The organism is Panacibacter ginsenosidivorans, assembly GCF_007971225.1.
Taxonomy (GTDB): Bacteria; Bacteroidota; Bacteroidia; order Chitinophagales; family Chitinophagaceae; genus Panacibacter; species Panacibacter ginsenosidivorans.
This window is the reverse complement of the sequence record NZ_CP042435.1, coordinates 865,071-922,741: the sequence shown is the minus strand read 5'-3', so window position 1 is coordinate 922,741 and position 57,671 is coordinate 865,071. Positions and strand designations below refer to the sequence as shown.

Below are 57,671 nucleotides of genomic sequence, written 5' to 3'. Positions count from 1 at the left end.
GTTATTGTTCACTGGGTATATCGGTGGATATTGCACGTAGTGCAGTTGATTCCACAAAATATATTATTGCGCAGGTAAATCCCAATGCGCCAAGAACACATGGCGATGGTATGATACACAGCAGCCGTTTTGCTGCAATGGTCTGGTGCGAAGATCCTTTGCACGAAGCCAACTTTGCAGCAAACGCAGGCCCGGAGACTTTAAAGGTTGGTGAATATGTAGCATCGCTCATTGATGATCGCTGCACATTGCAAATGGGCATTGGCGCTATACCAGATGCGGTGCTTGGTTGTTTGCACAATCACAAAGATCTTGGTGTGCATACAGAAATGTGTTCGGATGGTATTATTCATCTTGTAGAGAAAGACGTGATCAACAATCGCTACAAAAAAATTCATCCTAATAAAACGGTTTCATCCTTTGCACTGGGTTCAAGAAAATTATATGATTATGTGAATGATAATCCTTCCTTTGCTTTTCTTGATATTGATTATGTAAACGATCCGCATGTTATTAAACGTAATAATAAAATGATCGCTATTAACAGTGCGGTGGAGATTGATATTACCGGGCAGGCATGTGCAGATTCTATTGGCACTTACCAGTATTCCGGCGTTGGTGGGCAAATGGATTTTATGCGTGGTGCGGCATTGAGCGAAGGTGGCAAACCTATTATTGCACTGCCTTCCAGAACGGCAAAAGGTATTTCACGTATTGTACCCACACTCAAAAATGGGGCAGGAGTGGTAACCACAAGAGCACATATGCATTACGTGGTTACCGAATATGGTATCGCCTGTTTGTTTGGAAAAAATTTGCGACAGCGTGCAAAGGCATTGATAAATATTGCGCATCCCGAGGATAGGGAAATGTTAGAGAAGAGCTGCTTTGAAAGATTTAAAATATTCTAAAGCTGTATCAGATATTTATGAGCCAGCCGCATGGCTGCTATGATGCTTTAGTTGTGTCACTCACTTGTACGTTAGGAACATGTATAAGCAATTAGAGTAAAGAATCTTGCCGAATTATCCTCTGCAGCACAAGTGTGCGACGCAACAGGCGATGCTACAACTACCATTGCCAGGCTCCAAAAAGAAGTATATAATCAGTAAAACCAATATTTTGCAGCTTACAGGATAAAGTAAAGCCGGTTGTATATTATTTTCTTCATTTTTTCGTTTACTTAACCGAGAAAACCGAATTGCATAACATGCCGGAAAGATACCTGATGGTAGTTTGCTATTAAATCCAATATCGTTGTATGAAGTTTTTTGGGCTGCTTTTATTAATCCTCCTCAATATTTCCTTTGCTTATCCGCAGCAAAAGCAAATAAAATTTGATCATATTGGAAATAACCAAGGGCTTTCACAAAGTAATGTACTCTGCATTCTTCAGGATAGTCGCGGTTTTATGTGGTTTGGTACAAGAGACGGTCTTAACAGGTATGATGGTTATAAATTTACGGTTTTTAAAAATGATCCCTCCAACAAAAACAGTATCAGCAATAATTTTATAACAGATATACTTGAAGATAGTATGGGTGATCTTTGGATAGCTACAAGAGGTGGCGGTATTAACAGGTTTGAGAGATCTTCAAATAAGTTTTTTAATTACATGCATGATGTACATAACGCCAATAGTATTGCTGACAATGATATTAATGCACTTGCCAGAGATAAAGATGGCAATATTTGGATAGGCACTGAAACTGCAGGACTTGATCTGTTTGATATTAAGCTTCGTAAATTTTCTCATTTTACGCACGATGCAAAGAATGCCAAAAGTATCAGTGATAATTTTATAAGAGACGTTTATATAGATACTAAAACCCAGCTATGGATCGGCACTGCAAATGGCGGCCTTGATCTTTACCAGCCACAAACTAAAACATTTATCAGTTACAAGCACGATCCTGCAAATCTTTCTTCTTTAAGTTTTAATGATGTATATGTGATCTATGAAGATTACCTGCAAAGATTATGGATAGGAACCAATGGTGGCGGCCTTGTTTTCTTTGACCAGGCCAATAATATTTTTACGAGTTTTAAAAGCAATACATCATTTGATGGCGGTCTTAAAAAAGATGAGATATATGCCATAAATGAAGATAAAGAGCATAATCTCTGGATAGGTACAGAAAATGGCGGCCTTAGTTTAATGAATACCAAAATACAGGTATTTACCAATTACAGCCAGGATGATATTGATAACAATAGCCTGAGCAGTAATTCCATTTATTCAATTTGTAGGGATAAGAAAGGGAATATGTGGGTGGGCACATTTAATAGCGGTGTTGATTTTTATAGCCGCGATAACCAGTTTATACATTACAGGCATAATAGTTCGCCGGAAAGCCTCAGCGATAACAGGGTTCTTTGCATCTATGAAGACTCCGGCAACAAAATATGGATAGGTACAGATGGAGGCGGTCTTAATCTTTTTGATCGTGTTACTTCAAGATTCACACATTATCAGCATGACGAAAGCGGTAACTCCTTATCGGGTAATTATGTACTTTCTATTTGCGAAGACAGTATAAATAATCTTTGGTTAGGCACATGGGGTGATGGAATTTCCGTTTATGACCAGAATAGAAAAACATACAGATATTTCAAACATGATGGCAATGATACAAATAGCTTAAGCAGTAACAATGCATGGATCATTTACCAGGACCGTGATAAAACTATTTGGGTTGGTACAATTGGTGGCGGGCTTAATAAGTACGATGCAGCAAAAGGCTCTTTTAAACATTTTACCTATGATCCCCGAAATAAACAGGGTATCGGCAGTAATAATATTGAGTGCATACATGATGATGGACAAAATAATTTATGGTTAGGCACAGATGGAGGCGGGCTTAACATCATGAATAAGACATCGGGAAAGGTTATACGGTACACTCATACCGACAGCAGAACAAGTATTGCCGGTAATACCGTTTCTAATATTTACCAGGATACTGAAGGTTTTTTCTGGATTGCTACAAATGCAGGGTTATCTGTAATGGACAGACGTACCGGCAATTTTACCAACTATACAACGGAGCAGGGTTTACCCAGTAACCTTATTTTTGGAATTATCGAAGATAATAATCGTTGCCTTTGGATCAGTACAGGCAATGGTATTTGCAGGATGGATATTAACAGCAAAACTTTTAAAAGTTATTCTGTAAATGATGGCTTGCAGGGAAATGAATTTAAAGAGAAAGCATTTTGTAAAAGCAGTAATGGCTCATTTTATTTTGGAGGTAATAATGGGTTTAATGTGTTTTCCCCAAACAACATTGCAAAGCCTTCTTATGATCCGCCACTTATAATGACAAATTTTAAAATATTCAATAAGGAAATTCCTATTGCTATAAACGAGAATGATAATTCCCCATTGAAAAAAGATATTACTGAAACAAATTCAATTAGCATACCTTACAAAAGCTCTGTTATTCAATTTGAATTTGCAAGTCTCAATTATACCAGCAGTGAGAAAAAGCAGTATGCTTATATGCTGGAAGGATTTGATAAAAAATTCACACAGTTCTCAACTAAAAGAAATGCTACTTATACCAATCTGGACCCCGGTACTTATACATTCAGGGTTAAAGGCCTTAATAATGATGGTACAGTATCTCCACACGAATTGGTATTTAATCTTACCATAATTCCACCTTTCTGGTTAACATGGTGGTTCAGGGGCATTATGATATTAATGTGTGGTAGTGCTGTATATTTTATTTACCGATATCGCATTAATGCAGAAAAAGTGAGACAACGTGTATTAGAGCAATTGGTTAATGAGCGCACACAGCAGTTACAATTATCTACAGAAGAAGAACGCAAAGCACGGGAAGATGCAGAAAAAGCAAAAAAAGAAGCAGAGGAGGCTAATAAAGCCAAGAGTGTTTTCCTTGCTACCATGAGTCATGAGATAAGAACACCTATGAATGGCTTGATAGGGATGTCTACCTTGCTTTCACAAACAGATCTTACCAACAGGCAAAAAGAATATGCAGATGTGATCCAGATCTGCGGCGATACACTTTTAAATGTTATCAATGATATACTCGACTTCTCAAAGATTGAATCAGGCAATATGAACCTCGAAGAAAATGATTTTGATCTGCACGCATGCATAGAAGAAGTGCTGGACATTTTTGCGGAAAAAGCCGCAAAGAATGGTATAGATCTTATTTATCGCATTGACGCTAATGTTCCTGCCTATATCATTGGAGACAGGCTTCGGCTCAGACAGGTATTAATGAACCTGGTAAGCAATGCCATAAAATTTACACAGAAAGGCGAGGTGTTTGTGCATGTTGAACTGGAATCTGTCAAAGACCAGGATACTGTTTTATCTTTTAAAATAAAAGATACCGGCATTGGTATTCCTCAAGATAAATTAGACAGGTTGTTCAAAGCATTTTCACAGGTCGATTCTTCCACTACACGCAAATATGGTGGCACCGGACTAGGTCTCATTATTTGTGAAAAGCTGGTACATCTTATGAAAGGAAATATAAGTGTAACCAGTGAAGAAGGGAAAGGAAGCATCTTTACTTTTTCCATTTTTACAAAGCCTTCAGCCCAATTACTAACAAATTATTCGAACAATGAGTCACCTGCCGCAGAAGGCAAAAGGGTATTAATAGTAGATGATAATCATACCAACAGAACAATCCTGCACGAACAACTTGCACAGTGGAATATGGAACCGGTTACAGCTGCAAATGCTTATGAAGCCATTTCTCTGCTTATAAGTGAACCTGAATTAGATCTCATTCTCACAGATATGGATATGCCCGGTATGGATGGTGTGGCATTTGCACAGCATGTACAAAATAGATTTCCTGAACTGCCTGTTATACTGTTAACATCATTATGCAGCAGCACAATTACTACAACTGAAAATCTTTTTACATCTGTTATTACCAAGCCTATTAAATTGCAGATGCTGTATAACGAAATAAAAAAAGCATTACAAAAGCAAGTAAATGATACAAAGCAAATAGAAGAAACATTTGCGCAGGCGACACCGGATTTTGCCTCTGTTAAACTTGCACAAAAATATCCATTAAATATCCTGCTTGCAGAAGATGATATGTTTAACCAGATGATTGCCGTTCAGTTACTTGAGACGTTGGGTTATGAAATTACAGTTGCCGGTAATGGCCGCATTGCTGTCGAACAGTTACAGCAGCAGCAATACGATCTGATATTTATGGATGTGCAAATGCCGGAGATGGATGGCTATCATGCTACAAAATACATAAGAGAAAATTTCACTGACAGCCTTGTAATACTTGCCATGACAGCCAATGCTATGGATGGTGATAAAGACAAATGTTTAAGTGCAGGCATGGATGATTATATAAGCAAACCTATCAACTTTGAAGATCTTACCAACAAGCTCGAATATTGGGCCAGATACATAAACCTGCAAAAGAAAACTGCTTCAGTTTAGAAAGAAAATAAGAGTGTACAAGCTCCATAGCTACTGTTAGGCATCGTTGTGTCACTCACTTGTACGCCTTTATCACTATGCAGCTTTGCTGCATCAAGCTTTATGAGCAACAGTAATTTTATTTTTCGTCAATGGGTATATAATCATCATCATCGTTGCCAACATTTTCTGTTGCACCAAATGCGCCGCCCGAACCATCTGATGCAGCCTCATCAAAAGATGTAATCTGTGTATTCTTTTCTACATCAGCTATCAGTTTATCTACTTTTTTCTTTGGATTAATGATCTCTTCTTTTGCATGAGCATGGGGAAAGCCTTTAAAATCCTGGTCTATATGTTCATCATTACTTTGCTGTACTTCTTCTTTCTTCGTTATAGGATCGTTAGTTTTTGGATTATTATTTTCCATGGTTATACTTTTGCTACAATAATGAAAAATACATGCCAGAAAAGATATTCATATCTCATGTAAAACAACTTTTGTTTTCGAAACCGATAATTTGTGTTTTACACCAACTTTCAATGCATAGTTTTTAGTACTGTGACTTACCGGAAAACCAAAGCAAACAGGATAATTATATTCAGCAACCTTATCTTTTATCACTTCATAAACATTTTGTCCAAAAGGAATAGTGGTATCTTTCATTTCTGTAAAACCGCCTATGATAAGACCTGCAAGTTTGTCTAGCCTGCCTGCCCGTTTTAACTGCATAAACATCCTGTCAATATTATAAATGTATTCGCCCACGTCTTCAAGAAAGAGTATTTTATTTTTTGTGTCAACGCCAGAAGCCGAACCTGTAAGATGACAAATAAGTGAAAGATTACCGCCTACTAACTCTCCTTCTGCAGTTCCTTCCCTGTTCAATTCATGCACCGCATTATTATAATTTATTTTTTTTCCCGTAATGGCCTTCTTTATTGATTGTACAAATTCATTGTTAGCGCCACCATCATTAAACGCTGCAGCCATGGGAGAGTGAAGTGAAGCAATTTTTAGTTTGCTGTACAAATGCGCATGTAAAACTGTTACATCACTGTAACCGATGATCCATTTAGGATTACGTTTGAATTTTGTAAAATCAATCTTGTCTATAATTCTGCTTAACCCGTAACCACCACGTCCGCAAAGAATGGCCTGCACGGTTGTGTCATCGAGCATTTGTTGCAGATCTGTTAAGCGTTCTTCATCTGTGCCGGAAAAATAATGAAACTGGTTGCCCAATGTTTTGCCAATCTTTACCTTAAATCCCCATTGATGTAAGGTTTCTATACATGTTTGAGCTTTGGCAGCAGGCATAAAACCTGCGGGACAAGCAATGCCAATTGTGTCTCCTTTTTTGAGGTATGGCGGTATTTTAATCATAAAGCAATATTATAAATTATGGGGATGATTTGTACAAGTTTCAGCAAATGCCGCCATTTGGTTATTTTTGCCGCCCTCTTTGCTCATAAATGTTCTGAACGTACAAGTGAGTGACACAAGAGGCGATGAGTAAAGAGATAAAGCTTAGTACAAATGAATGATTACAAAAGAATATTAGTTACAGCAGCATTGCCTTATGCAAACGGGCCTGTGCACATTGGTCATTTGGCGGGTTGCTATTTGCCTGCAGATATTTATGTGCGTTACCAGCGTGCGCAGAAAAGAGATATAAAATTTGTTGGCGGCAGTGATGAGCATGGCGTGCCTATTACTATCCGTGCGATGAAGGAAGGCATAACACCGCAGCAGGTGGTTGATAAATATCATGCGTTGATAAAAGAGAGCCTGGAGCAGATGAATATCTCGTTTGATATTTATTCAAGAACATCCAATGAGGTTCATCATAAAACATCGCAGGACTTCTTTTTGAATTTATACAATAAAGGTTTGTTTGAAGAGAAAGAAACAGAACAGTATTATGATAAGAAAGCAAAAACATTTTTAGCTGATCGTTATATTATTGGTACTTGCCCTGTTTGTGGCAATCCCAATGCTTATGGTGATCAGTGTGAGCGTTGTGGTTCATCATTATCCCCCGAACAACTCATTAATCCCCGTAGTGCATTAAGTGATGCAGTTCCTGTAAAAAAGAAAACAAAGCATTGGTACTTTCCCTTACAGAATTACGAATCATGGTTGAAGGAATGGATTATTGAAGGTCATAAAGAATGGAAGAATAATGTGTATGGTCAATGCAAAAGCTGGCTGGATAACGGTTTGCAAAGACGTGCTATGACACGTGACAGCAGCTGGGGTATCAAAGTTCCGTTGCCGGATGCTGAAGGAAAAGTATTGTATGTATGGTTTGATGCGCCGATTGGTTATATCAGCGCAACTAAAGAACTAACTGCTCAATGGGCTGATTATTGGTGCAAAGAAGATACAAAGCTGGTACATTTTATTGGTAAGGATAATATCGTTTTTCATTGCATTATTTTTCCGGCCATGCTAAAAGCGCATGGAGATTTTGTATTACCTGATAATGTTCCTGCCAATGAATTTTTAAATATTGAGGGTGATAAAGTTTCTACAAGTCGCAACTGGGCCGTATGGGTTGATGAATACATCAAAGATTTTCCGGGTTGTGAAGATGTGCTGCGTTATGTGCTTTGTGCAAACGCACCGGAAACAAAGGACAATGATTTTACCTGGAAAGATTTCCAGGACAGGAATAACAGTGAGCTGGCAAGCATCTTTGGTAATTTTGTGAACAGGACTTTTGTATTGATGCATAAATTATGCGGTGGTAAAGTTCCCAAACTACATGATGAAATTATTGATGATAAAGACAAACAAATTATTGCCGATATAAAAGCGGCAAAAGAAAAAGTAGAAAGTTTAATTGAGCAATATAAATTCCGTGATGCATTGTTTGAAGTGATTGATCTTTCCCGCAAAGGCAATAAATATATGCAGGAGAAAGAGCCCTGGATCGTTGCAAAATCGCTGGCTGAAACTCCTGATGCTCAAAAAAGCATCGACAACTGCTTACACATCTGTTTGCAGTTAACAGCAAACCTTACAGTACTTATCAACCCATTTTTACCAACCACGGCAAAGAAAATGTTGTACATGATGAAAGTGGTAGATAAAATGCTTGATTGGGGGAATGCAGGCAGCATGAAGCTTTTAAGTGTTGGTTATACTTTGCGTGCTCCTGAAATATTGTTTAGAAAAATTGAAGATGCAGAGATTGCTGCACAAATTGAGAAGTTGAAAGGAGGGTTGGTAAAAGCAGAAGATACAAGTAATAAGCAACAAGTAGCAAGCGCTAAAGAAGAAGCTAAGAAACCCGAAATCCAAAATCCAAAACCCGAAATCGTTTATGATGATTTTGCAAAAATCGATTTGCGTGTTGGTAAAATCATAACTGCAGAGAAAGTAGAGAAAGCAGATAAGTTGTTGAAACTTTCCATTGATCTGGGTTTTGAAACAAGAACAATCGTTTCAGGAATTGCATTACATTTTAAGCCAGAAGATATAGTAGGCAAGCAAGTAGTTGTTGTTGCCAATCTGACGCCACGCAAAATGCGCGGTATTGAAAGCAATGGCATGATCTTAATGGCTGAAGATGCAGGTGGAAAACTGCATTTTGTAAATCCGGAAGATAGTGTAAATGCTGGTGCAGGGGTTAGCTAAAATATCCTTATTATTATTAATAAAACCGCTTTCATAAACCAAAGCGGTTTTTTATTTTTATAGCAACTTTACATTATAAAACTTTTCCCATGCAAATCGGATTCATCGGCCTTGGTAATCTCGGAACCCCTATTGCTGAAAATTTATTACAGCAACACAAACAGTTATTGGTATATAACCGCACCGCATCTAAAGCGCAGCCGCTGATTGATAAGGGCGCCACTATATGCAGTTCTGTAAAAGAGCTTGCAGAGAAATGCGATATTGTTTTCAGCATGGTATCAGATGATGCTGCGCTTAATCATATCACCAAGAGCGAAGATGGCCTTGCCGCCAATCTTAAAGCAGGTGCTGTGCATATTTCTATGAGCACTATTTTGCCGGCCACCGCAACTTATCTTGGTGCGTTGCATCATTTGCATCGCAATCATTATATAGCAGCGCCGGTTATGGGCCGGCCTGAAGCAGCGAGAGCAAAGAAGCTCAACTTCCTGATATCGGGTAACGCTGCTATCATTGAAATAATAAAGCCATTCCTTCGGGATGCAGGCGCAGCAGGCATTTGGGAGTTTGGCATGGAAACAGAAGCTGCCAATACTGCTAAACTTTGCAGTAACTTCCTGATTATCTCTGCCATCGAATCAATGGCTGAAGGTATTAACCTTGCTAAAAAAAGCGGCATCGATGCAACGCAATGGATAAATATGTTAACGCAAACATTATTTAATGCACCCGTTTATATCAACTACAGTAATTTTCTTTTGAAAGAAGCATTTCAACCCGCCGCATTTTCACTTAAGCTTGGCTTGAAAGATGTAAATCTTGTAAACGAACAGGCCGCTGAAACCAATACTGAAATGCCCATCGGCAAACTACTACAGCAGCGTTTGAATGAATGCGTAGCAAAAGGTTATGGAGAGTTTGACTGGACGGCTATTGCTCTTGCATTGAAATAATTTAGGTAACAGGCTGCATTGCTGCTATAAAGCTTCGGTTGTGTCACTCACTTCATGGTTCTGTTCTTTATTGTACATCAATACAGAACCATTTTAAAAAAGGCTTTTAGATTTATATTGCAAGAAAAAATTACATGAAGCAGATCACATGCCTTTTTTTAATGTTATTAGGCCTTTCGTGCAGTAATCAAAGCAATATAATTGCTGAAAATAATAGTAATAAAGATTCTGCTATTGTTTCTACAAATACTGAAATTCCAACCACAAGAAAAGCTGTTAATCCCAAACCTATTGCTTCCTTCTCTAAGGAAATTCCAAATGAATTGAACGACTGGAAGTTTGCAGTAAATGTTTATGAAACAAAAGAAACGTTTCATTACGTGATGAAAATGCAGTATATGGAACTTGCGGCAGAAGACACATTGAAAATACCCAACTTTGGTACAATGCCAAAAATTGAGATAAGACCGGGAGCTGATACTTATTCCTGCATCATTGGGTTTTTAGATAAACAAAACACCTTTAGAGAATATAAACTCGTAACTGCAAAAGAAGACAGGCTATCGGTAAAAATCTTACACAGGTATGCAGTGGAGACTTACCAGGCAAAATGATTACACTGTAAAAGTTGAATTTCTTGCTGCATATTGAATAAAAAGCATAAGAGTGTGACGCAACCGAAGCTTTATAACAGCAATGTAGATTGGCTCATCATAAATTCTTTTAAATAAAAAAGCAGGTCATCATTAACCTGCTTTTTAATGTTTAATAGCATTGTCCGTAAGACGATGGATATTTTTAAATTAAGCTTCTACTTTATTCTTTGCAGTAGCCCATTCAATAAGAATATCTGCAACTTCTGCTCTCGAAAACTCAGCAGGTGGACGTTCGCCTTTGCCAAGCATTTCACGCACCTTTGTGCCGCTTAAAGAAATTTGTGTAGCATTTTCAGGAGATGTTTTGCTGCTGGCCATACCATTTGTTTCTTTACAGAAGAAAGTGTTTTCAAATTTCAATATTTGCATACCCATTGCAGGGCCTACTTTATCCATTATTTTCTGGGCATCGTACGTGCCGTAGTAATTGCCAACACCAGCATGGTCGCGGCCAATAATCATGTGTGTGCAACCATAATTCTTACGAATTAAAGTGTGGTTAATTGCTTCACGTGGCCCGGCATAACGCATAGCTGTTGGTAATACGCTTAGTTTAGTATTTTTTGGATTGAAATACCCGGCGATCAATGCTTCGTAGCAACGCATGCGTGTATCGGCAGGAATATCATCACTTTTTGTTTCGCCAACTATAGGATGAATCAAAGCACCATCAACGATTTCCTGTGCGCATTTGATCAAATATTCGTGTGCACGGTGTATTGGGTTGCGTGTCTGGAAAGCTACGATTGTGTTCCAGCCACGTTTTTCAAATTCAGCACGTATTTCAGATGGGTCAAGAAAATATTTGCCATCAATTGCATCATGACGAACCGGGCGGTTTACCATTTCTAAAGGACCAGCGATGAATTTGTTACCGCCACGTTTAATAGCAGCAACGCCAGGATGTTTATCTTCTGTTGTACCAAAACATTTTGCAGCAAAATTGTCAAGGTCTAATTCAAATTTTTCATTAACAGTCATGATTGCAAGTACATGACCTTCTTTATTCAACAAAGCAATTTCCTGACCCACAGAAAGATTATCATATTGATCCCCTACAGGCAAAGGGATAGGGATACCCCATGCAAGACCATTTGTCAATGTCATATTTTCAATAGCAGATTCACAATCAGCCTTACCCATAAAACCGGTAATAGGGCTAAATGCACCTACAGCGATCATTTCAATATCAGCGCCATAACGGTCTTCCACAGTAAGGTTAAAGATCGCTTTTGCTTTTTCTTCCAGTTCGGCTTTGCGGGCACCTGTTGCAATTCTGTTTACAAGTACGCCACCATGAGGTTGGTTCATATTATTATAGTGTTTTTGTTAAGCAAATTATTTTTAACTAAGCTTTTGTTATGTAGCCTTTTTCTTCGAGATAGTTTAATACAACTTCAGCACTTTCATCAAGTGTCTGGCCGCCTGTATCTACAGTAAGTTCAGGGTTTACAGGTGCTTCATAAGGATCGCTGATGCCGGTAAAGTTTTTAATCTCACCTGTACGTGCTTTCTTGTACAAACCTTTTGTATCACGATTTTCGCAAACTTCCAGAGAGGCTGCTACATATATTTCAACAAATTCTCCTGCTGGTACCAGTGCACGAACCATATCACGGTCTGCTGTGTATGGAGAAACGAAAGCTGTAGAAACAATTATGCCTGCATCAACAAAAAGTTTAGCAACTTCACCAATTCTGCGAATGTTTTCTTTACGTCCTTCCGCATCAAAGCCAAGCCCTTTATTCAGGCCCATGCGAACATTATCACCGTCAAGAACATAGGTGTTATAACCACGTTCAAATAATTTTTCTTCTACTTTATTTGCCAGAGTTGATTTGCCTGCGCCTGAAAGCCCTGTGTACCACAGGATTGCGCTTTTATGGCCATTTTTGCGATGGCGGTCTTCTTTGGTTATAGTAGCATTATGCCACACAATGTTCTTAACAACTTCCATGCTTTGGATATTTTTTAGGTTTTGAAATTTTGCGGCGAATATAGCCCAAGTTTGCCAGAATGAGAACTTAGAGCAGGTAGTTTTTCCCTTAATTCTATATTAATTGTAGGAATTAAATTACAAATTGCCTTTTTAAATCGCATTTGGGAATTTTTATGGTACGGACTGAAAATTTTTCATGGCATCGCCGGTTGTGTCACTCACTTGTACGTTCTATGCTATGTTAAACGATCTTGTATATTTTGCCACTATATATTTAATAGTTTTACGAAAAAAGTATTATGCAATTCTTATCGCTCGAGCCTTTTGTCCCTTCAGGCAGCAATTTTGAAGGTTCTAAACAGCTGTTTATTGAATTAGGGTTTAAGGTCAACTGGGATGCAGGCGACTATATAGGTTTTGAAAAAGATGGATGCAAATTCATTTTGCAGAAATACGATAATAAACATTTTGCAGAGAACTTCATGATAAGTGTTAGGATAAATAGCGCTGAAGAATTCTGGAAAGAAGTAAATAAAAAGCAATTGTTACAAAAATTTGGCATTCGTATAAGTAAACCAACGAAACAGCCTTATGGTATTGAAGTAAACATAATAGATATTGCCGGTGTTTGCTGGCATTTTGTTGAATAATGCAATAAAGTACAAGAGTGCGACGCAACGATGTTGACCTACATACAAAAGTCCGGCTCAAAAAAATATCATTCCATGCATTTCTTTGTTAAGCTATCTTCATCAAAAGTTTTTAAGTATGCAAACACAGGCTTTTGCAATTGAAGGAAATATTGCAGATATATTCAATAAGAGAATTTTTCCCGGAATAATAAAAGTTGAAAATGGTAAGATTGTAAGCATTACTGAAACCGCAAACACAAACTACACAAATTATATTCTTCCTGGTTTTGTTGATAGTCATGTGCACATAGAAAGCAGCATGATCATACCAAGTGAGTTTGCAAGAATGGCCGTTGTGCATGGCACTGTTGCAACTGTAAGCGACCCACATGAAATAGCCAATGTGTGTGGCATGGAAGGAGTGGAGTTCATGATAAACAATGGGAAAAAAGTTCCATTCAAATTTAATTTTGGTGCACCAAGCTGTGTGCCGGCAACAACTTTTGAAACAGCAGGTGCAGCACTCGACAGCAATGATGTAAAAAAACTATTGGAAAAACATGAAATAAAATACCTGAGTGAAATGATGAATTTCCCGGGTGTATTATTTAAAGATGAAGAAGTGATGAAAAAGATTGCTGCAGCACATGCATTAGGTAAACCTGTTGATGGCCATGCACCTGGGTTAAGAGGGGAACAGGCAAAGCAATATATTAATGCGGGCATTAGTACAGACCATGAATGTTTTACAAAAGAAGAAGCGCTGGATAAATTGCAGTTCGGTATGAAGATATTGATTCGCGAAGGCAGTGCCGCAAAGAACTTTGAAGCGTTGATTGATCTCCTTCAGGACTATCCAAACAAAATAATGTTTTGCAGTGATGATAAACATCCTGACAGTTTGGTTGCAGGTCATATTAACCAGCTTTGTGCAAGAGCCGTTGCAAAAGGGATTGATGTCTTTAATGTTTTAAGAGCGGCATGTATTAATCCTGCGCAGCATTATAAACTTGATGTTGGTTTATTAAAAGAAGGAGATGCTGCTGATCTTATTGTGGTGAAAGATCTGCAATCATTTGAAGTAGTGCAAACATATATTGATGGAAAAGTTGTTGCAGAGAATGGTACGTCATTGATTGAATGTGTTGATGAAACTACTATCAATAAATTTGATTGCGATGCAATCATTGAAGGTGATCTTAAAATTCCTTACAACAATGAATCCGTAATAGCCGTAATTGAAGCATTAGAAGGACAACTTATTACCAATAAACTTTTTTTAAAGCCGTTGGTAAAAGATGGATTTATTATTAGCGATACGACAAATGATATATTGAAAATTGTTGTTGTTAATCGTTATTCCAAAGCACCTGTCGCAAAAGCATTTATCAGAAATTTTCAATTTAAAAAAGGCGCAATAGCATCGAGTGTTGCGCACGATAGTCACAACATCATCGCAGTAGGAGTTGATGATGCAAGTATTACAAGGGCAATTAATCTTGTTATTGCAGAAGAAGGTGGCGTAAGCTGTGTCAGCAATACCACTGAAATGGTAATAGGGTTACCTGTTGCCGGTTTGATGAGTAACAAAAATGGGTATGAAGTTGCAGAAGCATACACAGCTATTGATAAAATGGCGAAAGAGTTGGGCTCAACATTCTCCGCGCCATTCATGACGCTAAGCTTTATGGCATTGCTTGTTATACCTCATTTAAAATTGAGTGATAAAGGTTTGTTTGATGGTGACAGTTTTAGTTTTGTATAGTTTTTTGAACCGGGCGTTTGAATAGCTATTTAGCTTTACTTGCGTCGCACTCTTGTACTATTTTTTATGCGTCAGCTTTCAATAACTTGTTTCCTATTGCACAATTCAGGCAAAGTTTTTCATTGCAATAATTATTCTTTAGTTCGATCAATGCCTGTGAATCCAGCGCAGTTTTATTGATGACTTTTTTTGACTTCCACTCTTTGGTAATATTATTCGTCTCTGCAGAAAGATTCGATAAATAATAAACAGCTTTATCTTTTGCCTGTTGATTTTTGTGGTATATGCCATACGCAAAAAGAACCGGCACAATAGTGTTGATAATAATATTATCTGTCATTGTTTTACCGAGATTCTTTGGTTTATATTCTGTTGGTTCATCAAAAAGATAATGATAATGCCAGTAATCATTTGCAGTTACATTTAATAGTTCATATAGCTGTTCAATCGTTTCTATTTCAAGAATGCATGAAAAAAGGTGAGTTGATTTAAACACTAATGCGGCAAGTTGCACTAGACGAACTGTTGGAAAATTTGCCGGGCGCATACGTAGAAAATCCGGTTCTTTATTAATTGACTTTAATTGATATTTGGCTGATAAAAATTTATATTCTCTCTGCAACATTTTGGGATAATCTTCTTTAAAATCTCCATTCAATAATAACGACTGACCAAGAAATAATGCTTCTAATTGGTTTAACTGGTACTTATGCTTAGCCAATACATTTATTGGAATGCTTTTCGCCATTTGTTCAAATGCAGTAGCATTTACTTTCATGCCAAAGTTCTTTGCCAGCATCCACCAGAAAACTTTTTCCCAGTGATTATTGGCTTGCTGTAAAAATTTAAGTACGGTTCCAGTCTTTCTTTGCAAACGTTCAGCAACAAGCCTCTCCTTCCATGCAAGCCAGCCCATTTCTGAAAGTAACGGTAAATGATTTTCGCAAGGCACAAAACCTTTTGACTGCATTAACTGATCATAATGTTGCAGCATTATTTTCGAAACCAAAGGTCGCAATTCGAGTGTTGGAACAGGCTCACCATTTTTATCGGTAAGCTGCAAATCATTAATCCAAACTACATGCAGAATAATATTGGAATAGTTGGCATCGGCATTATGATTATGCATGTTCCAATCAGAAGACCTTACATGGATTTCAATATTTCCTGCCCATATTGTATTGCCAATTTTGATCTTTGCTTCAGAAAAATCAGGGCCCTGGTTGCTGTTTAATTTTCCCTGGTAAATGATAGTTAAAGGAGTTCCGTCAACAACAGTGAGTTGCGTTTTATTATAATATTGAAATTGCCATATAAATTGCAGCAGCCGTTCGTTCATAAAGGGTGAGTTGGATTTTTGTTTAAGATAATGAACAAAAACTTAGAATGCAAATTAGCTATTAAATTTATTCAGCTCCTGTACAACCCTGCTTACCGGTAAACCCATTACATTATAAAAATCACCCTCTACTTTTTTTATACCTACCACACCGATCCATTCCTGTATAGCATAAGCGCCGGCTTTATCATAAGGTTTGTATTTATCAACATAGAATTCTATCTGGGTTGGCGTTAGTGTATGAAAAAGCACAGTAGTAGTATCAGCAAAAGAAATAATACTATCACCTTGTACAATTACAACGCCTGTTATTACTTTATGCTCATGGCCCGAAAGAGCAGTAAGAATATTAATGGCATCTTCTTTGTCTTTCGGTTTGCCAATCACACTATTATCCAATACAACAATGGTATCTGCTGCAAGTATGGTCATTTGTTTTTGTTCGTCATTTAATATTTCCTGCACTGCTTTAGCTTTATGCAAAGCAATATGAACAGGTACGTCATCAACGGGCATGGTTGCAGGAAAGCTTTCATCAGTTGGTTGTATGATAATATCAAAAGGGATTTCTGCCCATTCAAGTAATTGTTTTCTGCGTGGTGATTGTGATGCAAGGATGATCCTGTTCATGCAAAAAAATGTTTATTAGTTTGTGAGCACAAGTTTACGGTTTTAAACTTTGTTGTTAATTATACATTATAGTTGTGTTGAAAAGTTTATAAAAGTTCAGAATGCTGAAGAGTGCGACGCAAGCGGTGACGCCATGAAAATAAAAAGCCGGACTCATAAAAATCACGATCAATAAATCTTAAAGAAGATCATAGAAAGTATACCGGTAAACATCACGAGTTTTATTAAGGTACTAAGTTTATGATAATCTGCAGAAGTTTTTGCAGCAAAGAGTTTCCTGAAAATGTATATAAGTGGTATAACTATAGCAAGCATACAATACACAACGCTCCAGTACCATTCAAGTCGCAACGCATATACTTGTACAATTATTAGTACAGCTATAAGTACAACCAGCCAAACTGCTACAAAAACTTTGGTTGCATTAATGCCCCAAACGATTGGCATTGTTTTGCAACCGTACCGCCTGTCACCTTCTACATCTTCCATATCTTTTACGGCTTCTCTTATCAGCGATATAATGAATGCAAAACCTGCATACAAAAAAGTTTCTCTTAATATTTTGTCTGCACGCAGGCCATTGTTCAAATGAATAAGGTGATTGTACTCACACCATGCCACTACCAATATTACCCATGCTGTAAGCAAAGAGATAAGAATATTGCCAATTAGCAACCTGCGTTTTAAAGAGGTGGAGTATATAAAAAGTAACGTAACGCATATAGCATTTGAAAAACCAAGCAACCATATGCGACTGGTAAAATCTACATAAAAGCCGATTGCAACACCTGCTGTGCTTAAGACTATATGCCATACAATCGTCCAGCGCCTTTTAATTATTTTTTCTACAACCAGTTTATCGGGCTTGTTTACCTGGTCTATATTGAGATCAAAATAATCGTTGATTATATAACCAGCAGCAGCAATGAGAATAGAAGAAAGAGAGATAAGTACAAAATCTAAACCATGCACATTTGGTTGTAAAGGACTGTTGCTAAAAACCGGTTTTACAATACAGTAAACAAAAAGCAATTGCGTTAACGCAATAAAAACAAGATTGGGCCAGCGAACAAGTCTGAAAAATGCAGCTATCAGTTTCAATCAGCAAAAATTATGTGCAAAATAACTGCGAAAGATTTATAAAGAATAATAAATTATTGCGCTCTTATATGTGTATCTGTACTCCAGTCGCCGCGGAGCTTAAGTACTTTTTCAATCACATCTCTTACACAACCTTCTCCTCCTTTAAAAGGTGAGATGTATTTCGAGATGCCTTTTATTTCAATAACTGCATCATTAGGGCAGCATGGTAAGCCAACACCGCTCATTACATCGAGGTCAGGAATGTCATCACCCATAAATAATACCTGGTTTACAGTTACATTATGCAACTGCATATAATTTTGCAGCAGGCTTAATTTATCTTCTACACGCATATAAACTTCCTTTACACCAAGTTTATCCAGCCTTTCTTCCACTTCGGGCGAATTGGCGCCCGAAATAATTACAACCTGGTATCCTTTTTTTATAGCAAGCTGCAATGCATATCCATCCTTGATATTCATTCGGCGAACCATAGTACCACCTGGCATTACAAGTAAAGTTCCATCTGTTAATACTCCATCCACATCAAAAACAAAAGTGGTAATGGAGTGAAATAGTTCGAGTGAATTCATAATGTGGAAATGGGTAAATGATAAATTTTTATTTTATGGACCGGGCTTTTGCCTTCATTGCATCACCGCTTGCGTCGCACTCTTGTACAATTAGTTGTTTATTGAACAAGGCGCCACGTTTAAGAGGTAACACCGACCTGAGACAAAACTACAGGAATAGAAGGTTTTCCAATAAAGTGATGCTACTGAAGGAAAAAGAAAAATATTTAACAGGAAATAATAACTAACACTTGTTTGTTCAAAAAAATATCCCTTATTTTGTCTCCTCATTTGCGATCGGTTGCTTGCTCATAACAATTCCCTGCCAGGTTTTCCGGTGGGGATTTTTTTTTGTTCAAACAGCCCGTTGCTATTTACCATAAAAATCTGTAATGCTTTTGCTGATACTTTCATATAAACTTTTCAATTGCGGGTAATCTGCCAGCAATTCCAAATGCTTTTGAATAGTTGTATAATCCCCCCTTATAGCAGGACCGGTTTGTGTATCTTTTGGTGCAAATTCATTTAAGCGGATGGCCGTTTCCTGGATCAGGGGGATAAGCATATAAAAAGGAATATTCTCTCTGCTGCAATAATCTACGGTCAATGTATAAAGATGATTGGAAAAATTTGCAGCCATAACAGCAGCCACATGTAGTTTCAATCTTTGTTCATCATTAGCAACTGCTACTTTGGAAGAGATTGATTCGGCCAGTAAACGAATTGCATTTAATGTTTCAGGGTTGTTACTATCAATCAACAAAGGAATTACAGGTTTATAATTTATTTCTTTTCTCAGGCTTTGTAAAGGATATAGTACTCCATAATTTTTTGTAACATTTCGCAGTATATCTTTTGAAACAGCACCGGAAGTATGAACTACTATTTTTCCTTGTATGTGTAAAGATTCAGCTACTTCTTTTACAGCATTATCTGCTACTGCAATTATGTATAAATCAGCATCGGTGTAAATATGTTTTATGTCTGTAGTTGAGTCAGCTTGTAAAATACGTGCCAGTTCCATTGCATGCTCTTTGTTTCTGCTTACTATTGCCGCAATATTATGCCCCGCTTCTTTTAATGATTTCCCAAGAACGGTAGCCACATTGCCCGAGCCTATCAAAACAATATTCATGTATGCTGTTTATTGCAAAGCTATGTGCTAAATATATTTTGCGAACTACTTTCAATAAAGGAATTAATCAATAATATACCGATACTATCTTTGAGGTCAATATAGTAATATGGATCTAACCTTAACACAAAGTATCATTCTCAGGTTTTATAAAACAAAATTTAAAGTCCTTGAAAAGCTATCTCCGCAAAAAGCGGCAGCATCCGTACTGCAATTATTTTTTACGCCATACATTACATATCGGAAAGCGGAAAGGCCTGCTATTTTCCACAAAGCAGAAAAGCTATTTTTTACATTTAATGGCAATATGGTTCGTGGTTCAAAATGGACTTGCAATAAAGAAAGTGCAAAAACAATTCTTATTTGCCATGGCATGAACAGTTGCAGTTACCGCTTTGAGAAATATGTGCAACTACTTTTAAACAATCATTTCAATGTATTGGCTTTTGATGCTTTGGGGCATGGACAAAGCGCCGGAAAATATTTGAATGCAGTTGTGTACAGTGAAATGATCGTTCAGATTGAAAATAAATATGGCCCTGTTGATGGCATCATTGCACATTCCATTGCAGGTATGGCCACCACATTTGCAATGGAAAGAATAAAAGATGAAAAGAAAAAAATTGTTTTGATAGCCCCGGCAACGGAAACTGCGTCTCAGGTAGATCTTTTTTTTAAGATGCTGCATTTGTCAGATTCATTCAGGATTTTTTTTAATGAAGAGATATTGCGCACAAGAGGGTTACCTGTATCCTGGTATTCTTCTATAAGAGCAGTGAAAAATTTTAACGCAGCTGTTTTATGGATACATGATACCGATGACAACATTTGCCCTTACAAAGACACGCTTGATCTGCAGGAAGAAAATCTACCTTATATAAAATTTATTACTACAAGCGGTTTAGGTCATAATAAAATTCACAGAGATGCAAAAGTGCAGAAAATGGTGATGGATTTTTTGCTGCAATAATGTGTGACAATATTTGGTTCTTGGCCTTTGTATATTATAGCATCACCTGTTGTGTCACTCACTTGTACTTCCAGTTTTTCTGGCAACAATAAATTACCATCACAGTAATTTTTGTTTTCATTTCTGAAAAGAACTGCTGCAATAAACTTATTGTTCTTACTTACAAATGACCATTCGTATTTGCAGGTTTTTTTTGCATTTTAAATGATTGAACTAATATTGCATTGCACGAAGAGGCTTTTATGACAATGCTTTTTATATCTGAAACAAACTTATTAGGATATGAAATTGTTTAAAGAAATAACTAAAACCGCTCAATCGTTGCATATTGTTCCGGACGCTGAAGAGTGCGACGCAACAGGCGTTGAAGCGTATTACTGCAGCCCGGCTCATAAAAAATAAAAGCGAAGCATGGCAAAAAACTTATTGATTGTTGAGTCTCCCGCAAAAGCAAAAACCATTGAAAAAATACTCGGTAGCGACTTCACCGTAAAAAGCAGTTACGGTCACATTCGCGACCTTGAAAAGGATGAAATGGGTATTGATGTAAATAATAATTACCAGCCGCGTTATAAAGTTCCTGATGATAAATTAAAAGTAGTCAGCGAATTAAAACAACTCTCCAAAAAATATGACGAGGTTTGGCTGGCAACGGATGAGGACCGTGAAGGCGAAGCCATCAGCTGGCATTTATGTGAAGTGTTGGGTCTGGATCCATCTTCAACAAAACGTATTGTGTTTCATGAGATCACCAAACCTGCTATTAAAGCTGCTGTAGGTAATCCACGCACTGTTGATATGAATCTTGTAAATGCACAGCAGGCAAGACGTGTTGTAGACAGGATCGTTGGTTTTGAATTAAGTCCTGTGCTATGGCGTAAGATGAGTATGGGCACATCATTAAGTGCGGGACGTGTACAGAGTGTTGCAGTAAGACTAATTGCTGAAAGAGAAAGAGAGATCAACGCATTTACTGCCACAAGCAGTTTTAAAATTGAAGCATCTTTTGCAGCTAATGATATTGCAGGACGAAATGTAACATTCAAAGCAGAAGCTGCAAGACAACCAAATGCAGAAAATGCTGAAGCATTTTTGAAGAGTTGTATTGGTGCAAAATATACGGTGAAAGATATACAGGTAAAGCCTGCGAAAAAATCTCCTGCTGCGCCGTTTACTACATCTACTTTACAACAGGAAGCAAGCCGCAAACTTGGTTATGGTGTAAGCAGAACAATGTTGCTTGCGCAAAAATTATATGAAAGCGGTCACATTACTTATATGCGTACAGACAGTGTTAGTTTGAGTACCACTGCTATGGAGGCTGCGAAAGCACAGGTAACTAATATGTACGGTGAGCGATATGCACAAACACGTAAGTATAAAAATAAAAATGAAAGTGCACAGGAAGCGCATGAGGCTATTCGTCCAACTTATATGGAAAACACAAGCGTTCCTGATGAGGAATTGAGACGTTTGTATGAACTGATCTGGAAGAGAACAATGGCATCGCAGATGGCTGATGCAGAGTTGGAAAAAACAATTGCGAAGATTGACGTATCTACTAATAAGGCTGAATTAACAGCACAGGGTGAAGTATTAAAGTTTGATGGTTTTCTTAAAGTATATATGGAAGACCGCGATGATGATGATGTTACAGAAGAAGAAGGTGGGGAAGGTGTGTTACCGCCATTGCGTGTTGGACAACAACTGGATTTCAGAGAAATGAAAGCTATTGAACGCTTTACAAGACCTGCACCAAGATATACAGAGGCTTCTCTTGTTAAGAAGCTGGAAGAGTTAGGTATCGGTCGCCCTTCTACTTATGCGCCAACAATCTCTACTATTCTTAAACGAGGCTATGTAGAAAAAAGAGATAAGGAAGGCGTCAAAAGAAATTTCCAGGTGCTGGTGCTGGCAAGTGATCATATTTCAAAAGAGATACAACAGGAAACAACAGGTGCAGAAAAATCAAAATTATTTCCAACAGATCTTGGGCTGGTTGTTACAGATTTTCTTAACCAGTATTTCAATGATGTAATGGATTATGGTTTTACTGCCAAGATCGAAGAAGAGTTTGATGAGATTGCCGATGGCAAAAAACTGTGGACAAAAATGGTGGATGGTTTTTATAAACCATTTAAAAAAGATATAGAGAATACTTTAGAAAATGCAGAACGTATAAAAGGTGAAAGAGAATTAGGCACAGATGCTGAAAGCGGTAAAAAAGTTGTGGCAAGAATGGGGCGCTTTGGTCCAATGGTGCAAATAGGCGATGCGGGTGATGAAGAGAAGCCTCGTTTTGCAAAACTGAAACCAACTCAAAGTATTGAGACCATTACTTATGATGAAGCAATGGAACTCTTTAAACTGCCGCTTACGCTTGGTGAGCATGAAGGCAAAGAAGTTTCTGTAAATGCCGGTCGTTATGGCCCTTATGTAAAATGGGGCGAAGATTTTATTTCGTTGCCAAGAACCGAAGACCCTGCAACGGTTGATCTTAACAGGGCCATAGAACTCATTACAGATAAGCAAACAGCCGATGCGCCTATTGCTATGTATGAAGATAAACCTGTAACAAAAGGCAAAGGAAGATTCGGACCATTTATAAAATGGAACGATCTTTTTATTAATATTCCAAGGGCTTATAATTTTGACAGGCTTACACAAAAAGATTGTGAAGAGCTCATCGAAAAGAAACTCGAAAAAGAAAGTAACCGCTATATACAGCAGTGGCCTGCAGAAAAGATCTCGATTGAGAATGGCCGCTGGGGCCCATTCATACGTTTTGGAAAAAAGATGTTGAAGATCACCCGTAAAGATGATAATGAAAAATATTCAACAGAAGAACTTGCAGCAATTCCGATAGATAATGTAAAGAAGATGATTGAGACACAGGTGCCTGATGCATTTGTAAAAAAGGCCGCAAAGAAAACTGCAGCGCCAAAGAAAGCAGCTACTAAAAAATCAGCTCCAAAAAAATCAGCTCCAAAAAAGTCCGCGAAGAAAAAGTAAACATCGTTTTCAAATCATAAATGCCTGCTTTTTAGCGGGCATTTTTTTGGGAGGTCAGCTTTTATATTTACAAATCTTCCTGTTATTTTATTTTAGTATTTGTGAATATTGCAATATTTATTTTGTTAGTCAGCTGCAATGTTTCATGGTAACGCCTGTTGCGTCGCACACTTCAGCGTTTATAACTTTATTCGGCAATAAAAATTTATACTGTTTATTTCGTTACGAGCATTGCAATTTTGCCATTGCTGCCTGCAAGAAAAACTTTATTTCCTTTCTTAGCTTTTTGGCATACATGAAAACTTTGTGTTGAGATCAGTTGCCAGTTCATACCGCCATCGTTTGAAATATCAACACCGCTTGTACCGCATGTAATGAGTTTGTCTTTGGTAATATATTCAACGCAACTACGATAACCGTGGGGTGGGGTAGTGGGCGCCTTCCATGTTATGCCTGCGTCAAAGGATAGAACGCAATTTTCCGTAGAATCTTTGTCATTAGTAAAATCTCCTCCTACTATTACAAAATTTTTTTCTTTCCACATAGCTACAGAGTTAGCACCTGTGGTTTCTTTACCTTTCTTTAAAGGAAGTATTTCGCCATCCAGGCCATTCATAAATTCTGAAACATAGCCACCGCTGGCAATTCTGTAATCACCGTCTTTTAATAAAATTATATTTGTGCCACTTGAAGCAAAACATCCTTGGTTATTATATGATACCGGCATGGCATAATATCTATCCCATGAATCACCTCCATTATTTGTTCCTGTTACAAAAAGTCTTCCGTTAACAGGGTCGCCTACAACAATCCCATTTTTTGTGCCATCAAAGTCCATCGCATCTAAAAACATTCCTTTGGTACTGTCTTCAAAAACTTTGTACCAGCTTTTTCCACCATCTTTTGTTTTTAAAATAATGGCCGGCTCTGCAATACCCATAATCAAAGCAGTGTTTTTATCAAATGCTTCAATATCGCGAAAATCTCTTTTTTCATAACCAGAAACAGTAAGCCATTCAAATGTTTTGCCACCATCAACAGATCTTGCCACAGTGCCATTGCTGCCACTTGCCCAAACAATGTTGTCATCTACAACACTTAATCCCCGGATAGAAGTTTTTCTGCCGGAGTCGAGGATAGTGATCATAGTATTTTGTGCATGCGTTATACAAGCAATAAATGCAAGGCTTATGAGGAATAGAAATTTTTTAAAAGTCATAAATTGATTTTTATTTTATAAATAACCTTTACAGTTCGGGCTTCCGCAACTGCATTTTAATTTCCCATCGTGATGTGTTGGGCCGTAATTGCAGGTAAGTTCTTCTCCTTTTTTTATTATGCGTAAAGCGTAAAATTCTACACGACTATAGCATACACGCATATAAGTATTTGGTGAACAGGAATGATTGATATAGCGAAGTTCATTGGGATTAATGCTTGCATCCAATGCACGTCCATCACCAAATTCTACCATTGCTACGCGTTTGGTTTGACTGGCTCTTTTTCTTGCTTCTTTTAAGCTGATAATTTCTCCACCAAGATTACCGATCTTTTTTCCTGAGGGAATCCTTTCTAATGCAAAGCTGCCTTTACCATCTATTGCACTTTTCTTGTTTTCTATTTTATAATTCAAGGTTGTTTAGAATTTTTGGAAAGATAAAATTATGATGGAGTATTTAATTAGAAAATCAAAAGAAAATAATAGTAAATATATTGATGCATACAGATAAATGGTACAAGGGTGCGACGCAAGGAACGATGACCAGTGATATTAAAGCCAGGCTCATACAGGCGATTCAAACTATAGTTGCATGATTGCTTAATATTTACAAACTTTAAAGAACAAAATCTAACGATATGCTTGCCGGACAAATGATGCAGTACCCGCTTACCACCAATGCCATTATTGATTATAGTAACCGTGTATTTGGACATAAGGAAATAGTTTCAAAGTTGCCTGATGGTTCATGGCACAGGTATACTTATGCTGACATGTACAAACGTACAAAGCAACTGGCTGCAGCATTGATAAATCAGTTAAATGTGCAACCGGGTGAAAGGGTTGCAACATTCGCATGGAACCATTACCAGCATTTGGAATTATACTATGGCATTCCTGGTGCAGGAGCAGTTTGTCATCCGGTTAACCTGCGTTTATCTGCTGAGCAGATTGCATACATTATAAACCATGCAGAAGATAAAGTATTGTTTATTGATGCATCGGTAGTACTCATTTTTGAAAAGATAGCTGCGTATACTCCTAATGTAAAAAAATATATTTTATTAAATGCTCCCAAAGATTTTAAAACATCATTGGCCGGTGCAATACATTATGAGGAATTGATCGCTAAAGAATCTATGGATTTTGAATGGATGCCAGTCGAAGAAAACGACGCTTGTGCTATGTGTTATACAAGTGGCACTACAGGAGAGCCGAAAGGTGCATTGTATTCGCACAGGTCAACTTTCTTGCATGCTTTGAGTGCTATGACGCCAAATGCTGCAAACATTTCTGCTATGGACCGTGTGATGGCTGTATCTCCGCAATTTCATGTAATGGGTTGGGGCTTCCCTTTTATTTGTATGATGGCAGGAGCAGATATGATAATGCCTTCAATGCATTTGCAGCCTGCTGCATTAATTAACATCATGCAAAAGGAGAAAGTCACAATTGCCAATGGTGTGCCTACCATTTGGCTGGGTATTTATGAAGAGATGAAAAAAAATCCGCCAAAAGAAAAATTAGCATTGAAAGAATATATTGTTGGTGGCTCTGCATTACCTGCAGGATTAATTGAAAATTTTGAAAGAGATTTTGGATTGCATGGAGTGCATGCCTGGGGCATGACGGAGACTTCCCCGGTTGTAACAGTATCGCGTTTGCAAAATGAGCATGCATCTCTGAATTATGAACAGCAAATAAAAATAAGAGCAAAGCAGGGCATTTTGCTGCCTGGTGTTGAGATGAGGGTTATGATGGAAGATGGCGCTATTGCTCCGAGAGATGGAAAAACAGCAGGAGAGTTTGAAGTAAAAGGCGCATGGATCATTTCTGGATATTATAATATGAATGATCAGGAACATTTTACGGGAGATGGATGGTTTAAAACAGGTGATGTAGGCACTATTGATGAATACGGCTACATGCAAATTACAGACAGAACAAAAGATTTGATAAAGAGTGGGGGAGAATGGATATCAAGCGTGGCTTTGGAAACAACACTAATGAATCATCCAAAAATAAAAGAAGCTGCAGTAATAGCAGTCCCAGATGATAAATGGCTTGAGCGACCCTTAGCTTGTATTGTTTGTAAAGAACAGGAAACATTTTCTGTAATTGAATTGCAGGAGTTTTTATGCAAACATTTTTCGAGGTATCAAATACCTGAAAATTATTTGCAATTAAATGAGATTCCTAAAACCAGTGTTGGTAAGTTTGATAAAAAACTTATGCGCAAGATGTTCGCTGAAGGCAAACTGAAGTCTATAGCAGATATTAGATAAATTGACTTAGGTGTAAGTCGATTCAGCGCCTTTAGTACTTGCTTTTTCATGTAATGTTGTAATTTATCATCTGTAAAAAGCTCTAAGGCATGCAGCAAATGGAAATCATAAAACTTTTTTAATTATGCTTAAGCGAAATTTTATAATGTTGATTATCAATGTATATATTATTATTTTATGTCTGCTTAAGATATTTTGTGTCTTATTTGGATATTCAAATGTTCAATTGATTTGGACCGAATGTTAAAGCATGCATAAATTAGCAGTATAAATATCCAATATCCTCATCGTCCAAAAGTTAATGTACTAAAAACGGGCTCCCGAAAATTTTCGGGAGCCTCTGTTTTATAGCTTATCCATCATATCATCTTCTGCTTTGAAATAATACCTATAAACTGTAAAAAGCTTTGTTGAAGATGTATTAGAGACGATATTTACTTTGCATGATTACTACTATAAAGCTTTTGTTGTGTCACTCACTTGTACTTATTTTCCTCTATTCAGCATTTGAAAAGACGTCGTCATACACCAAATAAGAAATAAAAGCACTTTGATTTTTTTATTGATATTTTTATTGCAAATAATTTTACATGAAAGAGCAGAACCATAAAAATCATGCACAATATGTTCCAGGCTTCCATTTTATTACTGCAGCAGCTATCATAGCTTTATTAATAGGCTCAATTGTAAATCTGTATAACTCTCTATATGATCATGCTAATTTGTATTCTGCATCGCTTATATGTTTGGCAGCAATTATTTTGTGTCTTTTATTCTGGTATATAAGAAGTTTTCCTTTAAGGGCGCAGGACAGAGCCATAAGAGCAGAAGAGAATTTCAGACATTTTGTATTGACGGGGAGAAGGCTTGACAATCGTTTAACTTTGTCTCAGATCATAGCTTTACGTTTTGCTCCTGATGAAGAAATGCCAATGCTGGCGCAGCGTGCTGCAGAAGAAAATTTAAGCAGTAAGGATATAAAAAACTCAATTACAAACTGGAAGCCCGATCATCACCGCGTATAAAGCTCCTTTATTTCAGGCTGTACAAGAGTGCGACGCAACAAAAGCATCATGCTTAGTCCAAAGAGAGGCTAAAAAAACTCATAAATTACTTATCATTTCTGCAGTCTCTTCATTTACATCTTCCTGTTTTGCCTTATAGCGTATGATGGTATGACCAATCAATAAAATGGAGAATGCCCCGGTAGCACAAATTGCCATAACGCCGGTCATAGGCAGTGCAGTATTATTACTAAGGAAGCTTACCATTGCAGAACTTAAAGCGCCAATACTCATCTGAATAGTACCAAGCATGGCAGATGCACTGCCCGCATTCTTTGTAAAAGGTGCCAGTGACAATGCAGATGAATTGGGAAAAATAAAACCCTGGCAACAAAGAAAAACAAAGATGAAGGCAACTGTTCCAAAAAGATTGAGTAAACCAAATGAAGTGCAAACGAATAAAAGTATTGCTGTTATTGATTGAAAGAGCAGAGCTCTTTTTATGATTTGTTCACTTTTCTTCTCTTTAAGCAAGAAACTATTTACCTGGCTGCACGCAATCAAGCCGCTTGCGATGATAGCGAAGATCCATCCATATAATTTTTCAGACGCATGAAACAATTGCATGCACACAAATGGTGAACCAGAAATATATGCATATAATCCCGCAGATGCCAATGCCCCTGTAAAAGCATACGTGATGAATTGTGGCTCCTTTAAAACATTTACATAATTTTTAAAAATGAGTGTTGGTTTCAGCGAAACATTTTTATCTGCCTTTCTGCTTTCGGGTAAATAAAAATGTACGCCAACAAGAATCAATGCAACCATTATAGTTAACACAATGAATATACTGTGCCATCCAAATGCAGCAGTTAAATAACCGCCTGCAGTTGGTGCAATGATCGGTGATACACCAATTACCAGCATTAATTGCGAAAATACTTTTGCAGTCTTATTTACTGGAAACAAGTCGCGAACCATTGCTCTCGAAGCTACCATACCTGCGCATGAACCCAGCGCTTGCAAGAATCGCAGTATGATTAATTGATGTGAAGATGCAGCCATAGCGCAGCCTGCAGAGGTTATAACATACGAGATCAATCCAACATACAAAGGCGTTTTGCGCCCAAATCTATCAAGCAATGGCCCATATATTAATTGCCCAACAGATATCCCAATAAAGAAACTTGATAAAGAAAGCGAGATCGTTGCAACAGTTGTATTCAGGTCTTTGGCTATATCAGGAAATCCCGGCAGGTACATGTCAATGGAAAATGGGCCTATTGCAGAAAGTAATCCCAGGATAAATACAAGCAAAAATCTGTTAGTTGGTTTCATGTTGGTCTTACAAATCTAATGCAGCGGGCTGATATTAACCAGAGAGAAGTTTTGGCTATCTGCTGTTGTACTTCGTGGCATCGTCTGTTGTGTCACTCACTTGTGCGTTCTGAATTATGGCAACTGACAATTTATTTCTTTTCAAAGTAAGGAACTTCATCATGTGAAACATTTTCTTTCTGTTGCCAGTAAGCAAGTGTAACAACATGTCCATCTTTTGTTTTTAATAATCTGCCAAATATTGCATTGGTGGGGTTAAACATTACATCTGTAACACCAACGGTGAAAGTTTCTGGAGAAGGTGGTGGAGGAATGTGCGTAGATTCTTCCCCTACCACAACAGGTTTTGCAGGTACAGCTTTAGGTGGCGGACTTGCAACCACTACAACTGTATAATGATTGTATTCTAAAAGTGATTTTAAAAATTCAACACGATCCACAGTTGCATTCTTCTCCACAATGGAGCATTTAACACCATCCAAATCCTCGAATTCGTGATTTTTATTAATTGCCATTTTAAAATCCAAAACTTAATGAATAAATATGATCGTATATCCAACTGATAAATCCAATCAGCAAAGTTCCTGAAACACAGATCAGCATTGCTGTTCGTGATATTGCAGGAATAGCTATTTTTTCAATGGGCTGATCATTTGCATCCATGAAAATTGCTTTCACCACTTTAAGATAATAATAAAATGAAATAACGATATTACCTGCTGCAATTCCAACCAAAACATAATTTCCTTTTCCGGCACCAGCCATTAGCAAAAAGAATTTTCCAAAGAAACCTGCAGTTGGTGGAATGCCGGCAAGAGAAAACAAAGAGATTGTTAATACCCAGGAAAGCAATTTATTATTACTGTAAAAAGCTTTATAGTCACTAATGTTTTCTTTTCCTGTTGCTGCACTTACTAATACTACCACTGCAAATGCCCCCAGGTTAGAAAAGATATAGATCAACATAAAGTAAATGACCGATGTTGTTGCAACCTGGCTCATACCGGAAATACCTACTAAAATAAAGCCTACTTGTGCAATGGAAGAAAATGCAAGGAAGCGTTTAAGATTATTTTGCCTTATCGCGAAGAGGTTTCCAACAAGCATTGTTAGTATGCTTAAAACATAAAGCATATTATACCATGATGCATAGTAAAGTTTAAACACGTTATACAATACAGCAGTGAAAACAAATACAAATGCCGCTTTCGAAATAACAGAAAGATAAGCAGTAACCGCACCAGGTGATCCCTCGTATACGTCTGCTGTCCATAAATGAAATGGAACAATGGAAATTTTAAATCCAAAACCTGCCAGTAAAAGAATAAATGAGAAAAGCTGTAATACTGATCCGTTAAGCTTTTGCGCTATTGCAAAATAATCAAGCGAGCCTGTGGTACCATATAATAAAGAAATACCAAACAATAACAATGCTGATGAAAAAGCAGAAGAAATAATCAGCTTCATTGCGCCTTCTGAAGATTGCCTTCTGTTAAGATCAAAGTTTACAATTGCGGCAAGTGGTATAGTAGATAACTCAAGCCCCAGATAAAACATAAGAAGATTGCCTGCGGAGATCATAAAGAACATTCCCAGTAAAGTTGATAACAGCAGCATGTAAAACTCCAGGACATGTTTATGATTCTTTAGCCATGGGTATGCCAGCATTGATATTAATAATGTTCCAAAATTAAGGATGGTCTTTTGCAGCACTATCAAATCATTTGTAACAAACATCTTGCTAAATAATGAGCCATCTCTGCTGAAAAGACAGCCGGCAATCACATTTACCAATAACAGTATATTAATAATGCTGAGCAGGCTTTCATTGCTTTTTTCTTTTGAACCAACTTTTATAAAAAGCAAAATAAAGATGAGTACTGTTATCACCAGTTCCTGCTTCAATAAAATATAAAAATCATTCATCATAATTGATCATCATTTCAAAGCCAATGCATTTGTTATATGCTGTATAATTGTTTCTGTTGCCGGAGATATTAAGTTGTTCAATATAAAAGGAGCAATACCAATAAAAACAATTCCTGCAACCAACACAAGTACTGCAAATTTTTCATACCATGCTGCATCACTTAATTTCAAATAATGTTTATCAGTAACCAGTCCCATTATAGATTGCCCGATCGCTCTTAAAATATAAACCGCAGTTACCACTATAGATGCGCATGAAAGTATTGTTGCTATTCTGTATGCACTATCCGTATTTTGCCATGAACCCATAAATACAGTCATCTCTGCAACAAAACCGCTTAATCCCGGCAACCCTAATGAACATAAGCCTGCGATTACAAACACTGCAGAAATAAACGGCATCACTTTTAATAAACCTCCAAGTTGTGCAACCATTCTTGTATGTGTTTTGCTATAGATCATTCCAATGGCAGCAAAGAAAAGTGCTGTCATTAATCCATGCGATACCATTTGCAAAACTGCACCTCTTATCGAAGTTTCAGTGAGCATTCCAATGCCAAGTAACACAAACCCACAATGACTGACTGATGAATATGCGTTGATGTATTTTAAATCTTTCTGCATCATGGTAGCGAATGCACCATAAATAATTGCAATCGTAGCTAGCACCACAATGATCATTGAATATTCTTTTGCAGCATCAGGCATTAAGTATGTTGCCACACGCAAACAACCATAACCACCGAGTTTCATCGAGATGCCTGCAAGAAACATAGAACCTGCTGTTGGTGCAGACGAGTGTCCATCAGGCACCCATGTGTGAAAAGGAAACAATGCAGTAAATATTCCAAAGCCCACAAATGCAAAAGGGAAAAATATTTTCTGAACCTCAGGATCAATGTGCATCTTCGAAATGTATTCAAGATTGAATGAACCTGCGTAAAAATAAATTCCCATCAACCCCACAAAAACTAATGCAGATGCGGCTGTCAGCATTAATGCAAGTTTCAGTGCATTATATTCTTTTTTGCCGCTGCCCCAGATGCCAATCAATAAAAATTTTGGTATAACTGCTACTTCTAAAAAGAAGAACATGGTAAACAAATCAAGGGATATAAAAAATCCATACGCACCAACTGCAAGCAACATCAGCAAAAAGAAAAATTCTTTACTCATGCGTTCTTCTTTCCACGAAACTAATACGCCGGCTAATACAACACATGCGGTTAATGCAATCATTGCTATCGAAATGCCATCAACACCTACATGATAATTGATGTTTAATGCTGTAAACCATGAGTGAGAATATTCTAATAAAAAATTTGATACTTTATCAGCAGATAATAATTCTTTATTGTAAATAATGTAAGTGTATGCAACAAGCAGGCATTGCAATATTGATCCAAAAAGTGCAACAACTCTTACCTGTTTCAAATCTTTGCAAAACAAGATTATGATAGCAGTTAATAATGGTAATATGACAAGCAATGATAAATTCATTCGCTGATTTTTATTTTATGTACTTAACTGTAGTACTACTTTTAAACATCGTTGTGTCACTCACTTCAACGTTCTGTTTTTTGTTCATCAATGTTATACTGTACAAGTGTGCGACGCAACAGTTGATGACATGAAAAACAAATGCCTGGTTCATCATTAAATTCAAAACACAGAATTCAAAACTGTCACTTCCACCACCAGATAAACACTACAGCAAGCCCCGAAACACCTGCAAAAAAATACAAAGCATAATTCTGTACTTTTCCTGATTGTAATCTTTTTATCGCAGCGCTGATCTTTGCAGTAATGGCAGCAATCAAATTCATTAAACCATCAACAATGTTTTTATCGATCCATGCCGCAGGTTTGCCAACCAGATTAAACAATATTTTCTTCGTGATAAAAAGATATATCTCATCTATATAAAATTTCTTATAAGCTGCACGATATAATAAACTGATAGCGTTTGCAATCTTTTCCGGACGATCATTCGCCGTCTTATACAATGAAGATGCAATGAAAATAGCGACAGCTGCAAGTACAACAGGAGTGATAGAAAAAATAATATCGATTTGTGTTTCCACTGGCTTGCCATCATCAGTTACAAATGAACCAAAGTGAATAAAACCAACAAGCACAGTGCCTGTAGCCAACAAGATCAATGGTAATTTCATACTCATTGTTCCTTCGCCATGATGCGATTCATGTACATGCGGCTCTTTGTTCCAGAAAATAGAGAAATACAAACGGAACATATAAAATGCTGTGAGCGCAGAAGTAAACAAGCCAACGAAATAAATAAGCTTGTTTGATTGATACGCCGCAGTTAAAATTTCTTCCTTGCTAAAGAAACCTGCAAACGGTGGAATGCCTGCAATAGCAAGGCATGCGATGAGAAAACAAATATGCGTAACGGGCATCAGCTTTCGTAAGCCACCCATATCTTTCATATCGTTGCTATGCACCAAATGAATGATGGCACCTGCACATAGGAACAACAATGATTTAAAAAATGCATGTGTAAACAAATGAAACATGGAAGCCGTAAAACCTAAACTATTTTCACTATCAGTTCTTGCAACGCCCAATGCAAACATCATATAACCGATCTGCGACATGGTGGAGTAGGCGAGCACCCTTTTAATATCTGTTTGTGTGCATGCAATAACTGCAGCGAATATTGCTGAGAATGCACCAACATACCCCACAATATCTAACGCAACCCCATCAAATGAAAATACAGGAAATAATCTTGCGACAAGATATACACCAGCAACAACCATTGTCGCGGCGTGTATCAATGCTGAAACAGGAGTTGGACCTTCCATCGCATCTGGTAGCCAGATATGCAAAGGGAACATCGCAGATTTTCCTGCGCCGCCGATGAAAATTAATGTCAATCCCCACGTTAGTGCAGACACGCCAAATAGAGATGTCGTTGCAGCAGTTAAATATTGATGGGATGATGCATCAGTTAATCTTTCAATCAAAGTATGAAAGTCTAATGTCTCTGCATGAAACGCAAGAATAAGAATGCCAATGAGAAATCCAAGATCCGCAAAGCGTGTTACGATGAATGCTTTTTTTGATGCGGCAACAGCCGACGGCTTATCGTAATAAAAACCAATAAGCAGGTAGGAAGAAACACCAACTAATTCCCAGAAAATATAGATCTGGAATATGTTTGTTGAAAGCACCAATCCTAACATCGAAAATGTAAATAAAGAAAGAAATGCATAGTACGTTGCAAAACGTTCTTCTCCTTTCATATAACCTAGGCTGAAAATATGCACCATCAGTGAAACAAAACCTACCACCACAAGCATCATCACGGAAATAGGATCGAGTATGATGCCCATATCTATGGAAAGATTATCTGAAAACCTTAGCCATGTATAATCAAATGCAATAATGGGTTGATAAACATCATTCGCTTTTCCATCAACAAAAAAATATTGGTAAGCAGTGACAAAAGAGAGAGCGGTGATCGTTAATAGAATAAGTGTGCCAATTATACCTGATACTTTTGATAAATATTTCTTGCCCCATAAACCTATTACCACAAAACCTGCCAGTGGCAGTAAAGGGATTAAAGAAACATACGAAGTATAACTCATTGTATATTTTTCTTTAGTTGTCACGGTTATTTATCTACCTACTCACCACTTCATTTCTTCTGCACTTTCCACATCAATTGAATTGTGACTGCGATACAGATTTATAATAATCGCAATGGCAACAGCAGCTTCTGCTGCGGCAATTGTTATAATAAAAATGGTAAAAAATATTCCATTCAGTTGATCAGGATATAAATATTTGTTGAACGCCACAAAGTTTATATTAACACTGTTCAGCATCAGTTCAACGCTCATCAAAATTGTAATGAGATTTCTCCTGGTAAATAAACCATACATGCCTATAAAAAACAAAGCTGTACTTAAAAACAAAATATGGCTTAATGGAATCTCACTCATTTGTTGCAGTTTTTGATTTCATGGCAATAACAATACAACCGATCATCGCGGCCAATAATAAAATACTCACCACTTCAAAAGGTAAAATAAAACCGTGTTCTGTTGTGCTAAGCAATTGCGTTCCGATTTCTCTAACATCCACATTTAAAACTTTTCCTGACGCTGTTTGAAAATTATATTTACCGATCAATGTATAAAACAGCGCAAACCCAAACACAGCAGCCGATACAGAAAATATTGTTCTGCTTAATTTGGGTTTCATCATTTCATTGCCGGATTGCTGCGTAAGAAAAATAGAAAAGATGATCAACACCACAATGCCACCAACATACACCACAATCTGAACAGCAGCAATAAACTCTACATCCATCCAGAAAAACAAACCCGCAATACCAACCAAAGCAAACAACAACCATATTGCAGAGCGAAATATTTTTCTGGTTGTCACTGCAAGCAAAGCAGTAAATAAAATAAATACTGCAATGATGTAAAAAATAATTTGCGATGCACTCATTCTACACCCTCCCTTATTTTAGATCCAGGCTTGTTTAATTTCTTTGTCAACTGGCTGCGGTCATATACGCTGTGTTCAAAATTCTGCGCCATTTTTATGGCATCGGTCGGGCATGCTTCTATACATAAATTACACATGGTACACAACTCCAAATGATATATAAATGTATCCAGGGCTTTCTTTTTTTTCCCTTCCGGCGTTACATCAAATTTTGTAATAATCTTGATCGTTCCATTCGGGCAAGCCAGTTCACACGCCGTACAACCCGTGCACGCATGTTCATTATTTTCGTCGTGAAGCATGATCACTTCGCCGCGAAAACGTTCGGGCAAGATTTGTTTTACATCAGGATATTGTTGCGTAATAATTTCTTTGCGATGTGTAAAATAATAACCTGTACGCCGCATGCCTATCAGCAAAGACTTTACTGCATTGAAAATATCTGATATGTATTTTTTTAAAAACAAGTTTTATTTTTTATTGTGATCCAATCTGCATTACTACTATTTAGCATTTGTTGCATCGCACTCTTCAACGCCTTGTTCATTATTGAACTGAACGTACAAGTGAGTGACACAACAGCTGATGCCATGAAATACCAAAGTTTGTAACATAAAAAGAACTTCATTACTCCTCTTTAGGAGTATTAAAAATGCCAACCCATAATTGCGATTAATGTCATCAATAATAAATTTACCATACTTATCGGCAACAAATATTTCCATTCAAGATTTAATAACTGATCAATGCGCAAACGTGGAAATGTCCACCGAAACCACATGATGACAAAAATTAGAAAGAATACTTTTGCAAAGAACCAAACAGATGACGGAATATAATCCATCACATGATTAAAGCCCTGCCAACTGCCGATGTGTAAAGGCATCCAGCCGCCAAGAAATAAAATGGCACCGATACTGCACACGATAAAAATATTTACATACTCTGCTAAAAAGAACAAGGCGAATTTCATTCCTGAATATTCGGTGTGAAAACCTGCGGTGAGTTCGCTTTCAGCTTCAGCAAGATCGAATGGTGCACGGTTTGTTTCTGCAGTTACAGCTATAATAAAAATTACAAATGAAATGATTGCAGGAATATGACCTTTAAAGATCCACCAGCCATTTTCCTGAGAAGCAACGATCTGTGATATCTGTAAGCTACCTGTCAGCACAACAATGGAAATAATAGAAAGACCTGCGCTCAATTCATAACTTACAATTTGTGCGCCGCTACGCATTGCACCAAGCAATGAATATTTGTTATTGCTTGCCCAGCCTGCCATTAAAATCCCAATAACAGAAACAGACGAAACAGCGCTTACATACAACACACCAATATTAATATCCCAAATCTGAAAACCTTTTGCAAAAGGAATAGGAGCGAGGATGAGCATGGCGACGATCATCACAACAAATGGTGCAAGATTGAATAAGAATTTATCTGCGCCATCTGGTGTTAACCCTTCTTTTACGGCAAGCTTTAGTGTGTCAGCTAATGTCTGCAATATACCTTTAAAGCCTACACGGTTTGGACCTAATCTTATCTGCATATAGGCAGATACTTTTCGTTCCATAAATACTAAAATCAATCCAAGCACTGCAAACAAAGTAATCACAGAAATACCTACAATGACAAATTCAAATATCAATGCGAGTGTTGGGTTGAATGTATTATTCAACCATGTGTGAATGCTGTTTGTTATGCTTTCTAAACTAAACATATTGTCTATCTATCTATATCCGGTATCACCAAGTCCAATGTTCCCATGATGGCAACAAGATCACCTATCTTATGTCCACGAGCCATATGGTCCAATGCCGATAAATTTGAAAAACCCGGCGAACGAAATTTTATGCGATAAGGTGTTGTTCCGCCTTCGCTGATGATGTATACACCAAACTCGCCACGTGCCGTTTCTACTCTTGAATAAAATTCTCCTTTGGGTAATTTCAACACCGCTTTTGTTTTTGCCTGGAAATCTCCTTCGGGAATAATATCTATCAATTGTTCAACAATGGAAAGTGATTGCCGCATTTCCTGTACACGTACCATATATCTCGCAAAGCAATCTCCATCTGTTGCAGTTATCTCATGAAAATCTAACTTGTCATACACTTCGTAAGGAAACAGTTTGCGAATGTCACAACTTACATCACTTGCTCTTGCAGTGGGACCTGTACAACCATAAGATATTGCATCTTCTTTCGAAATAAAACCAACATCTTTCATGCGGTTTTGAAAGATCACATTTCCTGTTACCATTTCATCGTACTCATCAATCTTTGATTTGAAGAGTGTAATAAAATCTTTAACTCTTTTCTGAAAGTTTGGATGCAAGTCGTACATTACACCACCGGGTACCATATAGTTCATCGTTAATCTTGCGCCGCATGTTTCTTCCATTATTTCATTGATCGTTTCTCTTTCGCGGAATGCATGAAAGAAAGGTGTGAGTGCGCCAACATCCATTGCCATTGCGCCCCACCATAATTGATGCGATGCAAGTCTCGTTAATTCATCCATCAATACACGAATAACTTTTGCACGTTCAGGAATTTCTATTTGCAAACCTTTTTCAACACATAAAGCGCAACCATGATTATTAATGTGCGAAGAGAGATAATCCATGCGGCTTGTTACATAAATAAATTGCCTGTAACTAAGACTCTCACACATCTTTTCAATAGAGCGGTGAATGTATCCGAGATGGGGTTCAACTTTTATAATGGTTTCTCCGCGCAATGTTATAACAAGATGCAACACGCCATGTGTAGATGGATGCTGCGGACCCACATTGATCATTAAATCACCTTCTGTTGTTGTGCCTACTTCTTCAAACAAATTTTAAGTTTTGTGTTTTGTGTTTTGTGTTTTGTGTTTTAAGTTTTACAACTCGCAACTCAAAACTTTAAACTCAAGACTGTTATAACTTTATCATATTTACCGGATCTTCAAAATCTTTGCGCAATGGAAAACCTTCATAGTCATCTGTCAAAAACAATCTTCTCAAATCAGGATGCCCAATGAATTGTACACCAAATAAATCATACGCCTCACGTTCATGAAATTCTGCGGTGCGCCATATATCTGAAACCGTTGCTATCCGGGGGTTCTCTCTGTCGAGTTTTGCTTTTACAACTACTATATGTTTTTGCGTTGTTGATCTTAAATGATACACCATTGTTAAGTGTGTTTTCCAGTCAACACAGGTAACGCAAAACAAAAAATCAAATAGCAAACTATTACTCAATTCAAGTGCAACGTCTTTCCATGTTGTTGAGTCTATCAACATAGTTATCCATTCCGTTCCTTCTTCAAATGTTGATGATGGAAATGACTCGCTGATTTTTATTTTAAGTTCGTCGTTAGTCAAAACTTATTTTTTTGTTACAAGCTTTTGTTTTTTATGGCATCGGTTGTTGCGTCGCAATCACTTCATCGTTCAGAACACTGATGAACAAAGTAAAAATTCAAAAGCCGTGACTCAGTTTTGAATTTTGGCTTTTTACTTTTGAATTAACTACTAAAGTACAAGAGTGCGACGCAACGAAAGCTTAATAGCAGCCCTCAAGCTTAGTAGAAAAGCTTCTTATTGCTTTTCTATATGTATCTTATCAATGTTGCCGCCTGCTTTTATTTTATTTTGTAACGCAATCAACGCATGTATTAACGCTTCTGGTCTTGGCGGGCAACCTGCAATGTACACATCAACAGGAATTACATGATCTGCACCCTTCACCACAGAATAAGTATTGTAGAAAAAAGGACCCCCGCTCGTAGCACATGCACCCATTGCAATCACATATTTTGGATCAGGCATCTGATCATATAAACGTTTCAACACAGGCGCCATTTTGTTTACAATAGTTCCCGCAATGATGATGACATCTGCCTGTCGGGGCGTAGCACGTGCCACTTCAAAACCAAAGCGGCTCCAGTCATATTTAGCGGACGCTGTGCTCATCATTTCTATAGCGCAGCAACTGGTGCCAAAAACCAATGGCCACAATGAATTTGCACGTGCCCAGTTGATAACTTCATCAAGCTTGCTTATAAGCACACCACCGCCTGGTGTTTGATGCACCTGACCAGGAAAATCTGCTTTGTTTTGTATGTTATCTTTTACATCCACTTCAATGCTCCTGTTTTATGTGCATATAGAAAGCCCATGAATAATATGAAAAAGAAAACGATGATCTCAACTAAGGCTGTTATGCCTACTTCTTTTACCACGACCGCCCAAGGGTATAAAAAGATCAGTTCAACGTCGAAAATGAGAAAGATGAGTGCGAACAAATAATAGCCAACATTGAATTGATTCCATGGAGAACCTTCTGTAGGAATACCGCATTCGTATGGCTGACCCTTTACAGGATTAGGTTTGGACTTCGTTAGAATTTTCGCTACAGCAATGCCGATAGCGGAAAAAGCAACTGCTGCGATGATCAGAACAATTAATGAAGCTGAACCCATCGTTATTATTTTTATGGCAAACTAAATATAGGACGGAAAAATTAAAGCGGGTTGTTATTTTTCCACAAAATGTTAGCACAACTGATTTGAAAATATAACGTTAGGAAACTTTTTCTGTAAGTGCTGTAGGCAACCCATCAAGGCTTACAAGATTTTTATCTTTTATATATTGTTTAAGCCCGTCTTTGCCCTTTGTTTCTGCCCATTTTGTTGCATGATCTCTTTCGCCCATATATTCATAATAAGGAACACTAAATCCGCAAGAGGTTTGTACTTTATAAATATCTGCTACTATAAATTGGCGGATACCTGGCGGCAATTCAAACATGACTGCATATTCTTTCCATTCGTCATCGGTTGGAAGAACGGTATAACCTTTTCCATAAAGTCTCAGAATATTGGGCGGACCATCAAATGCACAGAACATAAAAGTGATGCGCTTATTTTCTAAAATATGCGCAGATGTTTCGTTGCCACTGCCAATAATATCCATGTAAATAACTTTTGCCGGAGAAAGAACACGAAAACTGTCCAAGCCCTTTGGTGAAAGATTGATATGACCTTCTGTGCTTAGTGGTGCAGTGGCAGTAAAAAATATTTTTTGTTTTGCAATGAATTCGATGTGCGCTTCAGTAATGCGGTTGTGAAACTTGCCCATAGATTATTTGTTATAAAAAACTTAACGAAGGTAAGAGTTGTAATAGTTTCTTTTTCTCATTATGGAGTTATCGAAACGGCTCACCTACTAAAATCATCAGTTTGCCGCTGCATTTCCGCAATACATCTATTTTGTATTTTTTTAAGAAATGATCAAATCTATTTTTGATGCATGGTTGAGCAAGTTGGATGCAAGTAGATAGGAAATTGAAAGCTCTGGAACCAGTTCAGCTAATTTATAAAACACAAAAAAATTTACAACATGAAAAAGATCATTGCAACACTGGCTGTTATATTCAGCCTAACAACAAGCGCTACATTTGCTTATGATGGTGCTTCTGTTTCCAAATCAGTATTAAAATCATTCAACAAAGAATTTTCCGGGGCAGATAAAGTCAGTTGGGTTGAATTAACCTCAGGACTTTACCGCGCTTCTTTTAATTATACCGGAAAAGAGGTTGAAGCTTTTTTTGATGAAACAGGTAATCTTATTGCAACCGGATCTGTTATAGCAGAAGATCATCTGCCATTATTGGTTGCAAAATCAATAAATGAAAAATACGTAGGGTTTGCAAAAACAGAAGTTATTGAATTTGCCATGAATGGCGAAACTCAATATTTGGTGACTCTTAATAAAGAGGGGAAAAACTATATTATCAAGGCTGCAGGTAATGGTGACCTGGAACTTTATAAAAAAATGAGCAAATAGAAATTGTATCGTAAAGGAAATTTTGAAGACGCCAACACAGCATGTGTTGGCGTCTTTTATTTAAAGTCTAAAGAGTGATTGAGAAAATATCTGTCATGGAGAGGTATAAAAGTGTAGAAATTTTTACTTATCTTTTATAATTTATTAAACTGTAAATTTAATAAGCAGTTTTTTTTGGATGAGAAGATTTATTAATGCTATTATAATCTTTACATAAGATAAAAGGCACAAATTTTGCAAAATCTAAAACACCAAACCGATAAACACCATGCACAATATTTTAATAATCGACGACGAGGAAGATGTTTTAATTTCTCTTAAAAAATTGCTTGAAAATAAAGGATACAATACCACGGTTCTTTCAAGGCCGGAAACTGCATTTAATATGATAAGTGTACTTATGCCTGATATAATTTTGTTGGACATAAAGCTGGCAGAACTTGATGGAAGAGATATTTGTATACAGTTGAAATCAAATGCTAAAACTAAAAGGCTAAAGATTATACTTTTTTCAGGCCTGATTGTGAGCAAAGAAGAATATACAGGTTATGGAGCAGATGATTTTATAGAAAAACCTATTCATTTCCCCTCGCTAGTAAAAAAATTAAAGCAGCATTTGTCTGAAAAGATTGATGCCTGACACGCAAGTATCTTTCATTTTGTAATTTTTATCCTTTGTTTCATTAGCACATTTCATTAATTCGTAATAGAAAGACTTTTGGAGTGTTTTTTTGATAAAAATTATCCTTAAACTAAAATTTTGTAAGTAACCTGCGGTCCTGCATCAAAATTTATAAGACTATTTGGGTGAATATGCCGCGCAGGTATAAACTAAATTATTTAAACCTTGTGATTGCATTATTTTTTTCCGGGCTTTAGCACTTTTATCAGGCAATTGTTGCGTCGCACCCTTATACCAATATTCTTTATTGAGCCATGAAATTTTTACAACAGTTTTATTTTTGTGCCACAAAAAACAAAGTGTACAAGAGTGCGACGCAACAATAGTTGCTTATGGTTTTGCAGCCGGGTTCATCATACTAACCTCTATTAATTATGCATACCAGCTAAAATACCCTGCATTTGTTTTTTTAAACTTTTTTCAGCTGGGGTAAGCCTGCTATTTTTTAATGGGCTTGCTTCCTGAAGATCTATTGAATAATGATAAAACAGGCCAGTGCTATCATATAATTTATAGGCTGTATCCTGCACCCATCCAATTGGTGGTTTGTCTGGCTGCCCCTGCATGTTGGCATCATAATAACAATATATCCACTGTCTTGTAGGTACGCTTGAACCTGTAAGTGCTGCGTAAAAACTTTTACCATCAAGCGGCCCATAATTAGTTGGTAAAGGAATACCGGCAATATCGGCAAAGGTTGGCATAAGGTCAGTAAAATCCAGAATAAAATCATTTTGTGTTCCGGGCATAATTTTTCCCTGCCACCACATTAACATAGGTACATGTGTACCAGCTTCATTTGTTTCGCTTTTACCTCCTCTGAAAGCAGCGTCCTGGAATTGTGATACAATGCTTTCATCAGTGCCATTATCTCCTACAAATATTACCAACGTTTTATCGGCAATACCAGCTTCGGTAACTTTATCTAGTATCTCACCTATCTTGGTATCCATATAATTAACCATCGATGGGAAATATTTAGTGTCCGGTGTACTTGTCTTTGGATCCCATGTTGCAAAATCAGGATTGTTTGGCGGAGGTTCAAATGGTTCATGTGAAAGACAGATGGCATCATAAATAAAAAATGGATTTGATTTATTAGCGTCTATAAAATCTTTTATGTGATTGGTAAATAGATCATCGCCAAATTTTCCCTGTGTCAAAGTTTTAGGTAAGAAGCCCGCATTCTGATAAATTACAGGATCTTTATACCGCGAACCTTTTCCTTTTACCCTTTCTCCATTCTTTGAAGTAAACGGGCTCCATATCATATAATCCTGGAAACCCGCTGCACTTATCGATGCATCACCGCCATCCAATTGCCATTTGCCTACAACAGATGTTTTATAGCCTGCATCTTTAAGCATGTTGGCAATTGTTTTACTGGTTGTATCCAGTACTCCCCATACAGTATAGTTCCTGAAATTATATTTGCCTGTAAGCAACATTACTCTTGAAGGGCTGCATAAGGGTGATGCATGAAAACGTGTAAATCGCATTCCAATCTGTGCCATCTTATCAATATTTGGAGTTGCATAAGATTGCCCCCCGTCGATAGTCGGTAACTCATAACCAATATCATCACCAAGAATAAAAATTATGTTAGGCTTATCACCCGCCGCAAGTTTTGAAATTTCCGATGACACGGTTGCTTTGGGCAAAGGCTTCAAAGAATCTGCTTTTTTGCAGTTAAATGAAATAATACAGAACAATAACGGTAATAAAATAAATCGGGCAGTTCTGTTAAGGAAGGTTGCTTTCTGTAGCATGCATGGGTGGTTTTAGACGGATTCATATAATTAACTTAAGGTAAAAAATATTTTTTTTAATCGTAATTAATTTTTTGGATACCGGCATTTGTGCTTTGTGGCATCGTTTGTTGTGTCACTCACTTGCACGTTCGGAAATTCATTGAGCAGAGTCAAAACTAAAAGCCCATATTTTCTTTTGAATTATTTGATGTAGTACAAGAGTGCGACGCAACGATGCTTTATAGCATTTCAACTGATGGGAGCATAAAAATCAAACCACATTACTGTCAGCCTCTATCAATCCTTGGTTGTTTATCATTATTTGGGATGCAGTTGCATTACGGAACTGTTGCAGGCTCATATCTATAAACCAAAAGTACAATCACGCATAAGCGAAAACAATACACGAAAAGGTGTAATTATAAAGGAGGTAATTATGTAAAAGTGCTTTCCCGGTTCAATTTTATTTGCAGCTAATAGTAATGAACTTATGAGCAGATCGTTTTCATGAAATTGTTTTTCATCTCAGGGTTGGAAGTGCAAAAACAGGTTGCAATAACAAAATCAAATGTATATCTTTTTTTTATGTATTAATGTTATATACTATTTCTTATTGTTACATAATTTACTTATTTATTACATTCCTGTTAGCAGGAAATGCCTGAAATGAATGTAGTAATTTCAATTTTTATTGCTTAATAAATGAGATTGAATAATTGGATATAATTTCAGGTATTATGCAAGCCTGCAAGAGAAGGACAATGGTTATGTATATAAAAAGAGCATCACTGTAATAAGGATGCTTTCAAATAAAATAAGACAGTTTACTGTTAATGATAATCAATACCCATATTCCAAAACATAAAACTCCATTTGTCTGCCTGTTCTTCAATAATTTTCGCGGTTGGTTTTCCCGCACCATGACCGGCTTTGCTTTCGATACGTATTAACACAGGGTTGTTACAACTTTGTGCCGATTGCAGTTGTGCAGCAAACTTGAATGAATGTGCTGGAACAACGCGATCATCATGATCTGCAGTAGTAGCCATTGTTGCAGGGTAACATGTTCCTTTTTTAACGTTATGAACAGGAGAGTAGTGGTATAAATACTCAAACATTTCTTTGCTGTCATCAGCTGTCCCATAATCATAGGCCCAGCCCGCACCTGCAGTGAATTTGTGATAACGCAACATATCCATAACACCAACTGCAGGAAAGCAAACACGGAAAAGATCAGGTCGTTGAGTCATGCATGCGCCAACTAGTAAGCCACCATTGCTTCCTCCGCTTATTGCAAGAAATTCTTTTGATGTTATATTGTCTTTGATAAGAAATTCCGCAGCTGCAATAAAATCATCAAATACATTTTGCTTTTTTAGTTTGATTCCTGCATTATGCCAGTCATCGCCATACTCACCTCCGCCGCGGATATTCGGAACGGCATATACGCCACCATTTTCCATGAACACAAGATTACTAATGCTAAATGCAGGAGTAAGGCTAACGCTAAAACCACCATATCCATAAAGCAATGTTGGGTTTTTCCCATTAAGTTGTATACCTTTCTTGTGTGTAATAATCATAGGTATTTTGGTACCGTCTTTTGATGTGTAAAAGACCTGTGTGCTTTCATAATCATTAGCATTGAACTGCACATTCGATTTTTTATAGAGTGATGATTTGCCCGTTATAATATCATATTTAAAAATAGTTGGCGGGTATATATAAGAAGTAAATGTGTAGTACAATTCTTTCTCTTCTTTCTTACCACTAAAACCACCGGCAGTTCCTAATCCTGGTAATTCAATTCCTGTTTCTTCCTTGCCATCAAGGTCGTATTGTATAACCTGCGATACAGCATCTTTCAAATACTGTGCATATATTTTGCCACCACATGTAGAAATAGATAAAGGGAACTTTGTTTCCGGTATTAAATCTTTCCAATGTTCAGGTGTTGGGGTTGCTGCATCTGTAATAACTAATTTGGTATTTGGAGCATTTCTGTTGGTTGTAATAAAGAGCTTTCCATCGTTGCTGTAAACAATGGATTGTTCTGTTTTAAAACCTGTAACAATGGGAACGATCGTTGCATCTTTCTTTGTAAGATCCTGTATATACAATTCATTGCCATAAGTAGCTTGGGCGGCGGTAATCACAAGAAAATGCTGATCTTCAGTTACGTAACCGCCAATGTAACGACGTGGTGTTTTGTCTCCGCCAAAGATCAATACATCTTCACTTTGTTTTGTGCCGAGCTTATGATAAAATAATTTATGTTTATCTGTTACACCACTTAACTGGCTTCCTTCTTTTGGTTTATCATACCTGCTGTAATAAAAACCTTCATTACCCTTCCAGGCAATGCCACTGAATTTTACTTCCAGCGTATCATCTAATAATTGTTTGGTAAGTGCATTTATTACGATAAGCTTATTCCAATCTGCGCCGCCCTCGCTTATCGTGTATGCAGCCAGCGATCCATCTTTTGTAAATTCCAGACCGGATAAGGATGTAGTGCCGTCATCACTAAATTTATTAGGGTCTAAAAATATTTCAGGATCGCTGTTTTCTTTTTGACGGTACAATATGTACTGGTTCTGCAATCCATCATTCTTATAAAAATATGTGTAGCTACCTTCTTTAAATGGTGCAGAATATTTTTCATAATTCCATAATTGTGTAAGCCTGTTTTTGATGGCACCCCTGAATGGTATTTGCTGCAGGTAAAATTGTGTAACCAGGTTCTCTTCTTTCACCCAATCTTTTGTGTCTGCTGCTGTATCATTTTCCATCCAGCGGTACGGGTCAGAAACTTTTGTTCCAAAAAAATTATCTGCCTGGTCTGTCGTTTTTGGTACAGGATATTTTCCGGTAAAAGCACTCCTGCTTTGAGCTATTGTTGTCATAGATATAAAAGCTGCAAAAATAATGAGCAGGTATTTCATAGTGCATTATTTATTGAAAAGATAAGTGTCTTATTTTTTTGTAAAGTGCTCATGTACAGGTGGCATCGCCTGTTGCGTCGCACTCTTGTACTGTATTACTTTACGGAAATGACGACAGGGGGTATTAACCATTTTTGATTCTCGGAATAAACATTTATTTCATCCAAACTAACGATACAGCTATCTCTTTCGCGTACCACTCTTTAACTTTAGGGTCAATCTTTGTGCCTTTTGTCATTACATACTGAAACCATCCTTTCCCATCGGTTACAATAATAGTAAATGTAAAGTGATAGTAATTTTTAGGCTCAACTGTTACGCTATCTAATTTTAAAAACTCCTCTTTTGAAATAGATTTTAATCCATTTTCTTTTATATAGACTTTGAAAGTTTTATTAAGACTCTGCGATTTTACTGCACAGTTTGCAGCAATCAACAGCACGACTAAAAAAATAAGCTTCTTTAAGGGCATCATATATTTTGTTACTTAATAAACAGTTTTTCTTTTTCCGCTTTCAAAATCTTTAAAGATAAATGCACCAAGCCTGTCAAGACTTGCAAAGAAAGCTTTACCATTATTTGTTTCAGTAAATTCATTTACAAATCGTTGCAGGTAAGGGTCGCTGGCAATCATAAACGTGGTAATAGGTATTTTTAGCTTCTTACATTGCGCGGCAAGATTTAAACAACGGTTGGTAATTTTTCTGTCGAGACCAAAGCTGTTTTTATAATAACGTCCACCAATCTTTAAGCAGGTTGGCTTACCGTCTGTTATCATAAATATCTGCTTGTTGGGGTTTCTTCTTTTGCGCAGAATATCCATCGCCAGTTCTAAACCAGCCACCGTATTGGTATGATAAGGACCAACCTGTAAATAAGGAAGATCTTTTATTTCAACGGGCCATGCATCGTTACCGAATACAACAATATCTAAAGTATCCTTAGGATATTTTGTAGTGATCAATTCACTTAATGCCATGGCGACTTTTTTCGCCGGTGTAATCCTGTCCTCTCCATATAATATCATGGAGTGAGAGATATCGATCATTAAAACGGTGGAAGTCTGCGCTTTAAAATCAGTTTCACGGATCTGCAGGTCATCTTCCTGCATACTAAAACTTTCCACACCATGGTTGATCTGCGCATTGCGGATGCTTTCAGTAAAATCTATCTGTTCCAGCATATCGCCAAACTGGAATGGGCGATGATCGGGACTTATTTCATCCCCTAGTCCGGGCTTTTTAGTGGTATGATCTCCCTGCCTGCTTTTCTTAAGCTTACCAAATATCTCTTCCAGGCTGCGTTTGCGGATGCTTTGCTCGCTTTTTGCAGTAATAACTATTTGTCCTTTTTCAGTGTCATCTTTTATGTAACCTTCTTTTTTCAGGTCATCAATGAAATCGCCCATACCATACTCATCATCGGTAAGCTGGTATTTTTTATCGAGTTCATTCATCCATTGTAATGCTTCGCTTACATCTCCGTTTGTGTAAGTCAGTAACTGCATAAACAAGTCGAGCATTTGCTCAAATTTTGTTTTTCCCTCCGCATTGGGATCAAATTTTATGAATCGGTGTCCTAACATAAGTGTAAACTAATTAAAAATAAAAAAGGATTGTTACTAAAGCGGTAAAACATTCATGCATTTAAATTAAACCGCTGAAATGCTTTTGCCGCGAGTATTTTAAGCATAACAAAATATTCTACGGAGAGTTGTAAGTATGATAAAACCAAACCGGAAAGTACATTATTGTGCTTCTAAAACAAATAATAAAATTGAAGTTGCCCACAGCTGTTGAAAAGATAGCGAAAATTTTCTTTTCAAAATTTTGCGGTATAAAGTTTTCACTTACCTTTGCCATCCCGAAAAACGGGGTAGTTCTTTGGTGCACAATAAACCATTCAAAATCAGGATGCTTTGTTGATGCAAATTTATTCACAATTTGCCACTTTAGCTCAGCTGGTAGAGCAACTGATTTGTAATCAGTAGGTCGTTGGTTCGATTCCGACAAGTGGCTCTTTCGATATACAATTTTCAATATTCTAATAAACCGGAATTTATAAAATTGTTTAGCATTTTTGGGCAGATGGCCGAGCGGTTAAAGGCGACAGACTGTAAATCTGTTCTCTCACGAGTACGCAGGTTCGAACCCTGCTCTGCCCACAGTTCTTTGTAGTTTGAAGTTGATAATTTATCAATTTTGAATAAAATTGCGGAAGTAGCTCATTTGGTAGAGCGATAGCCTTCCAAGCTATAGGTGGCGAGTTCGAGCCTCGTCTTCCGCTCTTCTTTAGTTTGGAGTTTACAGTTTGCGAACTGCAAGCGAAGAACTCACAACTGAGTATGCCGTTGTAGCTCAGTGGTAGAGCACTTCCTTGGTAAGGAAGAGGTCGTGAGTTCAATTCTCATCAACGGCTCTGATAGCTCATTTAAAACTGAAAGTACAAGTGTGCGACGCAACAGGTGATGCCATGAAGTACTGAAGCTGGGCTCATAAGAAATGAAACTATGGTCAATGGACGGTGTCTGTTGACTGCGATTATAAACACAATTAAAAACGATAAAGATGTCTAAAGAGACCTTTAAGAGGGAGAAACCCCACGTAAATGTTGGCACCATTGGCCACGTTGACCATGGTAAAACAACTTTAACTGCAGCTATTACCGAAATCCTTTCCAAGAAAGGTTTGGCTACAGCTAAGAAATATGATGAGATCGATGGTGCGCCTGAAGAAAAAGAGCGTGGTATCACTATCAATACTGCACATGTAGAGTACCAGACAGCAAACCGCCACTATGCACACGTTGACTGTCCAGGTCACGCTGACTATGTTAAAAACATGATCACTGGTGCTGCACAGATGGACGGTGCTATTCTTGTAGTAGCTGCTACTGATGGTCCTATGCCTCAAACAAGAGAGCACATCCTGCTTGCTGGCCAGGTAGGTGTACCCCGTATGGTGGTATTTATGAATAAAGTTGACCTGGTTGATGATCCTGAATTGTTAGAACTTGTTGAGATGGAAATTCGTGAATTGTTAACTGAAAAAGGTTTCGATGGCGAAAATACCCCAATTATCAAAGGTTCTGCAACCGGTGCTTTGGCAGGAGATCCTAAGTGGGTTGGCGCTATTGATGAACTAATGGCTGCTGTTGATAGCTACATTCCATTGCCTCCGCGCCCTATTGACTTACCGTTCCTTATGTCTGTTGAAGACGTATTCTCCATCACAGGTCGTGGTACTGTTGCTACCGGCCGTATTGAGCGCGGTATTGTAAAAGTTGGTGAAGCGGTTGAGATCGTTGGTTTGATGGATGCTCCTTTGAGCTCTACTGTAACAGGTGTTGAAATGTTTAAGAAATTGCTGGATGAAGGTCAGGCTGGTGATAACGCAGGTTTATTGCTCCGCGGTATTGAGAAAAAAGATATCCGTCGTGGCATGGTGATCTGCAAACCAAAATCTATCACTCCGCACACTGAATTCAAATGCGAAGTTTATGTACTGAGCAAAGAAGAAGGTGGCCGTCACACTCCATTCTTTAATAAATACCGTCCTCAGTTCTACTTCCGTACAACTGACGTAACTGGAGAAGTTGTATTACCAGAAGGAACTGAAATGGTTATGCCTGGTGATAATGTGAGCCTCCAGGTAAAACTGATCCAGCCAATCGCTATGGAGAAAGGTTTGAAATTCGCTATCCGCGAAGGTGGACGTACAGTAGGTGCCGGACAGGTTACTGAAATTCTGAAATAATGTGGCTTCTCTATCCTTTAAAAGGGATATTGGAAAGGTTTTAATAAATTTGCAAAGTACTTGGGCGCAAGCCTGAGTACTTTGTTTCTAATAAGAAGTTCTTTAATCCTGTAAGAATTTAATTTATACGGGCATCGTACAACGGTTAGTATAGAGGTCTCCAAAACCTTCGATCTGGGTTCGAATCCTAGTGCCCGTGCTGAGTTTAAGTTTACTTGTTGATCAGGTGTAAAAGTTGAAAGGCTTTAGTAACCAACTTAATCAACCAGTTAACCAAATCAACTAAAATAAATGAACAAAGTATCTAACTACATCAAAGAAAGCTACCACGAGCTGGTAGAGAAAGTAACCTGGCCAAGTGGTTCACAATTGCAGCAATCTACAGCAATTGTATTGATTGCAACTGTTGTGATCATGCTCATGGTATCTTTAATGGACTTTGCAAGCAGTGAAGTGCTTAAACTGATCTACTCACTCTTTAAGTAAGCAAATAATGCAGGATACTCCGGAAATACAAAATGAAGTACAGCAGGCAGAAACTAAGTGGTACGTATTACGCGTGGTGAGCGGTAAGGAAAGAAAAGTAAAAGAATATCTTGATAAGGATATTGCACGCAGTGGCTGGACGGACATTATAAAACAGGTTTTCCTACCAATGGAAAAAGTTTATAAAGTGCAGAACGGTAAAAAAGTAATGCGTGAAAAAAACTATTTCCCCGGCTATGTAATGCTTGAAGTAGCTGATGGAAAACTTACTGATGATATCATTCATCACATCAGTAACATCACTAACATCATGCACTTTCTTACAGATGGAAAAGGCTCAAAAGGAAACATCATTTCTCTTCGCAAAGCAGAGGTAAATAAAATGCTTGGCAAGGTTGATGAAATGAATGACCAGGGCGTAACAATGAGCGAACCATTTATTGTTGGCGAAACGATCAAGATCATCGAAGGACCATTTAATGATTTCAATGGTGTAATTGAAGAAGTGAATGATGAAAAGAAAAAGCTGAAGGTTACTGTAAAAATCTTTGGCCGCTCTACTCCTGTTGAATTGAATTATATGCAGGTAGAGAAATTAGGTTAATATAATCTCTTTATAAACAAAAGCCCGTGGTTTAACTACGGGTTTTTTTGTTTACCAGGCCGCATTACTATTATCACGCTTTACTTGCGTCGCACTCTTATACTTTCTGTTATATAGCAACATAATCCCGATATACTTTAAAATAAATATTGATCAATAACATTTATGTTGCTCACGAAAATAATTTTAGAAGGCCCCTATAAACTTTTTTGCGGGTATTAAGAGGAACACTATTTTTGCTGCCCGCTATGGGGAATTAGCTCAGCTGGCTAGAGCGCTTGCATGGCATGCAAGAGGTCACCGGTTCGACTCCGGTATTCTCCACTTTAGTTTCTTAAAAATATAAAGGGCTGTAAAATCAAAGATTTACAGCCCTTTTTGTTAGGCTTTCTTGTGTAAAATCATATAGCAAATTGTGCTCTTTCTTTTTCTTGCATAAGTGTTCAATTGCAATAACTAAAAGACTGTACTTTAATTTCATTAATTAATATTACTTTTTAAACGTGAAACACCATTTTTTTCAGAACAAAAAAATATTACCTTCGGTTTTTAAATTAGTTGCATAACTAACCATTTTTGAATTGCCATTTTTAAAGCACATAAATTTGTTGCAATTTACTAACTGCTTCATTAATGATATGCAGTACAAGAGTGCGACGCAACAGAAGCTTAATAGCATAATTTTAGCCAGGCTCAGAAAAAAATATACCCAAACAAGAATTTATGAAACGTACTATTAAGAAAGTAGCAGTTCTCGGCAGTGGTGTTATGGGCAGCAGGATAGCTTGCCATTTTGCAGGAATTGGTGTGCAGGTTTTGTTACTGGATATTGTTCCCAAAGATGTAGCAGCAGATGCAAAACCTGCGGCAAGAAATAAAATTGTAAACGATGCATTAACGGCCGCAATAAAAAGCAATCCTTCTCCTGTTTATACTAAAGGTGTCATTAAACGCATTACTACCGGCAACTTTGATGATAATATGAAAGACATTGCTGCCTGCGATTGGATCATCGAAGTAGTAATAGAAAAACTTGACATAAAACAAAAAATATATGAACAGGTAGAAAAATACCGAAAACCCGGAACACTTATAACATCTAATACTTCGGGAATTCCGATTAATATTTTGTCGCAGGGAAGAAGTGAAGATTTTAAAAAGAATTTCTGCGGCACACACTTTTTTAATCCTCCACGCTACTTAAGATTATTAGAAATTATTCCTACAAAAGATACAGACCCTGAAGTTGTTGATTTCTTAATGCATTATGGTGACTTGTATTTAGGTAAGACAACGGTGCTTGCAAAAGACACACCCGCATTTATTGCAAACAGGATTGGTGTATTTGGTATTATGGCCATTTTCAACAGTATGCAAAAATTGGGTTTGGGCGTTGATGAGATAGATGCATTAACAGGACCAATTATCGGCAGACCAAAATCTGCAACCTTTAGAACTGCCGATGTAGTTGGTATAGATACGTTAGTAAAAGTAGCAAAGGGTGTAGCAGAGAATTGCCCCAATGATGAAGCAAAAAATATTTTTACTATCCCTGAGTGGCTTGATAAGATGATTGCTAATAACTGGCTCGGAGATAAAACAGGCCAGGGATTTTTTAAAAAAACAAAGGGTGCAGGCGGTGAGAAAGAAATTCTTACACTCAACCTGCAAACAATGGAATATGCGCCACGCATTAAACCAAAGTTTGCAACTTTAGAAACAGCCAAACCTATTGAAGATCTGAAAACCAGATTGAAAGCACTAACTGCAGGGCAAGATAAAGCCGGTGAATTTTATCGTCATTTTCACTATGCATTGTTCTCATATATTTCGCATCGCATTCCTGAAATAAGTGATGAGATCTATCGTGTAGATGATGCAATGATGGCTGGCTTTGGTTGGGAAATTGGTGCCTTTGAAAGCTGGGATACATTAGGGGTTACTAAGAATGTGGAAACAATGAAAGCAGCAGGCTATACTGTTGCTCCGTGGGTTGAAGAAATGCTGGCAGCAGGCAACAAATCATTTTATAAAGTAGAAAATGGTAAAAGGTTGTATTATGATGTTGCTAGTAAATCATACAAACCAACTCCAGGTGGAGATGCATTCATTATTCTAAATAATTATAAAGAAAAGATCGTCTGGAAAAACGGCAACGCTGCGTTATATGATATTGGTGATGATGTTGCGGCATTACAATGGAACACCAAGATGAATAGCATTGGCAGCGAAGTACTGGAAGCAATGAATAAAAGCATAACTACAGCTGAAGAAAAATTCAAGGGTCTTGTTATAGCCAATGATGGCGCAAATTTCAGCGCAGGTGCCAACGTGGGCATGATCTTTATGTTTGCCATAGAACAGGAATATGATGAGCTTGATATGGCTATACGCATGTTTCAAAATAGCATGATGCGTGTTCGTTATTCAAGCATTCCAGTTGTTATTGCGCCGCATGGTTTAACGCTTGGTGGTGGTTGCGAAATGAATTTGCATGCAGATAAAATTTGCGCTGCTGCTGAAACATATATTGGTCTTGTTGAGTTAGGTGTGGGACTTATTCCGGGTGGTGGTGGCACTAAAGAATTTGTGTTGCGTGCATCAGACGACATGCACGAAGATGAACCCGAAACAATTACATTGAAGAGCCGCTTCTTTAATATTGCAACAGCAAAAGTTGCTACATCTGGTTTTGAAGCTTATGAACTTGGCATCATGCGTAAGGGTCATGATGAAGTGGTGGTAAACCAGGGCCGGCGTATTGCTGAGGCTAAGCGAAGTGTTATCGAATTATATGAAAGCGGTTATACAATGCCTGTGCAGCGCACTGATATAAAAGTGTTAGGTCGTTCTGCATTGGGAGCTTTACTTGCTGGCATCAACGGAATGTGGCGTGGCAATTATGCAACAGATCATGATGCATTGGTTGCACGTAAACTGGCATATGTAATGTGTGGTGGCGATCTTAGCGAGCAGAGTTTGGTAAGTGAACAATACCTACTCGATCTTGAACGTGAAGCCTTCTTGAGCTTATGCGGAGAAAGAAAAACACTGGAAAGAATACAAAGTGTTTTGAAAAGTGGAAAGCCATTGAGAAACTAATGCAAAAATTATATAATAAAACTTTTTGAATGGTCTTTTTTTCAGGCCATTTTTTATTTATGAGCTTCAGTATTTATAGCATCGCCTCTTGTGTCACTCACTTATACGTTCGGAATAGGCAGGAGCTATCAGGGATCAGCATTCAGATGCAAGTTTTAACTGATACCCGACTGCTGATAGCTGAAATTTATTCAGCAGTACAAGTGAGTGACACAACAAAAGTTTAATAGTAGCAATTCTGCCTGTTCACAAAAAATATAATAACGCTACTTCTTCTCTCGATTAAAATATTTACTTTTCATTTCTATGAATCGTATTGACAGAGTTACTGCTATACTTATACAACTACAATCCAAAAAAATAGTAAAAGCACAGGATATTGCTGACCGTTTCCAGATCAGTTTACGCACAGTTTATCGTGATGTAAAAACACTTGAAGAAGCTGGCATACCCATAATTGGTGAAGCGGGTGTTGGTTATTCAATCATGGATGGATATCGTTTGCCACCTGTAATGTTTACAAAAGAAGAAGCAACGGCATTTCTTACTGCAGAAAAAATAATAGAAAAATTTACAGATGCATCTACAGAAGCAAGTTATAAATCTGCTATGTATAAAGTGCGTGCTGTATTACGCAATGCTGACAAAGAACTGCTTGAAAACATGGAAGATCATATACAGGTTATAAGAAACGTTTTACCTTTTGATGCAGAGACTTCAAGGGACAGGCTTCAACCATTTTTAAAAAGTATAGTGGAACAAAAAATTGTTCATGTACGTTACACAGCTTTTCATTCAGATGAAACAACTGAAAGAGATATTGAACCTGTGGGTATTTTTTATGCAAGCGGTTACTGGCACGTTATTGCGTATTGCAGAATGCGTAAGGATTACAGGGATTTTAGGGCAGACCGTATCAATTCAATAAGCCTGACTGATGAATCATTTCACACGGAACATCCCACCCTTAAAAATTATCTTGAGAAGTTTGTACAACAGCAGCAATTAGAAAAAATAGTTATTAACGTAGAAAGGAAAGCTGCAAAATATTTAGAAGGCCAGAAACATTATTATGGCTTTGTAAACGAGCAGAAGGTAAGTGATAAAATTCAAATGACTTTCTTATCAGCTTCTTCCGAATCCTTTATAAGATGGTATATTATGTTTGCAGATCATGCAGAAATTGTTTACCCGGATTCTCTAAAAGAAACATTGAAAAACTACCTGCGTAAAATGGCTGATAAATTTTTATAGGAAGCTTTTTTAACCGCATTATTTATTCAGGAATTTAATTGCAGTATGCCAAATTCCTGTTCCATCGCAAGAGAATACTTAAGCAGCATATCTATAAACTCAATTCCATATTTCGAATAAAACAGAGAAAAATTTTCCACTCTTTCCTGCAAATTATTCCCCGGGAATAATGCAGATTGTAATTTGCCAAGGTTGTGTTGTTCAACTTCAAATTTTCTTTTTTCAGCGCGTAACATTTTCTTTTCAAGTTCACGTAACTGTTTTAACGCCTTTACTTTTAATGCAATAACATGATCATGCAGGGTTTCATCAACAGCACCCGCAAGTGTTTTTATTTGGGTATAAAGATTCTCAATATGCTTTAGTTCTCCATTTAATGCAAACTGTTTGCTGCTTCTTCCGGCAACAATGCTATTCATTATTTCAAAAGCAGGTTGGAAAAGGTCTGCTGCTTTTATCCCTAATTCATTTATTTTTTTCACCCATTTTTCTTCTATAACTAAGAATGAATTACGAAGTAATAAAACAGGATACGGAATATCAACCGCTTCAAAAACAGACTTCAATTCCAGCCAATAAGCCAGCTCTCCGCCTCCTCCGATAAATGCAATATTGGGCAGCACTGTTTCCTGGAAAGCGCCACGCAGAATTACATTTGCGCTGAATCTATCCGGATAATCATACAATTCCTTTATTATTTCATCTTCAGAAAACTTTAAACCTAAGGCATCTATTTTGTAGCGGTTATCAACCTTCTCTATTCGTTCCCGTTTATTGTCTTTCAAATAAAACAAATTCAATTCTCTTCCGCCAGCCTGTGGTTTGTGATGTTTTTCTAATGCCGCAATGGTTGCACTTACAGCCTTATGAGAAAATCCTTCTCTTAATTCTTTTTCTACTACCGGTATAAATAATTTCTTAAGAGTCGCATTATCCGGTATTAGTACTACCAATCCATATTTCCCAAATAAATCATTTACCAGTTCAAGTGTTGCTGACTGTATGGTCTTTCCTTTACTGTAAACCCTCCTGAAGGTATCAATCAATTCATTACCAAAAGGCAATACTCCAAGCTGGCCATGCATTTGAGCAATAAGTTGCAGAAAGGCATTATCAACTTTCATTCTGCCAACAGCACCAGTTTGATCTGTTTGCCAGCCATAAGCAACGCCATCAATTTTTATATTACCTATTTCATCAAGGTCTGCATCT

General features: G+C 37.4%; 48 protein-coding genes and 6 tRNA genes (2 of these 54 cut by a window edge). 24 read left to right on the top strand and 30 right to left on the bottom strand.

Going from position 1 to position 57,671, the window contains the following annotated elements; translation table 11 throughout:
• Positions 1–911, top strand: partial view of an acetyl-CoA hydrolase/transferase family protein gene (locus FRZ67_RS03835; RefSeq protein WP_147188265.1) — the 3' portion only. The gene continues 376 nt to the left of window position 1, outside the view; the window shows 911 of its 1,287 coding nt (coding positions 377–1,287); its start codon lies beyond the left edge, outside the window; its stop codon occupies positions 909–911.
• A gap of 350 nt (positions 912–1,261) precedes the next feature.
• Positions 1,262–5,458: a hybrid sensor histidine kinase/response regulator gene (locus tag FRZ67_RS03830; RefSeq protein WP_147188264.1), complete on the top strand. Its 4,197-nt coding sequence runs from the start codon at positions 1,262–1,264 to the stop codon at positions 5,456–5,458.
• Between the two features lie 118 nt (positions 5,459–5,576).
• Here the strand turns inward: FRZ67_RS03830 and FRZ67_RS03825 are convergent, their stop codons facing one another.
• Positions 5,577–5,867 carry a hypothetical protein gene (locus FRZ67_RS03825; RefSeq protein WP_147188263.1) on the bottom strand — a complete coding sequence of 97 codons (291 nt, stop codon included), beginning with the start codon at positions 5,865–5,867 and terminating at the stop codon, positions 5,577–5,579.
• Between the two features lie 48 nt (positions 5,868–5,915).
• Positions 5,916–6,824 carry a S66 peptidase family protein gene (locus tag FRZ67_RS03820; RefSeq protein WP_147188262.1) on the bottom strand — a complete coding sequence of 303 codons (909 nt, stop codon included), beginning with the start codon at positions 6,822–6,824 and terminating at the stop codon, positions 5,916–5,918.
• Between the two features lie 153 nt (positions 6,825–6,977).
• On the opposite strand from FRZ67_RS03820, the gene metG reads away from it, so the two are divergent.
• The 3 genes from metG (at position 6,978) to FRZ67_RS03805 (ending at position 10,653) form a co-directional block, all read left to right on the top strand.
• Positions 6,978–9,083: a methionine--tRNA ligase gene (gene metG, locus FRZ67_RS03815; RefSeq protein WP_147188261.1), complete on the top strand. Its 2,106-nt coding sequence runs from the start codon at positions 6,978–6,980 to the stop codon at positions 9,081–9,083.
• Between the two features lie 89 nt (positions 9,084–9,172).
• A complete protein-coding gene (locus FRZ67_RS03810) occupies positions 9,173–10,039 on the top strand; it encodes an NAD(P)-dependent oxidoreductase (RefSeq protein ID WP_147188260.1) in 867 nt (288 codons plus the stop codon).
• 134 nt (positions 10,040–10,173) lie between these two features.
• Positions 10,174–10,653 carry a hypothetical protein gene (locus tag FRZ67_RS03805; protein ID WP_147188259.1) on the top strand — a complete coding sequence of 160 codons (480 nt, stop codon included), beginning with the start codon at positions 10,174–10,176 and terminating at the stop codon, positions 10,651–10,653.
• Positions 10,654–10,842: 189 nt separating this feature from the next.
• On the opposite strand, the gene sat is transcribed toward FRZ67_RS03805, so the two are convergent.
• Entirely contained in the window at positions 10,843–12,006 is a 1,164-nt protein-coding gene (gene sat / locus FRZ67_RS03800; protein WP_147188258.1) for a sulfate adenylyltransferase, read from the bottom strand.
• A 37-nt stretch (positions 12,007–12,043) separates the two neighbouring features.
• A complete protein-coding gene (cysC, locus tag FRZ67_RS03795; RefSeq protein WP_147188257.1) occupies positions 12,044–12,652 on the bottom strand; it encodes an adenylyl-sulfate kinase in 609 nt (202 codons plus the stop codon).
• A 281-nt stretch (positions 12,653–12,933) separates the two neighbouring features.
• Between cysC and FRZ67_RS03790 the strand changes: the two genes are divergently transcribed.
• Both FRZ67_RS03790 and ade read left to right on the top strand, forming a co-directional pair.
• Entirely contained in the window at positions 12,934–13,284 is a 351-nt protein-coding gene (locus FRZ67_RS03790; RefSeq protein WP_147188256.1) for a VOC family protein, read from the top strand.
• A 118-nt stretch (positions 13,285–13,402) separates the two neighbouring features.
• Positions 13,403–15,031 carry an adenine deaminase gene (ade, locus tag FRZ67_RS03785; protein ID WP_147188255.1) on the top strand — a complete coding sequence of 543 codons (1,629 nt, stop codon included), beginning with the start codon at positions 13,403–13,405 and terminating at the stop codon, positions 15,029–15,031.
• Positions 15,032–15,095: 64 nt separating this feature from the next.
• Here ade and FRZ67_RS03780 read toward each other — a convergent pair whose 3' ends face one another.
• The 5 genes from FRZ67_RS03780 to FRZ67_RS03760 all read right to left on the bottom strand — a co-directional run bounded on the left by FRZ67_RS03780 (position 15,096) and on the right by FRZ67_RS03760 (position 19,790).
• Positions 15,096–16,370, bottom strand: coding sequence for a DUF2851 family protein (locus tag FRZ67_RS03780; RefSeq protein WP_147188254.1), 1,275 nt, complete (start codon positions 16,368–16,370; stop codon positions 15,096–15,098).
• 54 nt (positions 16,371–16,424) lie between these two features.
• Positions 16,425–17,000, bottom strand: coding sequence for a Maf family protein (locus FRZ67_RS03775; protein ID WP_147188253.1), 576 nt, complete (start codon positions 16,998–17,000; stop codon positions 16,425–16,427).
• A 168-nt stretch (positions 17,001–17,168) separates the two neighbouring features.
• Positions 17,169–18,101, bottom strand: a complete 933-nt coding sequence (locus tag FRZ67_RS03770) for a geranylgeranylglycerol-phosphate geranylgeranyltransferase (RefSeq protein ID WP_147188252.1) — start codon at positions 18,099–18,101, stop codon at positions 17,169–17,171.
• Between the two features lie 53 nt (positions 18,102–18,154).
• Positions 18,155–18,676 carry a KdsC family phosphatase gene (locus tag FRZ67_RS03765; protein ID WP_147188251.1) on the bottom strand — a complete coding sequence of 174 codons (522 nt, stop codon included), beginning with the start codon at positions 18,674–18,676 and terminating at the stop codon, positions 18,155–18,157.
• 349 nt (positions 18,677–19,025) lie between these two features.
• Positions 19,026–19,790: a Rossmann-like and DUF2520 domain-containing protein gene (locus FRZ67_RS03760; protein ID WP_147188250.1), complete on the bottom strand. Its 765-nt coding sequence runs from the start codon at positions 19,788–19,790 to the stop codon at positions 19,026–19,028.
• Positions 19,791–19,899: 109 nt separating this feature from the next.
• Here FRZ67_RS03760 and FRZ67_RS03755 point away from each other — a divergent pair, with 109 nt between their 5' ends.
• A complete protein-coding gene (locus tag FRZ67_RS03755) occupies positions 19,900–20,760 on the top strand; it encodes an alpha/beta hydrolase (protein ID WP_147188249.1) in 861 nt (286 codons plus the stop codon).
• 411 nt (positions 20,761–21,171) lie between these two features.
• Positions 21,172–23,772 carry a type I DNA topoisomerase gene (topA, locus tag FRZ67_RS03750; RefSeq protein ID WP_147188248.1) on the top strand — a complete coding sequence of 867 codons (2,601 nt, stop codon included), beginning with the start codon at positions 21,172–21,174 and terminating at the stop codon, positions 23,770–23,772.
• Between the two features lie 214 nt (positions 23,773–23,986).
• On the opposite strand, the gene FRZ67_RS03745 is transcribed toward topA, so the two are convergent.
• Positions 23,987–24,991: a WD40/YVTN/BNR-like repeat-containing protein gene (locus FRZ67_RS03745; protein WP_147188247.1), complete on the bottom strand. Its 1,005-nt coding sequence runs from the start codon at positions 24,989–24,991 to the stop codon at positions 23,987–23,989.
• Between the two features lie 15 nt (positions 24,992–25,006).
• Entirely contained in the window at positions 25,007–25,405 is a 399-nt protein-coding gene (locus FRZ67_RS03740; RefSeq protein WP_147188246.1) for an SET domain-containing protein, read from the bottom strand.
• Positions 25,406–25,629: 224 nt separating this feature from the next.
• Here FRZ67_RS03740 and FRZ67_RS03735 point away from each other — a divergent pair, with 224 nt between their 5' ends.
• Positions 25,630–27,276 (top strand): long-chain fatty acid--CoA ligase, encoded by a 1,647-nt coding sequence (locus FRZ67_RS03735; protein ID WP_225975503.1) that lies wholly within the window; start codon positions 25,630–25,632, stop codon positions 27,274–27,276.
• A gap of 590 nt (positions 27,277–27,866) precedes the next feature.
• The gene (locus tag FRZ67_RS03730; RefSeq protein WP_147188245.1) at positions 27,867–28,301 is read left to right on the top strand and encodes a DUF6526 family protein; all 435 of its coding nucleotides are present in this window, start codon (positions 27,867–27,869) and stop codon (positions 28,299–28,301) included.
• A 78-nt stretch (positions 28,302–28,379) separates the two neighbouring features.
• On the opposite strand, the gene FRZ67_RS03725 is transcribed toward FRZ67_RS03730, so the two are convergent.
• The 14 genes from FRZ67_RS03725 to FRZ67_RS03660 form a co-directional block, all read right to left on the bottom strand.
• Positions 28,380–29,621 carry a multidrug effflux MFS transporter gene (locus FRZ67_RS03725; protein ID WP_147188244.1) on the bottom strand — a complete coding sequence of 414 codons (1,242 nt, stop codon included), beginning with the start codon at positions 29,619–29,621 and terminating at the stop codon, positions 28,380–28,382.
• A gap of 131 nt (positions 29,622–29,752) precedes the next feature.
• A complete protein-coding gene (locus FRZ67_RS03720) occupies positions 29,753–30,079 on the bottom strand; it encodes a hypothetical protein (RefSeq protein ID WP_147188243.1) in 327 nt (108 codons plus the stop codon).
• Between the two features lie 58 nt (positions 30,080–30,137).
• A complete protein-coding gene (locus tag FRZ67_RS03715; protein ID WP_225975502.1) occupies positions 30,138–31,550 on the bottom strand; it encodes an NADH-quinone oxidoreductase subunit N in 1,413 nt (470 codons plus the stop codon).
• A 9-nt stretch (positions 31,551–31,559) separates the two neighbouring features.
• A complete protein-coding gene (locus FRZ67_RS03710) occupies positions 31,560–33,050 on the bottom strand; it encodes a complex I subunit 4 family protein (RefSeq protein WP_147188242.1) in 1,491 nt (496 codons plus the stop codon).
• Positions 33,051–33,235: 185 nt separating this feature from the next.
• Entirely contained in the window at positions 33,236–35,167 is a 1,932-nt protein-coding gene (gene nuoL, locus FRZ67_RS03705; RefSeq protein WP_147188241.1) for an NADH-quinone oxidoreductase subunit L, read from the bottom strand.
• 42 nt (positions 35,168–35,209) lie between these two features.
• Complete coding sequence (gene nuoK, locus FRZ67_RS03700; protein WP_147188240.1) at positions 35,210–35,524, bottom strand: NADH-quinone oxidoreductase subunit NuoK; 315 nt, start codon at positions 35,522–35,524, stop codon at positions 35,210–35,212.
• Positions 35,517–36,038: an NADH-quinone oxidoreductase subunit J family protein gene (locus FRZ67_RS03695; RefSeq protein ID WP_147188239.1), complete on the bottom strand. Its 522-nt coding sequence runs from the start codon at positions 36,036–36,038 to the stop codon at positions 35,517–35,519. The genes nuoK and FRZ67_RS03695 overlap by 8 nt, the downstream gene beginning before the upstream one ends.
• Positions 36,035–36,505 carry a 4Fe-4S binding protein gene (locus FRZ67_RS03690; protein ID WP_225975501.1) on the bottom strand — a complete coding sequence of 157 codons (471 nt, stop codon included), beginning with the start codon at positions 36,503–36,505 and terminating at the stop codon, positions 36,035–36,037. Before FRZ67_RS03690 ends, FRZ67_RS03695 begins: the two co-directional genes overlap by 4 nt.
• Positions 36,506–36,684: 179 nt before the next feature.
• A complete protein-coding gene (gene nuoH, locus FRZ67_RS03685) occupies positions 36,685–37,761 on the bottom strand; it encodes an NADH-quinone oxidoreductase subunit NuoH (protein WP_147188238.1) in 1,077 nt (358 codons plus the stop codon).
• A gap of 5 nt (positions 37,762–37,766) precedes the next feature.
• Positions 37,767–38,882: an NADH-quinone oxidoreductase subunit D gene (locus FRZ67_RS03680; RefSeq protein WP_225975500.1), complete on the bottom strand. Its 1,116-nt coding sequence runs from the start codon at positions 38,880–38,882 to the stop codon at positions 37,767–37,769.
• An 82-nt stretch (positions 38,883–38,964) separates the two neighbouring features.
• Positions 38,965–39,414: an NADH-quinone oxidoreductase subunit C gene (locus FRZ67_RS03675; RefSeq protein WP_225975499.1), complete on the bottom strand. Its 450-nt coding sequence runs from the start codon at positions 39,412–39,414 to the stop codon at positions 38,965–38,967.
• Between the two features lie 216 nt (positions 39,415–39,630).
• Positions 39,631–40,173, bottom strand: coding sequence for an NADH-quinone oxidoreductase subunit B (locus FRZ67_RS03670; protein ID WP_445376000.1), 543 nt, complete (start codon positions 40,171–40,173; stop codon positions 39,631–39,633).
• On the bottom strand, positions 40,164–40,514 hold the full coding sequence (locus FRZ67_RS03665) for an NADH-quinone oxidoreductase subunit A (RefSeq protein ID WP_147188236.1): 351 nt from the start codon (positions 40,512–40,514) through the stop codon (positions 40,164–40,166). The genes FRZ67_RS03670 and FRZ67_RS03665 overlap by 10 nt, the downstream gene beginning before the upstream one ends.
• A 100-nt stretch (positions 40,515–40,614) precedes the next feature.
• Positions 40,615–41,172 carry a pyridoxamine 5'-phosphate oxidase family protein gene (locus FRZ67_RS03660; protein WP_147188235.1) on the bottom strand — a complete coding sequence of 186 codons (558 nt, stop codon included), beginning with the start codon at positions 41,170–41,172 and terminating at the stop codon, positions 40,615–40,617.
• Between the two features lie 261 nt (positions 41,173–41,433).
• Between FRZ67_RS03660 and FRZ67_RS03655 the strand changes: the two genes are divergently transcribed.
• Both FRZ67_RS03655 and FRZ67_RS03650 read left to right on the top strand, forming a co-directional pair.
• A complete protein-coding gene (locus tag FRZ67_RS03655) occupies positions 41,434–41,880 on the top strand; it encodes a hypothetical protein (protein WP_147188234.1) in 447 nt (148 codons plus the stop codon).
• A 268-nt stretch (positions 41,881–42,148) separates the two neighbouring features.
• Complete coding sequence (locus tag FRZ67_RS03650; RefSeq protein ID WP_147188233.1) at positions 42,149–42,520, top strand: response regulator; 372 nt, start codon at positions 42,149–42,151, stop codon at positions 42,518–42,520.
• 410 nt (positions 42,521–42,930) lie between these two features.
• On the opposite strand, the gene FRZ67_RS03645 is transcribed toward FRZ67_RS03650, so the two are convergent.
• The 4 genes from FRZ67_RS03645 to FRZ67_RS03630 all read right to left on the bottom strand — a co-directional run bounded on the left by FRZ67_RS03645 (position 42,931) and on the right by FRZ67_RS03630 (position 48,843).
• Positions 42,931–44,331 carry a sulfatase-like hydrolase/transferase gene (locus tag FRZ67_RS03645; RefSeq protein ID WP_147188232.1) on the bottom strand — a complete coding sequence of 467 codons (1,401 nt, stop codon included), beginning with the start codon at positions 44,329–44,331 and terminating at the stop codon, positions 42,931–42,933.
• An 812-nt stretch (positions 44,332–45,143) separates the two neighbouring features.
• Positions 45,144–47,258, bottom strand: coding sequence for a prolyl oligopeptidase family serine peptidase (locus FRZ67_RS03640; RefSeq protein ID WP_147188231.1), 2,115 nt, complete (start codon positions 47,256–47,258; stop codon positions 45,144–45,146).
• Positions 47,259–47,412: 154 nt separating this feature from the next.
• On the bottom strand, positions 47,413–47,733 hold the full coding sequence (locus FRZ67_RS03635; RefSeq protein ID WP_147188230.1) for a DUF4827 domain-containing protein: 321 nt from the start codon (positions 47,731–47,733) through the stop codon (positions 47,413–47,415).
• Positions 47,734–47,745: 12 nt separating this feature from the next.
• Positions 47,746–48,843: a vWA domain-containing protein gene (locus FRZ67_RS03630; RefSeq protein WP_147188229.1), complete on the bottom strand. Its 1,098-nt coding sequence runs from the start codon at positions 48,841–48,843 to the stop codon at positions 47,746–47,748.
• 360 nt (positions 48,844–49,203) lie between these two features.
• Between FRZ67_RS03630 and FRZ67_RS03625 the strand changes: the two genes are divergently transcribed.
• The 11 genes from FRZ67_RS03625 to FRZ67_RS03575 all read left to right on the top strand — a co-directional run bounded on the left by FRZ67_RS03625 (position 49,204) and on the right by FRZ67_RS03575 (position 56,459).
• A tRNA-Thr gene (locus tag FRZ67_RS03625) sits at positions 49,204–49,276 on the top strand.
• A gap of 63 nt (positions 49,277–49,339) precedes the next feature.
• Positions 49,340–49,422 (top strand) — tRNA-Tyr (locus tag FRZ67_RS03620).
• Between the two features lie 49 nt (positions 49,423–49,471).
• Positions 49,472–49,544, top strand: a tRNA-Gly gene (locus tag FRZ67_RS03615).
• Between the two features lie 60 nt (positions 49,545–49,604).
• Positions 49,605–49,676, top strand: a tRNA-Thr gene (locus FRZ67_RS03610).
• A 149-nt stretch (positions 49,677–49,825) separates the two neighbouring features.
• On the top strand, positions 49,826–51,013 hold the full coding sequence (gene tuf / locus FRZ67_RS03605; RefSeq protein ID WP_147188228.1) for an elongation factor Tu: 1,188 nt from the start codon (positions 49,826–49,828) through the stop codon (positions 51,011–51,013).
• 127 nt (positions 51,014–51,140) lie between these two features.
• A tRNA-Trp gene (locus FRZ67_RS03600) sits at positions 51,141–51,212 on the top strand.
• 92 nt (positions 51,213–51,304) lie between these two features.
• Positions 51,305–51,499: a preprotein translocase subunit SecE gene (gene secE, locus FRZ67_RS03595; protein ID WP_147188227.1), complete on the top strand. Its 195-nt coding sequence runs from the start codon at positions 51,305–51,307 to the stop codon at positions 51,497–51,499.
• 7 nt (positions 51,500–51,506) lie between these two features.
• Positions 51,507–52,103, top strand: a complete 597-nt coding sequence (gene nusG, locus FRZ67_RS03590) for a transcription termination/antitermination protein NusG (protein WP_147188226.1) — start codon at positions 51,507–51,509, stop codon at positions 52,101–52,103.
• Positions 52,104–52,353: 250 nt separating this feature from the next.
• Positions 52,354–52,427, top strand: a tRNA-Ala gene (locus FRZ67_RS03585).
• A gap of 399 nt (positions 52,428–52,826) precedes the next feature.
• Positions 52,827–55,205, top strand: a complete 2,379-nt coding sequence (locus FRZ67_RS03580) for a 3-hydroxyacyl-CoA dehydrogenase NAD-binding domain-containing protein (protein ID WP_147188225.1) — start codon at positions 52,827–52,829, stop codon at positions 55,203–55,205.
• Between the two features lie 306 nt (positions 55,206–55,511).
• Positions 55,512–56,459, top strand: coding sequence for a helix-turn-helix transcriptional regulator (locus FRZ67_RS03575; protein ID WP_147188224.1), 948 nt, complete (start codon positions 55,512–55,514; stop codon positions 56,457–56,459).
• A 26-nt stretch (positions 56,460–56,485) separates the two neighbouring features.
• Here FRZ67_RS03575 and bshC read toward each other — a convergent pair whose 3' ends face one another.
• Positions 56,486–57,671 carry the 3' portion of a bacillithiol biosynthesis cysteine-adding enzyme BshC gene (bshC, locus tag FRZ67_RS03570; protein WP_147188223.1) on the bottom strand. Its footprint extends 416 nt past the window's final position, so 1,186 of the gene's 1,602 nt are visible here — the last part of the coding sequence; its start codon lies beyond the right edge, outside the window; its stop codon occupies positions 56,486–56,488.

Bases quoted from the DNA above. Each gene is read 5' to 3' on its own strand.
- FRZ67_RS03830 (WP_147188264.1), top strand. From the start codon at position 1,262: ATGAAGTTTTTTGGGCTGCTTTTATTAATCCTCCTCAATATTTCCTTT.
- FRZ67_RS03825 (WP_147188263.1), bottom strand. From the start codon at position 5,867: ATGGAAAATAATAATCCAAAAACTAACGATCCTATAACGAAGAAAGAA.
- FRZ67_RS03820 (WP_147188262.1), bottom strand. From the start codon at position 6,824: ATGATTAAAATACCGCCATACCTCAAAAAAGGAGACACAATTGGCATT.
- metG (WP_147188261.1), top strand. From the start codon at position 6,978: ATGAATGATTACAAAAGAATATTAGTTACAGCAGCATTGCCTTATGCA.
- FRZ67_RS03810 (WP_147188260.1), top strand. From the start codon at position 9,173: ATGCAAATCGGATTCATCGGCCTTGGTAATCTCGGAACCCCTATTGCT.
- FRZ67_RS03805 (WP_147188259.1), top strand. From the start codon at position 10,174: ATGAAGCAGATCACATGCCTTTTTTTAATGTTATTAGGCCTTTCGTGC.
- sat (WP_147188258.1), bottom strand. From the start codon at position 12,006: ATGAACCAACCTCATGGTGGCGTACTTGTAAACAGAATTGCAACAGGT.
- cysC (WP_147188257.1), bottom strand. From the start codon at position 12,652: ATGGAAGTTGTTAAGAACATTGTGTGGCATAATGCTACTATAACCAAA.
- FRZ67_RS03790 (WP_147188256.1), top strand. From the start codon at position 12,934: ATGCAATTCTTATCGCTCGAGCCTTTTGTCCCTTCAGGCAGCAATTTT.
- ade (WP_147188255.1), top strand. From the start codon at position 13,403: ATGCAAACACAGGCTTTTGCAATTGAAGGAAATATTGCAGATATATTC.
- FRZ67_RS03780 (WP_147188254.1), bottom strand. From the start codon at position 16,370: ATGAACGAACGGCTGCTGCAATTTATATGGCAATTTCAATATTATAAT.
- FRZ67_RS03775 (WP_147188253.1), bottom strand. From the start codon at position 17,000: ATGAACAGGATCATCCTTGCATCACAATCACCACGCAGAAAACAATTA.
- FRZ67_RS03765 (WP_147188251.1), bottom strand. From the start codon at position 18,676: ATGAATTCACTCGAACTATTTCACTCCATTACCACTTTTGTTTTTGAT.
- FRZ67_RS03760 (WP_147188250.1), bottom strand. From the start codon at position 19,790: ATGAATATTGTTTTGATAGGCTCGGGCAATGTGGCTACCGTTCTTGGG.
- FRZ67_RS03755 (WP_147188249.1), top strand. From the start codon at position 19,900: ATGGATCTAACCTTAACACAAAGTATCATTCTCAGGTTTTATAAAACA.
- topA (WP_147188248.1), top strand. From the start codon at position 21,172: ATGGCAAAAAACTTATTGATTGTTGAGTCTCCCGCAAAAGCAAAAACC.
- FRZ67_RS03745 (WP_147188247.1), bottom strand. From the start codon at position 24,991: ATGACTTTTAAAAAATTTCTATTCCTCATAAGCCTTGCATTTATTGCT.
- FRZ67_RS03735 (WP_225975503.1), top strand. From the start codon at position 25,630: ATGCTTGCCGGACAAATGATGCAGTACCCGCTTACCACCAATGCCATT.
- FRZ67_RS03730 (WP_147188245.1), top strand. From the start codon at position 27,867: ATGAAAGAGCAGAACCATAAAAATCATGCACAATATGTTCCAGGCTTC.
- FRZ67_RS03725 (WP_147188244.1), bottom strand. From the start codon at position 29,621: ATGAAACCAACTAACAGATTTTTGCTTGTATTTATCCTGGGATTACTT.
- FRZ67_RS03715 (WP_225975502.1), bottom strand. From the start codon at position 31,550: ATGATGAATGATTTTTATATTTTATTGAAGCAGGAACTGGTGATAACA.
- FRZ67_RS03710 (WP_147188242.1), bottom strand. From the start codon at position 33,050: ATGAATTTATCATTGCTTGTCATATTACCATTATTAACTGCTATCATA.
- nuoL (WP_147188241.1), bottom strand. From the start codon at position 35,167: ATGAGTTATACTTCGTATGTTTCTTTAATCCCTTTACTGCCACTGGCA.
- nuoK (WP_147188240.1), bottom strand. From the start codon at position 35,524: ATGAGTGAGATTCCATTAAGCCATATTTTGTTTTTAAGTACAGCTTTG.
- FRZ67_RS03695 (WP_147188239.1), bottom strand. From the start codon at position 36,038: ATGAGTGCATCGCAAATTATTTTTTACATCATTGCAGTATTTATTTTA.
- nuoH (WP_147188238.1), bottom strand. From the start codon at position 37,761: ATGTTTAGTTTAGAAAGCATAACAAACAGCATTCACACATGGTTGAAT.
- FRZ67_RS03665 (WP_147188236.1), bottom strand. From the start codon at position 40,514: ATGGGTTCAGCTTCATTAATTGTTCTGATCATCGCAGCAGTTGCTTTT.
- FRZ67_RS03660 (WP_147188235.1), bottom strand. From the start codon at position 41,172: ATGGGCAAGTTTCACAACCGCATTACTGAAGCGCACATCGAATTCATT.
- FRZ67_RS03655 (WP_147188234.1), top strand. From the start codon at position 41,434: ATGAAAAAGATCATTGCAACACTGGCTGTTATATTCAGCCTAACAACA.
- FRZ67_RS03650 (WP_147188233.1), top strand. From the start codon at position 42,149: ATGCACAATATTTTAATAATCGACGACGAGGAAGATGTTTTAATTTCT.
- FRZ67_RS03645 (WP_147188232.1), bottom strand. From the start codon at position 44,331: ATGCTACAGAAAGCAACCTTCCTTAACAGAACTGCCCGATTTATTTTA.
- FRZ67_RS03640 (WP_147188231.1), bottom strand. From the start codon at position 47,258: ATGAAATACCTGCTCATTATTTTTGCAGCTTTTATATCTATGACAACA.
- FRZ67_RS03635 (WP_147188230.1), bottom strand. From the start codon at position 47,733: ATGATGCCCTTAAAGAAGCTTATTTTTTTAGTCGTGCTGTTGATTGCT.
- FRZ67_RS03630 (WP_147188229.1), bottom strand. From the start codon at position 48,843: ATGTTAGGACACCGATTCATAAAATTTGATCCCAATGCGGAGGGAAAA.
- tuf (WP_147188228.1), top strand. From the start codon at position 49,826: ATGTCTAAAGAGACCTTTAAGAGGGAGAAACCCCACGTAAATGTTGGC.
- secE (WP_147188227.1), top strand. From the start codon at position 51,305: ATGAACAAAGTATCTAACTACATCAAAGAAAGCTACCACGAGCTGGTA.
- nusG (WP_147188226.1), top strand. From the start codon at position 51,507: ATGCAGGATACTCCGGAAATACAAAATGAAGTACAGCAGGCAGAAACT.
- FRZ67_RS03580 (WP_147188225.1), top strand. From the start codon at position 52,827: ATGAAACGTACTATTAAGAAAGTAGCAGTTCTCGGCAGTGGTGTTATG.
- FRZ67_RS03575 (WP_147188224.1), top strand. From the start codon at position 55,512: ATGAATCGTATTGACAGAGTTACTGCTATACTTATACAACTACAATCC.